The sequence below is a fragment of the Caproiciproducens sp. NJN-50 genome (assembly GCF_004103755.1).
GTDB lineage: Bacteria > Bacillota > Clostridia > Oscillospirales > Acutalibacteraceae > Caproicibacter.
Map to the genome: position 1 here is coordinate 2,858,504 of NZ_CP035283.1, position 56,596 is coordinate 2,915,099.

Sequence of the window (56,596 nt, forward strand, 5' to 3'; positions counted from 1 at the left end):
CCGTCTTCTCAACTCTTACGGAATGACGGAGACGGTCTCCGGCGTCACCTGCGTGCCGCTGACCGGAGACCAGCACTGGCCTTCCGTCGGGCGCCCGGCTCTCTCCTACGAAATCAAAATCATCGACTGCGACGGCAATGAGGTGCCTCCAAACACTCCGGGGGAAATCTGCGTTCACGGGGTTCCCGGAAAAACCATCATTCCGGGATACTATCAGGACCCGAAGGCCTCGGCGAAACTGATCGACCGGGACAACTGGCTCCACTCCGGAGACATGGGCTATCTGGACGAAGGCGGCTGGCTGTTCTTCATGGACCGCATGAGCGATATGATTAAGCGGTCGGGAGAAAACATCAGCAGCGAAGAAGTGGAATATGTGCTTACTTCCCACGAAAAGATTGCGGACGCCGCGGTGATCGGCGTGCCGGACCCTATTCGGGATCAGGCCGTGAAGGCTTACGTTCAGTTGGCGGAAAACCAATCGATGACGGAGTCTGAAGTCGTGGAATATTGTTCGCAGCATCTGTCAAAATTCAAGGTTCCCACCGTTGTCGAATTTGTCGGCGAATTTCCGCGGACCGCCACAGGTAAAATCAAAAAGCAGCTATTACGTCAAAAATCTCTCTCTTCGCCGCACTGCCCGCCAAAATCCACGTAACAGAACAGCAGCCCCGATTTTTTGTCCGGAACCAGCTTTTATCAGATATTGACAAAAAGCCTACGCTATAACGTTAGCACGGAACAGCGCCCGGCATTGCTCCGAACGAGCATGCCGGGCGCTGTTCCGCGTCATAAGCCAAATTCTCTCAGGCCGCCTACCTGCTCAAATCCGGCGCAATCGCCTCTGTCCTTCATTACCACGGTTCCATTTTTCATTAGAAGCACCGCCGAGCCGCAGCAGGGAAATTCCCGGATGACGCGCGTCATATCCCCCAGAAGCGGCGCCTTCAGCTCCTGCCCGCCGCCTGCGCGGACCCGGATCTCCAATCGGCAGCCGCCCTGCCGGGCAACCAGCCCGATATCGTTTCCGGACCGAAACACCCGCTCCAGACGGCCTCCGTAATAGGTCGCAAGGCGGTACTCCCGGCCGCTGATCCGGCAGACGCAAAGCAGTCCGGAAAACGAAAAGAGCCCAACCGGGACCCGCGCCGCGGCGAGCATGACGCTGTCTCCCGGTTGGGAAAAGCGATTCGACTGGTACCAGACCCACGCTTTCGGAAAAGATTTCCCCGCGTCCCGCTCGATATAGCCCGCTCCCCCCGCAAAATCCACTGTTTTTCCATTGATGTTCAGCTCGCCGTCAATCTTATGGTTCATGCTGACGACGTCGTGGCTGCATTCGAGAAACCGGAGATAGGAAAAGGGCCCCATAACCGTGGGGCAGTAAACGCTCCGGCGAATCGGCTGAAACGCGGAGTACCGCAGCCTGCCGGAGACCCGAATCCCGCCCTGCGAAACGGAGAGGTCCGCCCCGGCGGCGCTGAATACGCTGTCTCCAACGCTGACGAAAAGCTTTTTCGGGTCGGTGTGAAAAGATTCGGCCGGATATCGGAAAAAGCGGGATCCCTCCCGGGAAATCATCTGGAGGAACGCCGTGCATTTCCCATCGGACCCCGTCGCCAGCCCCGGGATGAAGGAATACACCCGCCCTTCCGCGCTGTGTTTGAAGTACCAGCCCTCAAAGCAGCGCGGACCGGCCGCGCCCGTCAGTCCGGCCCCCTCTTTTCCAGCGGAAGGAACGCGGGATTTCCCAGAACGTTCCCATCCGCGTCGAACCGGGACCCGTGACAGGGACAGTCCCACGTATGCTCTTCCGGATTCCACCGCAGAGGGCAGCGCATGTGCGTGCAGAATGGCTTGACCCCGTGCAGGTTCCCATCCTCGTCGCGGTAGGCTCCGATTTTCGCGCCGTCAAATTCCACGATCCCCCCTTCTCCGTCCTTCAGCTCCGCCACGCCGCCTTTGGGGATTTCCGTATATCCCCGCAAAAAATTCTCCGCCGTGTCCGCAGCCTCCCGAAAGAACTTCCCGGCCTGCATCCCAAGATCCACGCGTTTAGGCGAAAAGACATCGGCCACTTCGCTTTTGCCGGAAACAATCAGGTCAGACAGAAGGTTAGCCGCCGCCATGCTGCCCGTCATTCCCCATTTCCGGAAACCCGTCGCAAGATAGACGCGGTCGCCAAACTGCCGGTAGCGTCCGATCAGGGGAATCCCGTCGTTCGTTTCGCAGTCCTGCGCCGACCAGCGGCAGGCGACGGATGAGGCCGGGTAGAGCTTTTTCGCCTCCTCCTCCAGTTTCTCAAAGTGGGACACGTCGGTCTCATGCCCCGTCTTGTGCGCGCCCCATCCAAGCAGAAGAAGATCTTCTCCGTCCACGCGGGCGCTGCGGAACGAGAGCCCCGCATCCTCACAGTCAAGGTACATGCCGGCAAGCTCCGGGGCTCCCCGCAGGGCGGCAAGGTAGGAACGGTTCTGTACGATCCGTGCGAAATAGAACCCCTTCAGGTTGGTAAACGGGTAATGGGAACAAAGGAGAACGCTTTTGCCGTAAACATGGCCCGTTCCGGTCAGGATCCTGTTGTCGTCCAGGGCAACGGCCGGCGTGTTTTCATAGATCTTTACGCCGCGGTCCCGAAGGATCTCCGCGAGGCGGCAGGCGAATTTCATCGGGTGGAACTTTGCCTGCCCCGAAAACCGGACCGCCCCCAGTGTCGGAAACGGCAGTTCTTCGCACCGCTCCGTGAACGACGCTTCGATGGACAGCCGTCGGGCCGCCTCCGCCTCCTCCTTCACACGCTGCGCTCCCTCCGGCGTACAGGCATAAAGATAAGCGTCGCAGGGGACAAAATCGCAGTCGATGCTCTCCGTCCGCACGATCTGCACAAAGCGTGAGACCGCTTCTTCATTCGCCTTCGCATACTGCCAGGCGGCCTTGGTGCCCATCCCCTTTTCCAGCGCGGCGTAAATCAGGCCGTGCTGAGAAGTGATTTTCCCCGTCGTTCCTGCGGTCGTTCCGTTCAGGATTTTGCCCGCTTCAAGAATTACGATATCCCGCACCCCCTTGCGCAGCAGCTCGTAAGCGCACAAAAGGCCGCAGAGTCCTCCCCCTACAATCACCGCGTCAGCATTGCAGTCCCCGTTCAGCCTGGGGAACTCGGGTGGTTTTACCGTCTGCCAACAGGATTGAAACCGGTGCTCCTCCATCCTTTCGATCACATCCTTTTGCCATATTTTTACCGGCTTTGGGGAAATCATTCGCCCCTGGACCAATTCGTCCGACCCGATCCGCTAATCGGCGGTATCATGCCCAGTTTTCGTCAAGTCCCTCTTCCGCAATTATGCAAAACCATGAATTTTGAGCAAGAGATTGACTATTAGTCATTTTTGATTTATACTAGCAGCGCAAAGAATAAATGACCATTAGTCATTTTTTAAAAGGTGGTCTCTTATGGGAGGAAAACTGCTGGAAAATAAGAAAATCAAGATGGCAAAGCTCTACGACGCGGCCTACGACCTGTTCACCTCAAAGGGTGTCCACGCCACCGTGGTGGATGAAATCGTGCGCCGGGCCGGCGTGGCAAAGGGGACCTTCTACCTTTATTGCACGGATAAATACGACCTTGTGAACAAAGTGATCCTGAAAAGGACCTCCGGGATGCTCGAAAGGACCATGAAGGCGCTGGCGCATGAAAAAGAAAAGCGGTCCCTCAGTTTCCAGGAGAGCGTCGTCTTTTTCGTCGATTCCCTGGTCCAGGCGTTCCGGAACGACACCCCCTTCCTGGAGCTGGTTTTCAAAAACCTGTCCCCTTCCCTGTTCGAGCGCCTCTTCGGCTGTACGGAACTTGAGGATGTGCGCAGGGAGTTCGTTGAGAACTTCACGCTCGGCGGCGGCACCAGCGAAGCCGCGGGACAGCGCCTTTACCTGATCGTCTGCATGGTCGGCGCCGTCTGCTACAGTTCCCTCATCATGAATATGCCCTATGGATTTGACGAGGTCCGGCCGGAACTTTACCGGTCGATCGAGAAAATCCTCGCCTGAACATCCCGGCCCTGCCGCCGGATAGACTTGTATTCACAAGAAACGGAGAGATGCCGATTGCTTTCCCGATTTGCCAAAATTCTGACCCGCCACCCGACGGTGGTTGCTCTACTTGCCGTCCTGCTGTTGATTCCGTGCGCCTTCGGCTATTTTAAAACGGGGGTCAACTACGATATCCTGTCTTATCTCCCCAAAAACCTGGATTCCGTCAAGGGGGAAGACGTTCTGGAAGACACGTTCCACGACGCCGCGACCTCCATGCTGGTGATCGAGGGCATGCCGGAGAAGGACATCGCCGATTTAAAAGACAAAATCAAAAACGTCCCCGGCGTGAACGACTGCGTGTGGATCGACGACATCGCGGATCTGAGCGTCCCGAGAGACATGCTTCCCGATAAGGTAAAAGACCTGTTTTACAGCGACCGCTCCACCATGATGCTCATTACCTACAACGGCTCCACATCCTCCGAAGAAACGTTCGACGCCATCGCGAACATCAAGAAGCTGCTGAACAAACAGTGCTACCTCAGCGGCTTTTCCGCCATGCAGCGAGACATGAAAAACCTTCTGCTGGGAGAAATGCCGTTTTATATTCTGCTTGCGGGCGGGCTCTGCCTGGTCGTGATGTTGTTCTGCATGGAGTCCTGGGTTCTGCCGTTCGTTTTTCTGGGCGGCATCGGGATCGCCATTATTTACAATATGGGCACCAATGTTTTCCTCGGGGAAATTTCCTACATCACCCAGGCGATCGCGGCCGTCCTGCAGCTCGCCGTCACCATGGACTACTCCATCTTCCTGATCAACCGCTACGACGAGGAAACCCCGAAATTTGAGGACCGCCGCGACGCGATGGCCAGCGCGATCCAAAGCACGTTTCTGTCCCTCGCGGGCAGCTCGCTGACCACGGTAGCCGGATTTCTCGCGCTCTGCTTCATGGAGCTTACCATCGGCAAGGACATCGGCATCGTCATGATGAAGGGCGTCATCCTCGGCGTACTCAGCACCGTGACCGTTCTGCCGTCCCTGATCCTGCTGTTCGACAAGCCGATCCACAAATACAGGCACCGTCCTCTGATTCCAAAATTCGACCGGGGCGCGGACTTCCTGATCCGGCACCGCAGGGTCATGATCCTGCTGCTTCTGCTGCTGATCGGCCCTTCGTTCTACATGCAGTCCCACGCCGCGGTTTACTACAACCTGGACAAAACCCTGCCCGCGACGCTGGATTCCAGGGTCGCGACCGACAAGCTGAAAAAAGAATTCGACATGGCGACGACGCACTTCGTCATTCTCGACAACAATCTCCCGTCCTATAAAATGAAGGATATGATCGGGCAGATCAAAGATCTGGACGGCGTGAAAAACGTGCTGGGCTACGACGACCTGATCGGCCCGGCGGTGCCGGACGACTTCATCCCCCAGAAGGTCAAGGAACTCTGTAAAAAGGACGGGAAGCAGATCATCATGATCAATTCCCGCTATGCGGCTGCGGACAACAGCGAAAACGCCCAGATCGACCGGATCACAAAGATCACCAAGCAATTCGACCCCTCCTCCCAGGTGACGGGCGAGGGGGCTCTGACCAAGGACCTGGTTGAAATCGCGGACCACGACTTCACCGTGACGGGCTACATATCCGCCGTGCTGATGCTGGTGATCATCGCTTTGGTGTTCAAATCCGCCGCCGTTCCGTTCATTCTGGTATCGGTCATTGAGCTGGCCATATACATTAACCTCGGGGTGCCGTTCCTGACAGGCGAAACGATTCCGTTTATTTCCCCCATCGTCATCAACTGCGTGCAGATGGGCGCGACCGTCGACTACTCCATCCTGATGACCACGCGCTTCCAGGAGGAGCTGAAAGCGGGGAAGAGCCGCATGGAGGCGGTCCGGGCCGCCAGCGTCACTTCGTTCCCGTCCATCATCACCAGCTCGCTGGTGTTTTTCTGCGCGACCACGGGCGTTTCGTGGATCTCCCAGATGGGGATCATTTCAAGCATCTGCGCGATGCTCGCGCGCGGCGCCATCGTCAGCGCGGTGATCATCATCACCCTGCTGCCCGCCGTCCTTTACGTAACCGAGCCGTTCCTCCGGAAGCTGAGCTACCATTTTGACACCAACTGAAGATTCTTTCCGCAAAGGAGGTTTTTTACCATGAGAAAAAAGATCTGTTCCCGCGCAGGCCGGATCGGCTGCCTGTTGCTCGCCGTGATTTTTGCGGCGTCCGGGCCCACGGCGGCCGCGGCCAGCGGAGAATCGACCAAAAAGGACGAGACCGTCTACGTCAGCCTGAACGCCAGCGGCGGCGTGCTGAACACCACGGTCTCCGACTGGCTGCATTCCAACTCCGGCGCCGCCCGGGTCGCGGACCGGTCCAACCTGAAGGAGATCAAGAACGTAAAATCCTCGGAACAGCCCGTTCAAACCGGGGAAAGCCTGACCTGGTCCATGGCCGGCAGCGGCGGCAACGGGGCCGATATTTACTACCAGGGAACGACCGCCGCCGCGACGCCTTTGAAAATTTCCGTTTCCTACTCTCTGAACGGCAAATCTGTAACGCCGGAGGAAATCGCCGGAAAATCGGGCAAGGTGAAAATTCGGATCGATGTGAAAAACACCGACGCCCGCACCGTTTCCGTTAACGGGAAGAGCCTCGTGATGTACACGCCGATGACGGCGGTCGTGGCCGCCACCCTTCCGTCCGACACCTTCCGGAACGTTTCAGTCAGCAAGGGAAAAGTCATCTCCGACGGAAACAACCAGTTCGTCACGTTTCTCTGCATGCCGGGCCTCTCGGAAAGCCTTGACCTGAAAAACTGCGGCGTCGACGGATTCGACACGATCGACCTCCCGGAGAGCCTCGAAATCACGGCGGACGCGGCCAACTTCACCTTGGGCTCGATCGCCGTCGCGGCGACGCCGGAGCTGCCCGACGAGGACGACCTCGGCAGCGAGGGCAGCATCGACGACCTGAAAGACGACCTCGACAAGCTGGGCCAAATGCAGGACAATATCAATGAGGCCGACCCGGGCAAAGACATCCGTTCCCTGTTCACCAACCCGGACCGCACCGCGGCCGCGCGCCTGATCGTGGACGACGTGTTCGACTTTTACGACCTTGACACCGCCGCCCTGGACCTCCTGCCGAAATATGTGACCGATCAGAATATCAGCCTGTACGACCGCGTCACGTCGGACATCGACAAGGCAGACCTGAAATACGTGATGGACAACAAGGTCATCCGGGGGCTGAACGACCGCCTGACCGACCAGAATGTCGAGAAAGCCAAGACGCTGCTGGGGGATTACGACGACATCGAAACCTTCCAGATCGGCAAGCTGGACCGGGTGATCCACGTCCTGGACAAATACGATAAAAATTACGACCATCTGAACGACGCGATGAAAGACGCGAAGCACATCCTGAACCGCCTGGACGAAAGCGACGTCGACACGCTGGCCGCGCTGAGCGAAACGGACGTGCGAGACTCGCTCGCCAACACGCTGAAAAGCATGCAGGAGCTTTCCTCCTCCGGCCTGCTGTCCCCTTCGTTCCAGCTGAAGAACAACGATGTGAAGGCCCTGATGGAAGCAATTTTGAGCAATCATCCGGACTTGCTGGAAGAAGCCCTGGAAGGAAAGCTCTCCGCCATGGAAGACAAAAACGGCCTCATTCCGGTTTCTGACCTGCTCTCCATGCTGCAAAGCTCCGGGCTGGACAGCGCCGCGATCAATACCATTACGGCCAACATGACCGCCGCCGTCATGGGGGACCCTTCCTCCAACGCGGTGATCCCGCTGACGGATGTCCAATCCGTTTTAGGCCCCCTGCTAAGCAGCCTGCCGGCCGAGCAGCAGGCCGCGGTTATTCAGCAGCTCGCCGGAATGGCCGATGAAAGCGGGAACGTCGGAGTTCAGGACCTGCTCAGCCTTGCCGGTAGTCTGGGGCTTTCACTCGATGAGGGCACAACAGCCGAACTGGCCGAAAAGGTTCTGCTGCCGGAGGAGGAAGCGGGAGCACAGATACAGACGCTTCTTCAGGACGGCGATATCAAAGACGCTCTGCTTTCCGGCATGCTGGATTCTTCCACCATCTCCGGGCTGACGGATTCGCTGAACCGTCTGCTCTCAAGCTCCGCCAGCCTGAATTCGAGCCTGACAAAGCAGCTCGGCAGCGACTACGTTTCCAAGCTGACGGGCACCATGGCCAACATGGGCCACCTCAAGGGCTACATCGACGACCTTCAGGACGATCTCGACGATCTCGATGAAGATGACCAGGCGGACCTTGAGGATGATTTCGACGATGCAAAGGACCTGCTGCTGAACAAGGACGACATGGATTATCTGATCACCTGGGCCAAAAAGCTCAGAAGCATGAAGACCGACATGGACGGCAACACGGAGAACATCTCCATCCTGCGCGACCTGATCAATCTGAACGACGATCCGAAAATCAAGAATTTCCGCGCCACGGTGCCGGCTTTGCAGACGGATATGGACGACTCCAGACCGATTCTGGACGCGGTCAAGGCGGAACTTGACGAGCCGGCCAACAGCGCCAGCCTGCACAAGATGCCGGAGACGAGCGCGGTGCTGACCCGAATGGAAAACGACATCCGCAGGAACAGGGAAATCATGAATATTTTCCAGCTGACCACACAGCCGAACACGGTGTCGCTCTTTCAGGATACCTTCGCCAAGCTGGACGAATTCACGGAAAAGGGCACAACGGACAACATGCTCACCCTCCTGGATAAAAAGGACGCGTACACCGATCTGTCCGACCAGTACAAAATCTTTACCGAAGCCGCGGACGGCGCCGAGACCAGTGTGAAATTCGTCTATAAAACGGCCGAGATCAAAGAGCCTGAAAAAGCTGAGACAAAAGCGGTCCAGACCTCCGAATCCTCCGGCAGCTCCGGATCCGGTTCCGGATTCTGGGGACGGATCCGCTCCGCGTGGAATAATGCCGCGAGCACGATCAGCCGCCTGTTCTGAGGAATTGAAAAGCGGCGTAACACGGGCCCGGGCGGCCGGCATCAAAATGCCGGCCGCCCGGGCCCATTTCCACGCTCAAAAGCGCGGTATCTCTTTCCCTAGCTGACAACGACCGTTTCGCTGGCACAGCTGTTGGTCGTCGGATCGATCGCATAAATCCTCACCGTGCCCGCAGCGACCGCATGAATCTTACCGGTATCCCGGTCCACCGTGGCAATGGAGTCCGAGGATGAAATCCACAGCAATGTTGCCGCGTTTACCGTTACACCGTTCAGCGCAATACCGCTGATGGTATAGTCGGAACCAGCATTCATGGAGGCGGTCTGCTGTGGAAAAACCAATCCCACCGCACTGCTGGTAATGGTATGCGCCACGCTGGAGGTGCCGGAAACGGAAATCGGCAAAACCGCTGAAACCCAGTCGTCGGTCGCACCCTTCTTATACCAAAAGCTGACCGTCGTTTCGCCCGGGCTGACCGCCGTGACGACAACGCGGTTCTTGCTGTCGATGGAAGCGCATGCGACGGTGTCATCGCCAACGCCCAGATGCAGAACCCCGAAATAAGTGTCCGACAAATAGCTGCTGTTGGCCGCCAGGCTGACACCCGGCAGATTCACGGTGGAAACCGCGCTTTCCGCCGTCGTGGCGGAAGCCGTCATCACGGCCCACGTTCCGATCACAAAAACGGCCGTCAAGGCGGAAACCGCCAGTGGAATGAATTTTCTCAGGGATCGAATCCGGCTCATAGTGTTCTCCTCTCTGTCTTCCCGGTCACGCCTGCGCGACGTCTTCCTCATTGCCTTCAAAAAGTTCTCCGTCTATGATTTTAACAATTCTTTTGGCGCTGGTCGCAACATGCCGGTCGTGGGTAATCATGACAATCGTGTTTCCCATTTCGTTCAGCTGCTGAAACAGCTTCAGGACCTCCTCGCCCGTCGAGCGGTCCAGAGCGCCGGTCGGCTCGTCGGCAAGAAGAAGCTTCGGCGAGCCGACCAGCGCGCGCGCGATCGCCGTCCGCTGCTGCTGCCCGCCCGAAAGCTCGTTCGGCTTGTGTCCGGCTCGTTCCTTCATCCCGAGGAGGTCCAGCTTTTCCATGGAAAGGGCCTCCGCCTCCTTCCGCGACATTCCGCGGATCAGAAGAGGGATCATGGTGTTCTGCAGAACGGTATACTTCTGAATCAAATGATATTTCTGAAAAATGAAGCCGATCTGCTGATTCCTCAGAATCGTGAGCTGGGCATCGTTCATGCCGTTGACGTGGGACCCCGTCAGCCAGTATTCTCCCTCCTGAAAGCGGTCCATACATCCGATAATATTCATCAGCGTGCTCTTTCCGGAGCCCGATGGGCCGAGGATCGCAAGATATTCGCCGTCCATCACATCAAGGGAAATCCCTTTGAGTACTTCCAGCCTGTTTTCCCCCTGATTGTAGAATTTTTTAATCTGTTCCATCCGGATGATCTGTTCCAAACTTATTCCCCCGATGACACCCTACTCGGACAGCACCGCAACCTTTACGATCCCCTGCGTCCCGTCGCTGAGCGTTTTTTCTGTGATCTGCAAAATCATTCCCTTGGTGATGCTGGAAAAATCACGTGTCCTCTGAGTCATTTGAGCGGCCCCGGCCGTACCGCCGGAGCCTCCCGACTTTCCGCCCGACCCGGCCTGCGTCCTTCCGCTGCCTCCTGAAAACCCGCCGGCCGACGCACTGCCCTGCGCGTTCCCCTGCGAGCCTCCCTGTGAACCGCCCGTTCCGGAGGACCGCGAGCTTTCCGACCCGCCTTCGGCCAGGGTCAGTCCGACCGGGATCAAGAGCGTCTTGGTTTCACCTGTCAGGGCAATCAGGCCGGAAGATGAAGAATTTCCGCTTTTTTCCGACGCGGCGGACGAAGAGGCAGACGAAACCGCGGAGGAGGAATATCCTTTTCTGCTGGATGTTCTATTCTCAGCGCCCTTCAGGGTTCCGATGGCAAGCGTAACCTGATTTCCCACCACCGAAGTGACCTTGCCGACGATTTGAGTTCCTGCGGACTGATCTCCGGATAATGTTCCCGCCTGGACGCTTTTTTGATTCCCTTTGGAGCAGGCCGCGAGAGGGACCAGCAGCAAAGCCGCGCAAATCCACGCGCAGAACTTATGGGCAAATTTCATGGGGATTTCCTCCTATTCCTGTGTCAACGCTTCAATCGGCATCAAAGCCGCCGCTTTCCAAGCGGGGTAGAAGCCAAAAACAGTGCCCGTGCTGACTGCGAAGACCATCGAATAAAGCGCGCTGGCCGCAACCGGCTCGACCGTCATTCCACTCAGGCGCACAAGCGGGATCAGTGCAAAGCCTGAAACGACGCCCAGCAGGCCCCCAAAGACGCTGATAAAAGTCGCTTCCAGCAAAAATTGCAGCAGGATCACTTTTTTGGAGCTTCCCAGCGCTTTTAATATGCCGATTTCCTGCGTTCTCTCCTTGACCGAAACGAACATTACGTTCATAATCCCGATCCCGCCCACGATAAAGACGATGGCCGCTACGATCATCAGCAGCATGGACAGCGTTTTGGCGGAAGAGGTAGCCGACTCGAGCGTGCTGCCCGCATCCGTGACGTTAAAGGCGTTCTCCGACACACTGGAGTGGTTTTCCATGAGAACGGACTTGATTTCCGTTATTTTGTCGCTGACAGTGTTCACGTCGGAAGCGATCGCCATGATCTGCGGGTCCGCGTCTTTTCCGTAGATGTATTTAACCGCCGTCTGATAGGGGACAAAAATGGAGTCGTCTGGGCTGGTCCCGGAAGAGACGGAGCCCATCTCATTCAGGACGCCCACGATCTCATATTTTTTGCCCTCGATCGAGATGCTGTCGCCGTAGGCCGAATAGGCGCTGCCGAAGATGCTCTGCGCGACGGTATAACCGACGACCGCCACCTTGCTCTTGTCCTCGTCGTCCTCATCCGTTATGAATTCGCCCTGCAGCAGATCGAGATTGCACATATCCTGATAGGAGCTTTCCACCCCTACCACCGTCTCATCCGTCTCCTCGTCCAGCTCGCCGCCGTCCACGGAGCTGGTGTCGGACGTATACATGGAGACGTAGGAGAGGCCGGAGACCAGGGACTGGATATCCTCTTCATCCGTTGTCGTCAGCGTGACCGCTTTGCCGTTGGCACCCCCGCCGCCCATTCCGCCCGGCATCCCTCCGCCGAAGCTGCCTCCGCTTTTACGCGTGCTTCCGCCGCCGCCGGGCATTCCTCCGCCAGTCCCGCCGCCCGGCATTCCTCCGCCGGGAAATCCGCCGCCGCCCATCATGCCTCCCATCATCTGGTCCTGCATCTGGGCCGAAGTGCTTGCAGCCACGTTGATGGACCCCGCATTCAGGGTCTTATATTCGTTCTGCACCTCCACCTCACCGCCATGCCCGACGGCGATGACCATGATGATGGTCGCGGAGCCGACGATCACGCCGAGGGAAGTCAAAAATACCTTAAACTTGCTTTCCATGATATTGATCCAGACCAGATGCATGATTTCGCTCAAACGCATCTGGTTCATCGACAGTTTCCGCTTTGTCATTTGCTGCTCACCGTGCTTTCCGCCAGAACGGTCTCCCCTTTCTCCAGTCCGCTGGTAATTTCAACATTGGTCCCGTCGGAAAATCCCGTCTTCACCGTCTTTTTCGAGGTGCTGCCGTCGCTGTTTTTCACCAGCACGCTGGAAACGCCGTCCTGGAATGTAATCGCCCGGTCGCTGACATGCAGAACATTTTCCACCGCGTGCTGAACCATCGTCGCATCCGCGCTCATCCCGTCGTAAACCGTCCCGACATCCGAGACCTTTTCCGTGCTCTTCACCACAACCGTATAGGTGACGGAGGACGAGCCGCTCCGGGCGGGCTCCGCCGTGATGCTGTCCACCGCCGCGTCCAGCGTCTGATCGTCATAGGCGGAAAGGCTGATGGACGCCTCCTGGCCGACGCTTACATTGGTGATGTCATCCTCCGAAACGGAGACGGAAACGGAAATGGAATCGTTGCCGGAAATCGTCAGGATGGTTTCGTCCGCGGTGACGCTTTGCCCGCCCTTATAGGAAACACTCGCGACAATCCCATCGCACGGACTGCTGACAACGCCGTTGTTGGAAAGCGCGCTGTTGATCTCATCCATCTCATTCTGCAGCTTGTCATAGGAATCCTGAGCGACCGTGACGGCTTCATTGAGCTGGTTGACCGTCAGTTGGTAGGTACCCTCCGCGTTTTCCGCCGTACTCAGGTCCGTCTGCTCGGTCTGCTGCGCGCTGACGGAGGAAATCTCCGCGCTTTTCTGGGCTTTTTCCAGGTTATACTGATCCGTCTCCACGCTGGCCTTCAGAGACGTGACCTTATCGTCGATTTCCGTCTTCGACATTTCCGTGTCGTTGGATTTGTACTTATCTTCGAATGTCTCTTTATAGTCGTTGTAGGCGGAGGAATAATTGGTGTATTCCGCCGTATACTGCGCGACCTTGCTCTCCAGCGCCTGTTTCTGCGTGATCACCGTATTGGCGATGGTGTCGTAGTAAGCATCGTAGGAATCGCGTGCCTCGTCCAGCATGTCATCCCATTCGTCCTCGTCGTAGCCGTCGACCGTCGTGTCGCCCCTTTTCGCCGCGAGATACTTTTGCTCATCGGTGTCGACGGCGGATTTCAGGCTTTCATAGGTGCTGATGACGCTGTCATTGTCGTCCTCAAAATCGCTGAGCTGCGTCTCGTAGCTGGTCTTGCAGCTTTGGGCGTCATTCATCCATTTTTCAAGGTCCTGCAGCTTCCCGTAGTCCGCCGCCCAGCTTTTCTGCAGCGTCTCGTATTCGGCAAGGCTCTTCTGGTCGCTCTGCAGCGTGCTCTGAGCCGAAGAGATGTCATGGGCGATCTGAGCCTGCGTCAGTTCCCGCGTGATGGGCGCGGAGGTCGCCAGATATTTGCTCGCCTCGTAGGTGATTTTTGCGGTTTCCAGCTTCGCCTTCTGGTCGTTGAGCGCCGACTGGAGCGAAATTTTCGCTTCCTCCAGCTTCTGCCTGGTATCCGAGCTGCCGTCGGCCACGCTGTTCAGGTCGATCTGAAGAATGGGGTCCCCTTTTTTAACCGAAGTTCCGGACTTGACCAGAACGGAGCCAATCTCACAGTCAATGGGCAGAGCAACCGTTTCATCCTCCAAAGCCACCGTTCCGGATTCCGTCGTGCCGACCGTGACGTCGCCCTCGCTGACGGTATATTCCCGGTAAGACGTTTCGCTTTGAGAGGACTTGCCCTTCCAAAGCGTGAAAACTGCAATCAGAATTCCGACTGAAGCCACCACTCCGACGGTCACAAGGATGGCAATCCGCTTGTGCAGTTTAGCGAAATCCTTTACTGCGCCCATTTTCCCATGCATCACAGAACCTCCGATTCTTCCGATCCCTTAGTCTGGAATTTATTACTAATGTTACTGGAAGAATATGAGGAAAGATTGAAATGCAAATGAGAAAAACATGAAAAAAAGCCGAACCGTCCTTACGGTTCGGCTTTTTCTTTCTCCTGGCGGCAGGGGCCGTGAAGGTTCGGCAGGCAAACGGTGAATTTTGTCCCCTGACCGGGCCGGCTTTCCACTCTGATCTCTCCCCTGTGCCGTTCGACGATCCACTTCGCAATGGAAAGGCCCAGGCCGGAGGACCCTTTTCCCCTGGTCCTCGCCTCGTCAGCCTTGTAAAAACGGTCGAAAATATGCGGAAGGTCTTTTTCCGAAATTCCGATTCCGGTATCCGCGACCTCCAGCTCCACGCGCCCCTCCCTCTCCCGGCAGGAGATGGTAATGTCCCCGCCCGGCGGCGTGTATTTGATGCTGTTGTCGACGATCGCGCGCAAAGCCTGCTTCAAAAGGGCGTAATCCGCGGTCAGGAACACTTCGTCGTCGATCCGCTCGGTCAGCCGATGGTTTTCGTCGATCATTCGCGTCTCTTCCGCGATCTCCCGCATCATTTCGGTGACGCTAAACCGCTCGAAGCGCACATGCTGTGTCTTCCGGTCCGCGCGGGCGAGAAACAGGAGACGGTCCACCAGCTGCTGCATGTTGCCGGTCTCCTCAATGATCTTCTGAACGGATTCCTGAAGCACGTCCGGATTCTCGCTGCCCCACCGGCGGAGCAGGTTCGCGTAACCCGACACGACGGAAAGAGGCGTGCGCAGTTCGTGGGACGCGTCGGAAACAAAGCGGTTCTGCTTCTCATACGATTCCTGGATCCGGTCCAGCATGCCGTTGAACGTTTCCGCCAGCTCCCGGAACTCATCGTGGGAATCCACCGTGTCGATCCGCGTGCTCAGGTCGCTTGCCGTGATCGAGCGCGCCGTTTGGGTCATGTCGTACACGGGTCTCAGCATTTTGCGGATCAGCACTCCGCCGAATACGGCGGAAAGCAAAAGCAGCAGAACAATCAGCGCGATAAAAGCGCCGACCGACAGGCCGTTAAGGCCCGGATAGTCGCTGCTGACCACACGGATCATCAGATGCCGCGCAGGCGCGTTGACTCTTCGCACGGTATCCATATGCCCCGCCACATTGATGCCCGCATCGCCGTAGGAGGTGATGCGGCCCGTATCGGTATCTTTGATTTCAATATAGATCCGGTTCGCCTCGGCAAAACTTTTCAGTCCCGTTTCCGGGTCCGCGTCAAAATCCGAAGAACGGGAACCGAAAGGATTGTCCGGCTCCGGCAGTTTGGGCCTTTCATACCGCCCGGACACAAAGGAGGCGAGCTTGTCAAGATTTTGAGACCGCACGGCATAGGTCGTGTAGGCGCTGGTCAGGCCGACCACCACCGCGACCAGGATCAGGCTGAAAAGGAGCGTATAAACCGCCGCTGTCTTAAAGGCAAAGGGAATCCGGATCCTCTTTGCCTCGCGGCCGCGGCGGTGAAAAATTTTATATTTCATAAGTTTTGATAATATACCCCACACCCCGTATGGTATGGATCAGCTCGATGTGAAACCGGTAGTCGATCTTATTGCGGAGATACCGGATATAGACGTCCACCAGATTGGTTTCGCCGCTGAAATCGTATTCCCATACCTTTTCCATCAGTTTGTCGCGGGAACAGACGATATCGTGGTTTTCCATCAGGTAACAGAGAAGGTCAAACTCCCGCTTCGTCAGCTGGATCGGCTGGCCGTCATAGCCGGCCTCGCGGGTGGAACGGTCCACGGTAAGAAGGCCGATCTGCAAAACATTCCTTCTGCCGCCCTCTGCGGTCCCGTTCTTCTTCAGCGCGGCCCGCATGCGGGCGAGCAACTCCTCAATGGCGAACGGCTTGGTCAGATAATCGTCGGCTCCGCCGTCCAGGCCAAGCACCTTGTCGCTGACGGCGTCCCTCGCGGTCAGCATGATGACCGGCGTATCCGAAACCCTGCGGAATTTCTGCAAAACCTCCATGCCGTCCAGCCCGGGCAGCATGATATCCAGCAGGACCAAATCGAATTTCTCCTGCGTCGCGCGCTGCAAGCCGCGCAGCCCGTCGTATTCCTTTTCGACCGAATACCCCTCGTGCTCCAGCTCCAACTGCAGAAAACGCACGCTGTTCCGGTCGTCGTCAATGATCAGGACCCTGTTCCGAGCCATCTTCCTTCCCCGCTTTCGCCGCCTTACTATTTCAGCATAGAAGAAAAATATGAGGAAGATATAAAAAGGTTATGAAAATTACATGAGAAAAGTATCCTGCCCCGCCTGCAGCACATCCCCGCTGTCCGACAGGGAAAGCGTGCGTTCCATCAGCTCCTGCGCAAAAAGCTCCAGGAACCGGCTGTAGTCGTCCGCGGTAAACGACACCGCGGAAAGCACGGAAGTCCCTGCGGAAGCCGCCGCGGCCGTTCCGCTCTCCGCCGCCCCGGAGGGGACGGAAACGTCCCCTCCGGCATAGGACAGAACCTTTTCCACATAATTCTGCGTCTCGCTGAACGGAGGCACGCCGCCGTACTTGTCCACGTTTCCGCTGCCCGCGTTGTAGGCGGCGACCGCCAGCTTTGCGTCGCCGTATTTTCCGAGCAGCGAGCCGAGGTACTTCGCCCCTCCCATGATATTCTGCTCCGGATCGAACGAATCCGTCACGCCGAGGGATCTCGCCGTCGACGGCATTAGCTGCATGATCCCCTGCGCGCCGCAGCGTGAAACCGCGTCCGCCTGAAACCCGGATTCCGCCTTCGCAACCGCCTTCAGCAGATTTTCCGGAACGCCGTACGTCCGGGAAGCGCGATCAAAAATATCGTCCAGCCCCTGCCCGCCGCTCACCGCGTTTTTCAGCGCGGCGGCAAAGCCGCCCGTCCCGGAACTCGTCCGGGCTGCCTGGACCGCCCGTGCCGTCTGGCACCGGGCGGAGAAAACCGCTTCTGTTTTCATTTGGAAATTCCCTCTTTTTCCCGCTCTTTTTTCTTATCATACCTTAATTTTTCCCAAAAATCAATGGCGCGGGCGGGATTTCTTCCTTTCACTGCAAAACGGCTCTCCACATAGTATGAATCAGACGTTCATTCTGAAAAAGGGGGAACCGGAAATGTCTTTCGGAATCGCGCTGGCCGGCGGCGGCATCCGGGGCGCGGCGCATGTGGGGGTCCTTCTCGCTCTGGAGGAAAACGGCCTGTGCCCGGGATCCGTCGCGGGCACCAGCGCCGGCGGAATCGTGGCGGGGCTCTATGCAGCCGGTCTTTCCGCGGCCCGCATGAAAGAGATGGTCCTCAAATTTTCCGGCGGCGGGGCGGAGTTCTTCGACCCGGATCTCTCCGGGCTGGCCACCATGATCCCAAGCCTTCTGGTCCGCAGGACCTCCGGCTTCTCCGGGCTGCTGAAGGGAAACCGTCTGGAAAATTATCTGTACCGACTGACAGAAGGGAAATTCCTTTCCGAATCGCGCGTCCGGGTCGTGATCCCCAGCGTGGACCTCTGTTCCGGCGACACCGTCGCCTGCACCAATACATTGAAGGGGATCCGCCCGCTCCGCCGGGTCAGGTGGACGGACCGGATGCGCTTTTCCGAGGCAATGCGCGCCACCGCGTCGCTGCCCGCCGTGTTCCGGCCGAAGATCATCGACCACATGTGCCTGGTCGACGGCGGCGTGACCGACGTCCTGCCGGTCGACCTGCTGATCGCGGCCGGGGAGCGGAACGTCCTCGCGGTGGACGTTTCGGAGGATTACAAAATGCCGGAAAACATCAGCCTGATCGAGGTGGCGTCGCATTCCCTCGCGATCATGGAAACCCGCCTGCGCGAGTGCGTCACGCGCGGGGAGAAAATGCTTCTCGACCCCGACCTGCCCGAAACCGACGGGGTCTTAAACCTCCGCCAGATGCCCATGTGCATGGAGGCCGGGTACCGCGCCGCCAAACGCGCAATGCCCCGCATCCGGAGCCTGTTCGCATAGAAAAAAAGAGGAGCCGCTGTCAGCCGGCTCCTCTCTCGTTTTAATTTATTCACGGACCGGATGCTCCTGCAGGTACCGCAGCGCGGAATGCGCGGCGTTCGCCCCGTCGGAAACCGCCGTCACGATCTGGTACAGCGCCTTTTTCCGCAGGTCCCCGGCGGCAAACACGCCCGGAAGCGGCGTTTCGCAGGTTTCCGGCGCTTCGACGAAGCCGTCTTTCAAAGGGAGAACGCCTTCCAGCAGGCGGGTGTTCGGCTGAACGCCGATGGACACGAAGACGCCGTCGACATCCAGGACCTTCCCCTTTTCTCCGCCCCGGTCTTTCAGGACCAGATGTTCCACCTTCTGGGAGCCCTGGATCTCCGCGGCCTGATACCCATACAGGAACTCGATGTTGCCGCGTTCCCGCGCCCGTTCGCTCAGGTACTCCATCGCGCGGAGCTTTTCCCCGCGCACGACGACGAGGACTTTTTTGCACAGGCCGGAAAGCTCGACCGCGTCGCCGATCGCCGTGTTGCCGCCCCCGATCACCGCGACCGCCCGGTTCCGGAAGAAATTGCCGTCGCAGGTCGCGCAGTAGGAGACGCCCCGGCCCGCAAATTCCTGTTCCCCCGGCACGTTCAGCTTTCTGCGCTCCGAGCCCTGCGCCAGAATGACGGCTTTCGCCCGATATTCGTTCCCCGCCGCGCGCACGGCCTTCACCGCCCCGGAAAGCTCCAGTTTCTCCGCGCTTTCCTCCACGATCCGCACCCCGGCGGAGCGGACATGCTCCAGCAGCCTTTGCGCCAGATCGGACCCGTAGATCGTGGAAAAGCCGGGGTAATTCTCCACGACATTGGTGTAAGCCACCTGCCCGCCCTGTGCGGGACCCGTCAAAAGCACCGTCGAAAGCCCCGCGCGGGCCGCATAGATCGCCGCGGTCATTCCCGCCGGCCCGCCGCCCGAAATCAACACGTCATACAGCATATCCCGCACCCCGCATCCGTCAAAATTCCGCTTCCGCAGCCGTTACAGACCGGCTTCGATAAAAGGCTCAAGCTCCGCCGGCGTCACGGTCGGTTCAAAGCGGCGCACGCTCTCGCCGTCGCGGCCGATCAGGAATTTTGTGAAATTCCACTTGATCCCGTTCCCGGTCAGATTGTCCGGGTAGTGCTCCTTGATGACGCCGTAAATGACCTTTCCCATTTCCTTGTCAAGCTCAAACTCCTGAAACGGCGCCTTTTCCTTCAGCCAGGTGTAAAGTGAATCCGCTTTCGGGCCGTTGACGTCGATTTTTGAGAAAAGCGGGAAGGTCACGCCGTAATTCAGCTTGCAGAACGAAGAGATCTCGTCGTTGGTTCCGGGGTCCTGCTCCAGAAACTGATTGCACGGGAAGCCGAGGATCACCAGCCCGCGGTCCTTATAAGTCTGATAGAGCTTTTCCAGCCCTTCATACTGCGGAGTAAAACCGCATTTGCTCGCCGTGTTGACTACCATCACCAGCTTGCCTTTGTAATCGGAAAGGGAAACCTCGTTCCCTTTTATGTTTTTTGCTTTAAAATCATACAGGCTCATTTTACTCCAACCTTTCTTTATGGCGATTTGTTATTGTTTTCCTGTTTCTGTTCTTACTATACCACGGGAAAGGCGTTTTGTAAATAGTAATAATTATTATTTTTTATTTTTAATCCTTATCTTAATGCCAGGATCACGCATAAAAGCAGAATTTTCCGCAAAATCATTGCGTTTCGTACTATTTTAGACTAATTAAACAAATAGTAAAACACAAAGGGATTCCTTCTGCGATTTACTGTTGTTTGCCTGCGGCCCGGTGCCCCTTAACCTAAATTTCATCAATTAATCTACTTTTGCGCTCAGGCCGCGCGGGGCTGATCTTTTGCGGGCCTAAGGCCCGGTGGCTCTTAACCTTTTATTTCTTCTATTTTCTTTTTCTGTCCAGGCCGGACTGGCCCCGCCTTTCTGATATAGCAGAAAGGCGGCAAAGACTATGCAGGGGGACTTCAACTTCCCGTCGGGAGGGGCACCTAAACGTCCCCCTGCACCCCGGCACCTGTCATGAAGAACAGTTTTGTTATCAAGCCAGAGCTTCCCATTGAACGATTCCCAATCTTACGCCGTATGTAAAAAGGTAATTTTCTGAAAATTTTCAGCTTTTAGGTAAATACTCTGTGGCTTTAATTTTTCAGCCCCCGTCGTCAATGAAAAGCAGTTGTTAGAAGAACAGAAAAAATCTTCTTGACGGCTCCCGAGGGGTGTTAGGGGGACCATCCGGTCCGGACGTGCCTACGGCATACCCGGCTGAGAAGACATCGTTGCTTCCCTGTTTTTTCGCCGCTCCGGGAAAGGAAAGCGTAGATGCAGCGGTACGCTGCCCCCCACCCGTACTTTGCTTCCTTTCGGGCAGGCTGAGCATGCATGCGTGTTTTCCACTCAGAGTTTGCTGAGTGAAAACCAAAGGTGAGTGCAAGACTGCTTCTGACTACTATCCTTAGTCATGATCCGCCGTAGGCGAGTAAGACGCTGTGCGTCCCCGCGCGGCCTGAGCGCAAAAGAGAAAATAAGAAGAAATAAAAGGTTAAGAAGCACTGGGCAATAAGAACTTAGAAAGCTATAAAATATAAAATCGAATATTGCCAGTTGAATTTTGGTAAATTCAGGATTATAATGGATGTGCAAGGTAAATAAAAAACGCAATGCAGGGATGGAGTGGTAGGACACTTCACCCCCTGCATACGGAGAGCCACCCTCCATACACCACGGAATTCACCGCGCATTGCAGGACTTATTATACTTCCTTTTTCTGTTTTTGTACAGAGGTGAGGAAGGATGATCCCCCGTCCTGATTGCGCGCGCGCCGGTGTATGGAATGACCAGATTCCGTACCGGCGCTTTTTGTTTCCTTGCGGGCAACGATGACGTTGCATCCAACGGCCCACCGTTCAGCAAACAGTGAAATAATCGGCTGAGACAGGTGGGACGGAGGCAGGAATCTCCCGACGGCACATTACGCCACTTTCAAAACCCCGGTTTCCAAAGCGTTGGGGAAAAAGCTGATGGACAGCTTTCCCTGAGCATTGGCCGCCGCAGGCGCGAACGGGCCGAATGGCCTGGGAGATTCCCGGAACCGTCCTGCCAAACCAAACCGCGAATTTTCACCGTTCTGTCCGGCAGGCCGAAGGGTGCGGCGACACGCCGCCCGCCGGCGAAACAGACGTGTGTGAGAAAAAACTGTGGAAAAAGCAATTCAACCCCTACCGTACCCGGCGCGCGCGGAGCGTTTTGCCGGCAAAACAGGGAGCGGAGCGCCTTACCTGATGGCGCTCCGCTCCCGATTTTTTCGCTAAAGCCGCAAACAGAAAAACAGGGCGCTCCCTTCGGGAGCGCCCCAGGGAGCGGCGGGCCTACCGCTCAAAATCCGTGCCGCCGAACTCGGAAAGCGTGAGTCCCCTGTTGTGGTCGAGCGCCCACTGGATGCTCCAGCTGTTGCAGAACAGCAGCAGGTTGCTGCCGCGCACGTCCTGCACCCGTTTCGTGTCGCTGGTCAGGTCGAGCGCCTTGAGGTCCAGGTCCGTGTTTTCGATCCAGCGGATTTCCTCATACGGCAGCGGCGACATGCGGATTTCCACATTGTATTCGTTTTTCAGCCGGTACTGGAGCACGTCGAACTGAAGGGTGCCGACCACCCCGACCACGACTTCCTCCAGGCCGGAATCCGGCTCGTGAAAAATCTGGATCGCGCCTTCCTGCGCGATCTGGGTCATCCCCTTGACGAACTGCTTCCGCTTCATGGTGTCCACCTGCTGCACGCGGGCGAAATGCTCCGGCGCGAACGTCGGGATTCCCTCGAAGCGGAACGGCTTGTCAGCCGCGCAGAGCGTGTCCCCGATCGAAAAGATGCCGGGATCGAACAGGCCGATGATGTCCCCCGCGTACGCTTCCTCGATGATCTCGCGGTCCTGCGCCATCAGGTGCTGCGGCTGCGCGAGCTTGACCTTGCGCCCGCCCTGCACGTGGGTGACCTCCATGCCCTTTTCAAACCGGCCGGAGCAGATGCGGATGAAGGCGATGCGGTCGCGGTGCGCCTTGTTCATGTTCGCCTGGATCTTGAAGACGAACGCCGAAAAATCCGGATCGAACGGGTCGACCACGCCGGCGTCCGACTGGCGCGGCAGCGGCGGGGTGGTCATTTGCAGGAACTCCTTCAAAAACGGTTCCACGCCGAAATTGGTCAGAGCGGAACCGAAGAAGACCGGCGAGAGCTTTCCCTGCCGCACGGCTTCCAGGTCGAAGCCGTCGCCCGCGCCGTCCAGCAGCTCCACGTCGCCGCGCAGCTTTTCGGCAAAATCCGCTCCGATCCCGTCCCCAAGCCGCGGGTCGTCCAGAGCGATTTCGGTGGACCGGACCTCTTTGGACTCAAAAACGGAATCGCTGTTCGCGTGAAAGATCAGAATCTTTTTCGATTCCCGGTCGTAAACGCCCTGGAATTCCTTCCCGGAGCCGATCGGCCAGTTGACCGGGCAGGTCCGGATGCCGAGGACGTTCTCGATCTCCTCCATCAGGTCGAACGGGTCGCGGGCGTCGCGGTCCATTTTGTTGATAAACGTGATGATCGGGATGTGCCGCAGGGTGCAGACCTTGAACAGCTTGCGCGTCTGCCGCTCGACGCCCTTGGAGGCGTCCAGCACCATCACGGCGGAATCCGCCGCCATCAGCGTGCGGTAGGTGTCCTCCGAAAAGTCCTGGTGTCCCGGAGTGTCCAGGATATTGATGCAGCACCCGCCGTACTGGAACTGCATCGCGGAAGAGGTCACGGAAATTCCCCTTTGTTTTTCGATTTCCATCCAGTCGGAAACCGCGTGCCGCTGTGCCTTTTTTCCCTTGACGGACCCGGCCAGCGCAATCGCCCCGCCGTACAGCAGCAGCTTTTCCGTCAGAGTCGTTTTGCCCGCGTCCGGGTGGGATATGATGGCAAAAGTCCTTCTTCTGCCGATCTCGCTTCGATAGTCAGACAATTGATTTCCTCCAGCCTGTGCAATAGTATTCTTATTTTAAGACTTTCCGCGCAAATAATCAAATGGCAGAGCAAAATATTTTACTCCGCCGTTTTGCGGCCGCGCGCCTTTTTCGACGGATTGAAGCCATTGAAAACACGATTGCAACATGATAGAATAAAGCTATCCCTGAAGCAGTTTTGGAGGAAAGATATGAACGGAGCAAGCAGCATCAATCCATCCCGTCAGGTAAAAATCACGGCGGACAGCACCTGTGATCTTTCCGACGCCGTTTTAAAAAAATACGACATCGACCTCATTCCCCTGTATGTTACGCTCGGGGAAAAATCCTACCGCGACAAAACCGAGATTTCTCCCGAGGATTTGTACGCGTATGTCAGGCAGACCGGAAGGCTCCCGAAAACCTCGGCCGTCACGGTCAAGGACTACCTGGACCGGTTCACTCCGTACAAGCTGGCGGGCAGAAGCGTGATCCACTTCACCATCAGCAGCTCCATGTCCGCCTGCTACCAGAACGCCGTCAACGCGGCGAACGAGCTGGGAAACGTGCGCGTGATCGACAGCGCGAACCTTTCCACGGCAATCGGGCAGCTTGCCGTCCGCGCGGCGGAGCTCGCCGCGTCCGGGCTGGACGCGGACCGCATCGTTCACGCCGTGACGGACCTGATCCCCAAAGTGGAGACCAGCTTCGTGATCGACACGCTGACCTACCTGCACAAGGGCGGCCGCTGCTCCGCCGTCGCCGCGCTCGGCGCCAACCTGCTCTCGCTCAAGCCCTGCATCGAGGTGCGGGACGGCGGGATGGTCGTCGGCAAAAAATACCGCGGCAGCCTGGAAAAATGCCTTGCCGCCTATGTGTCGGACCGCCTCCGCGGCCGGTCCGACATCGACTACCGGCGGCTGTTCGTCACGCACTCTTCCCTGCCGCCGCGCCTTGCGGACACCGTCATCCGGCAGATCGGCAAGCTGGCCCCGTTTGAGGAAATTATTGAAACGGACGCGAACAGCACGGTCTGCACCCACTGCGGGCCCGGCACGCTCGGAATCATTTTCCTGAGAAAATAGACCGAAAAACATATAAAAACGCGCCCCGAACGGCTTTCTTGAGCCGAACCGGGGCGCGTTTTCAGGCATCCTCATCGTTCCGAAAAGCGTAAAAATTACCGGTACGGTTTTCTGCTGTCGGTCAGGCCGACGAGATAATCGACACTGGTTTTATAATATTGCGCAAGCTGAATCACAACGTTCAGCGGAATTTCCCTCTCCCCGCGCTCATATTTGGAGTATAAGGACTGATCGCACATCAGATACTCCGCCACCTGCCTCTGGGTCAGGTCATGGTCCTCCCGCATATCGCGTATTCTTAATCTCATTTTCATCACCAAGGAAAGTATATCTTAGGACTATAAGTCCTATTGACGTATTGGACTATTTGTCCTAAAATGATATAGGGGTGATATGGAAATGGCGGATTATCAAAAAATGTACGTCAGATTGTTCAACGAGGTGACCGATGTGATCGAGGAGCTGCGGCAGGCCCAGAGGGACACGGAGCAGCTGTATCTCAACAGCGCCGGTTCCGAACCGCTGATGCTGAACACAGGGAACAAGAAGCAGGCGGGACAATAAAACAGGGCGTCCTCCAAAAAAATTGGAGGACGCCCTGTCCCGGTACGGCCGGAAGCGGCGCTTTATCCTTTCGCCCTTGCGCTGACCGGGATGCGGATGGCCCGGCTGACCGGCTTCCAGGCCGCCACGGAAATCCCGAAGTCCACCATGCTGTGCACCAGCCCGCCGAGGCCGACCAGAAGCAGGACGGAAGTGACGTATCCGCTTGAGTAGGTCGCGCTGGAAAGCTGGCCACCGAAGAAGAAAAGCGTCACGACGGCCACTTCGCACGCGGCGTGGATCACACTGAGGAAAAAGCCGAACAGAAAACTGCCCGCTGAAAAAGTCATCTGGGCCGGATGCTTTCTGAGCATCACCGCGCCGATCAGAGCAAACACGATGTGGCTCAGCGCGCGCAACGTGATCACCAGCGGCAGGCCGGACAGGAAAAAGCCAAGCGTCGTGCCCAGCGTGACCGCCGCCGCGACTCCCGGCGAGATGAACATGGCCAGGAAGATCGGGACATGGCTGGCCAGCGTGAACGAAGCCGGACCGATCCATATCTTCGGGAAAGTCATCGGGATGACGATCCCGACGGCGCACAGCAACGCCGCGATGGTCATGGTCTGAATCGATTGGGTCTGAGTTTTGCGGTTCATGGAATCTCACTCTCCTCATCCGATCCCCTCCGCGGGAATCGTCAGTCTTGATACGTGTCTTTACACATGTTAAGACAATATTACCAGAAGAGCGGCGAAAAGTCAAGTCCCGCTTTACTCGCGCTCAAACAGGATCGCTTCCTGCTTCAGCTTTTCCAGCACGCGCCGGTACGCCTCCTCATTCGGGCAGGAGATGGTGTGAAGGTGCACGCCGCCCGTGAGGTCGCACAGCGGCAGCGCCCGCCCCTTTTCCAGCCGGCGGAGGAAATCGTCCGCGTCAAACCTGGAAAAGACCTGCAGCCGCCCGGATATCTGGCCGTAGACGGCGTGCTCCACGATCACGTCCAGCACTCCGCAGCCGTTGTCCACCACGGCGTACAGCTCGCGGGCGATCCCGTCCCGGTCATGCCGGCAGGCGATGGTCCTGACCAGTTCCCCCGGCCTGGTATCCGCGCTTTCCAGAAGATAGCCCCGCGGCGTCGCGGTGATCGGCTGGTTTGCCGCGCGCAGGAGCGCGATATCCCCGACGATCACCTGCCGGCTCACTTTCAGTCTTTCCGCCAGAGTTCCCGCGCTGACGGGCTTGTCGCCGCTTTTCAGCAGCTCCAGAATATTCTCTCTGCGTTCCAATGGATTCACCGCCGGTCACTCCTTTTTCTTTCATTCCTTATTGCTTAGGTTCACAGGTCCCTCATAAACAGTGACGCAGTTGCGCCCGCGTTCCTTTGACTGGTAAAGCGCCTGATCCGCCATGCGCATCAGCTTGTCCAGAGTCTGCCCAAGAAAATCCTTTCTAGCGATGCCGATACTGACCGTGATATGGAATTTTTTCTGACGATAACAAAAATCGTACTTCTCCATGCTCTTCCGCACCGTTTCCGCATCGCTCCGAACCTCGTCGTCGCCAAGGCCCGACAGCAGGGCCGCGAACTCCTCTCCCCCGACCCGCGCGATCAGATTCCCGCGGGGAAAGGCCCCTTTCAGAATCTCGCCGAAGCCCTGAATGACCCTGTCTCCCATCGGATGGCCGAATTGGTCATTCACATTCTTGAAATAGTCCAGATCCATCATCAGGAGGTGGACCGCGCCGCCCTTTTCCTCCGATTCCAGCATTCGCTTCTGTCCGATCTGGAGAAAAGCCCGCCGGTTGCCAAGCCCGCTGAGTTCATCTGTCATGGCCTGCCGCTTTAGGTCTTCATTCAATTTGTAGGTCTCCGTAACATCGCGGACGGTTTTAATCCTCCCCTGCGTTCCACCGCGGCCGTCAATATTCTTTGTGCTGATTTCGTAATATCGCTTTTCCCCGTTGAATCTGATCCTGACGATGCGGGTTTCCGGGTCCAAAAGACCTTCCATGAGCTTCGGATGCCGCCGGAACAGCGCGGGAATCTGTTTGTCCGTAAGGCTGATATCCAATTTTTGAAATAAATTTTTTGCGCTTGTGTTGTAATCGATGATTTTGTTTTGCCGGTTCATCAGCAGAATCGCGTCTCTGCCGGATTCGAACACCCTGCTTCTTGCGATGGATTTGGTTTCAAGGAAATCATACTTCTGGATCGCCAGAATCACCATGACGCAGGTGGCGGGGAGGCACAGCGCCATATAATCGAGGTACATTCCCAATGGTTTAAAAAACGAAAGGACCAAACCGGTAGCCGCGAAGAAAGAAGCACCCGTGATCAGGCTGATTTTCCCTTTCGCATTTTCCTCCGTTTGAAAAGAGTCGTACAGAAACAGACCCAGCGTAACCAGAATCATCATCATGGAGTGAACCGCCTGGACATAGTTCCAGGGTCCGGGCTCCTTTATCATGCGCAGCGCGCCCGATTCGGTGACAAAACTGAGGGAGGCAAAATAAAGATGGTGGTGATCGTTGGTGAACCTCAGCACCAGCGTGACAAGCGGAACGATGTAGATCGCCGCAAGCCATATTTTTTTATGGCGGGTATAATATCCGGTATACATCAGTCCGACCGTGAGCCACAGCGCGGAAACGAACGGGATTCCGATATATTCCACCCGGTTCCAGAACAGGATCTGACGAATGCTGTCAGAGTTCAGTTCCATCGCATATCCGACAATATAGAAACAAACCGCAAAACATAAGAGTACGGCCGTACGCGCATAATCCGAGTCATTCAAAGATGTGATATGGGCACTGGAATAGACCGCCGCTACAACCATGAAAAAAAAATACAAGCTGACGACGTCGACAAGAATCATGGAAAATTCCTCATTCCGCCTTACCTGCGACCGGCACCGCCGCCTCTCCGGTCCGAGGTTGGGCGCGATGGCGCCGGGACATTGCAGTCAGGACAAAAAAATATCCGAGAGGCACAATTACTCCCGGACATTAACGATTATCATCCCAAACGTTTACAAAGGAATCCATATCAAAAGCCCATTTTGCTTAATGGAAACGAAGAATCATGATAATCTGCCTTTGCCCATTAAATTTATCATGATTATAACATCAACGGAATGTTTTGTAAACTTAGAACAACGTTTTCAACCTGTTCACAGCCCTGTTTCTTTAGATATTCCGCCAGTGCCGGTGAGACAAAGGTTTCCCTTTCAAGTTTCCGGTCGGTTTCCCGAATCCGCTTTATGGAGTAAGCGGATTAACAGATGCCATTCTGACGGTTGAACTCGTTGAGCAGACAGTGGACCTCCTGAGCCGATCTGCAACTCAGGGCACTTTGAACCAGAGCGCTGCATGCTTCCTTACTTTGCCTATGAATCAAATACTTTATTTTTGGAATCATTCCCGCCGGCATGCTGATCTCGTCGATGCCCAAGCCGATATGAAGTGAAACGGCGGCAGTTTCCGCACCCATATTTCCGCAGATTCCAACGGGGATTCCGTTTGCATGGGCCGCGTCGCTGACACGCTTTATCAGCAACAGAACGGCAGGATTACAATAATCGTATAAATAAGACACCTTTTCGTTGCCTCTGTCGGCGGCAAGCGTGTATTGAATCAGATCGTTCGTTCCAATGCTGAAGAAATCGGCTTCTTTAGCCAGCACATCGGCCATAATCGCTGCGGATGGCACTTCAATCATGATGCCGGTCTTTATCGATTCATCAAAAGCGATCTGTTCGGCTTTCAACTGCGCCTTCGCATTCTCAAGGCAGTCCTTCGCGGCCCGAAGCTCTTCCAGCCCCGAAATCATAGGAAACATAATTTTCAGCTTTCCATAGGCGCTGGCTCTCAAAACAGCTCTGAGCTGTACTGAAAAAAGGTCTTTCCGGGCAAGGCAGAGCCGGATTGCCCGATACCCCAGAAACGGATTGCTCTCGCGGGGAATCGGGATGGATTTTACCGGTTTGTCGCCTCCTGCGTCAAGGGTGCGGATCATAACCTCTTTGTTGGAATAGGCCTGGACAACTTTTTTATATTCCAGGAATTGGTCTTCTTCGCTTGGAAGTTTATCCCGGTTAAAGTACAAAGCCTCTGTCCGGAAAAGCCCCACGGATTCACTGCCCTGCCGGATGGAAAGGTCCGCATCCAGCCCCGACCCGATGTTTGCGCCCACTATCAGCCGATAGCCGTCCTTTGTTACGGCGCTTTGGTCCTTATATTTTTCTAAAATCTTTTTTTCTTCAATTTCGGCTTCCATCTTCGCCTTGTAGGCTGCGACGGTAGTTTCATTCGGAAACAGAATACAGGTTCCCCGCTCTCCGTCGACGATCACTTCGTCCCCGTCATCGACCATGTCCGTTAAGCCCGCTATTCCCACCACGGCGGGAATCCCGAGCGACCGCGCAAAAATAGAAGTATGAGACGTCGCCCCGCCCTTTTCCGTCGCAAACGCCAAAATCACATTTTTATTCAGCTGAACGGTATCGGAGGGAGACAGATCTCTTGAAATCAAAATGATCGGATTCTGAATATCCGATAAATCCGGCCTGTCTCCGCCGGATAAAACCGCCAGAAGCCGGTTGCCGGCATCTCTTACATCAGCGGCGCGTTCCCGCATATAGGCGTTTTTCATAGCTTCAAAGACAGCCGCAAAACGTTCTGTGATTTCACCAGTCGCTTTTTCGGGAGAGTACCGCTTCTCACGGATCAGCTTTATGATTCCGGGGGCAAACGCGGGATCCGCAAGAATTCCTTTTTGCCCTTTCAGCACGCCGATTTTGTCCTTGCCAATGGAATCGGCGGAGCGGCGGATAATTCCGTCCAGTTCCAAAGCGGCCTGCTCAACCGCTTTACGCAGACGTTCGATCTCCGGCTCGATCTGTGTCTCATCGAGGAATGGATTTGGATCGGTTCCCTTATTATGAGAAAGGAGCCGGACTTTCCCGATCCGAATCCCTTCGGAAACACCGATGCCCCGTACAGTCTTTTCCGTCATGGACTCTCCTCCATATACTTTTCCGTCACTGCAGTTCGATTTTAATTGCTCACTCGCCGAAATTTGTTTCAAACAGTTTTTCCACCACCGCCATGGCTTCCGTTTCATCGCGCCCTTCTACGACGACTTCAACAATTTCACCCTGTTCAATGCCTAAACTCATCAATCCCAAGATGCTCTTGGCGTCCGCTTCTTCCTGTCCCGGCTTTCCCAGCATAATACGCGATTGAAACGGGGTTGCCTTTTCCATTAACACCTGTGCGGGCCTCAAATGGAACCCTTCCGCACAGTTCATAACAAAGTTCTTAGTAAGCATATTTTCGATTCCTTTCCGCACCTGGCTCAACTTGGTTACGCCTCGACCGATTCAATCAAAGAAAGGATATCGTCCGCGGTCACAGCCTGCTCCAATCTTTCCCTGAAATCTTCATGCATGAGTTTTTTAGAGAGGGCAATTAAGATTTTCAAATGATCATTGCCCGCATTTTTTTCCGGAACTCCGATCAAAAACACATTGCTGACTTTCTTGCCATCGAAAGAATTCCAGTCCACCGGCTTTTTCAGCTTTGCGAAGGCAACGCAGGGCTTTCTTACGCCATCCGATTTTCCGTGCGGAATAGCAACGCCGAATCCGATCCCGGTGGTTCCTTTGCTTTCGCGTTCGCGAACGGCGGAAAGATATTTTTCCCTGTCTAAGATATAACCTCCACGGAACATCCCGTCGATCATCGCTTCCACTGCCGCATCGCGATCAGCCGCGGCAAGATCTAAAAAAATGATATTTTTGTCCATGATATCGGCGATATTCATAAAAGCCCTCCACAGTTCTCATCAGCTTATTCCATGATACGGCCTCGTATCAGAGCGATACGGAGCCGTATTTATGACTTTGTCACCCGGTTACTTTATCTTTCTTCAATACCAAAACAAGCAATGCAGTTACAACCGCGCCGATCGCGATGGCCAGCAGATACAGGAAGACATTGCTCACAGCGTTCGGAATCAGCATAACGAACAATCCGCCGTGGGGCGCACGGAGCAGGCATCCGAAAGCTTCCGAAAGCCCGCCGGCGATTGCCGACCCGATCATGCAGGAAGGAATGACACGGAGGGGGTCCGCTGCCGCAAACGGAATAGCACCTTCCGTAATAAATGAAAGGCCCAGAACCAGGGCTGCCTTTCCGGCTTCTCTCTCTTCGTTGTTAAACTTTCTTTTGGAAATAAAAGTGGCGATTGCGAGACCCAAAGGAGGGGTCATGCCGGCAGCCATAACGGCTGCCATCGGAGCATAGACGCTGCTTGCAATCAAAGCGGTCCCGACAGTATAAGCCGCTTTGTTGATCGGGCCTCCCATATCGGTAGCCATCATGGCCCCCATGATCACACCCAGCAGAATTGCGTTGGCCGTACCCATGTCCTTCAGCCATGCAACCAGTGCGTTCATCAGCATAGTGAACGGAGTCCCGATGACAAAGACCATCAGCAAGCCAACCACCAGCGTTGAAATAAAGGGAATGATCAGGATCGGTTTGAGGCTTTCAAGGCTTTTGGGAAGACGCAGTTTGTCTCTCAGGAGTTTTGAAATATAACCTGCGATAAATCCCGCAAAAATGCCGCCTAAAAAACCCGCGCCCAGAGTCGAGGAAAGAGCGCCGCCGATTAATCCGGGGGCCAGGCCGGGACGGTCCGCGATGGAGAACGCAATATAGCCGGAAAGAACCGTCACCATCAGCCCCATTGCCGAATCGCCGATCGTTTTCAGCCCCCATGCCAGCGTTCCGGTTTGCTTAAACGCATAAATCCCGAACATGAAAGAACATGCGATCAGCAGGCCGCCAGCAACGACAATCGGAATCATGAAGGAAACGCCGGACATCAAGTGCTTGTATGGACCTGTCCTTTGGGCGGACCTTTCCGCCTTGATTTTCTGTACATTTTCTACATAGTTTGCAGTCTCCGATCCCGTTTCTACGGATTTCGCATCCATGGCAAGAGCCCTTTCGATCAGGGCATTTGGATCTTTGATTGCCGCGCCCGCTCCCACTCTTACAACGGGCTTTCCTTTGAACCTTCCCTCGTCGGCATCCATGTCGGCGGCCACGATAATTGCATGTGCCTCGGCAATTTCCGCCGGGGTCAGCTCGTTTTCCACTCCGACAGCTCCCCGCGTCTCAACCTTGATTGGAACACCCTTTTCCTTCGCCGTCTTTTGAAGCGACTCAGCCGCCATATATGTATGCGCTATTCCGGTTGGACAAGCTGTTACCCCCAAAAGCTTTTTCATAAAAAATCCTCCCTTTATAAATAATATATCAGAAAGCGCTAAATTGAAGTAACAGTTACTTTTTCAAGAGACTGAAGGACTTCATCCCGGGTACAAATCTGCGTCCCTTCTTTGGAGGCAGTGATGCTTCCGGCAGCTGTAGTTATTTTTGCAATGTCGTACAGTGAACTGCGATTCAGAATCGAGTATGCGAGGGCCGCGACCATGGAATCCCCGGAACCGGTGGCGCTTTTCACGCAGATGTTCCAGGAATCCACCTTAAAGGTTTCTTCCCGGTTCGCGACGACGGCGCCGTCGGCCCCCATGGAAACTATCACAATTTCAATTCCTGTCCGAATCAAATTTGCCGCTGCCTCGGCGACTTCTTCCTTGAAATTGAATTTACGGCCCTGAAGCATTTCAAGTTCATGAAGGTTCGGCTTCACAGCGTAGGGAATTGCTTCGATTCCCTCCTTTAAAGCCAACCCGTCCGCATCCAGCAGGGTTTTCACTCCCGCTGCTTTTGCAGCTGAAATACAGCCGGAATAAAAATCAGCCGGTACGCCGGGCGGGAGGCTCCCGCTCAGAACAACAATTCCTGTATTCTCTAAAAACGCGGCAAATTTCTGTTGGAAACAGGACAGCACTTTCTCCGACACGAAAAAGCCCGTTTCGTTGATTTCCGTCGTCTTTTTTACACTGGAATCGAAAATTTTCAGGTTGGTGCGTGTTTCTCCTGAAATTTCAAGAAAATCGGCGGAAATTGCGTCTTTTTTCAACGCGTTGAGCAAGAGCTTTCCCTGGTCTCCGGCAATCAGCCCTGTCACCGTAACGTTGACGCCGAAATTTTTCAGCGCCTTCGCAACATTTATGCCTTTTCCCCCGGGATCCGCACGGGAATCAAGGACCCGATTCAGTCCGAAGGGATTCAGTTTTTCAATGGTAATCGTTTTATCAATGGAAGGATTCATAGCAACCGTCAAAATGTTTTGCTTCATTCAGCATTCACCCCTCAATTGGCAGATTTACCCCCTGATCCGTTGACGTCCACAAGATATAATCTGACATTATTCTTTTCAAATTCGATTTTCTGATTTTCCGAGATGGCATTTCCCGTAATACAGGCATCGATCTCCGAGACACTTCCGAACTTTGCAAAAGAAATATGCCCGATCTTCGTATGGTCTGCCAGAATATAGACCTGATCGGCGACGCTCATCATTTTTTGCTTAATGGATGCCTCTACCACGTTAGGTGTGGTCAGACCCACATTCATGTCGATCCCGTTCGTTGCGATAAACGCCTTATCCACCCGGATCCGGTTCAGTGACTCTTCCGCCAGCGGTCCCGCCAAAGCCATGGTATTCGTCCTGAGAATCCCACCGGTCGACATAATGTTGATATCCTTGATGGATGAAAGTTTTTGAAGCAATAGGATGGAATTTGTCACAACTGTCAGATCCTTGAAGCGGGAGAGCTCAGAAGCCAGATACAGGGTGGTGGTTCCGGAATCTATCATCAGGGAATCTCCGTCTTTGATAAGTTCCGCCGCCCTTTGCGCGATCAGGGCTTTTTCATTTCGAAATTGGTCTTCTTTTTCGCTGTAAGTCGGTTCAAATCCCACGGATTGCAGATAAACCGCACCGCCATGCGTCCGCTTCAGCAGATTCCGGTTTTCCAATTCGGTCAGGTCACGGCGGATTGTTGAATCCGATACCTGAAACAAAACACAGAGCTCCTGCACGGAAGCTCTGGACTTATTTTGCACATAACCAGCAATTTTTTGCAGCCTTTCTTCTTCGAACATCAAAGTCCTTCACTCTCATTTCAGTTTGTCATGACTGTGCATGACCATATATGATTGTTTGTGACGTTAATTATATTATCACAGTAGTTCTATATTGTCAATAGTAAACTCAAATTCAGTTATATATCATACAGCTTTAGCAAATTGGTATAATTTGATAACAAAATGTATAATTCGATTGGAATCTGAGGTGATTAGAGCATATGCAAAACAGTCACAAACGATTATATCGATCATATTCAGTCACAGAAGAGAAGAAGATGGCTCCCCTAATTTGCTTTCATGTCCAGTCGTAAAATACTTTTCCCGTACTAAATTATATTAATTCGGTAAAATGACCGCGAAAGTATCGTAATTGCCTTGAAAACGGTTTGAATGTTAAATTCTTGTCCGGCTACAAATCAGGAGGTTTGGTGGGCGAGTCCTCCGCCGGCAACATGACATGGCATATCCATCCCATATCTGTCAAAATCTCACTTCACCCGCAGGGTGCGAAGACAGGCTTTCTGCTCGTCTGTAATGCGGTAGCTCTCAACGGCCTTTTGAATTGCCTTGTTATGAACCCATTTTTCCAGCCGATTCTGCCGGATATAAGGAATCGCCGCATCCCACTGCTTGGCCAGCGCCGTGGCAAAGTACCAGGCGATCATCATATTGACATAGTATTCCTCTGAACGGATGCTCGCTGCCCAGGCGGGATGCTCAGGTGCAAAATTCTCGTCCAAAAAGTGCGTCATCAGCATCCCGATGCCAAAGCGGATGGTGTAAGTACGGTCGGAAGCCATCCATCTCCGGATCTCCCGCAAAAGCTCCCGCCGGTGTTTTTTGAACACCCTGGGGTTCATCAAATCGCAGGTGGCCCAGTTGTCAACGTAGGGCAGAAAGTCGTCGATTGCCGCCACCGCTGCACTGTAGTCCCCGATCTGCTCCACCAGAAAGCCGTGGAGGTTGTTTTCATCATAATATTGATGGGGAAGCATTTTTAAAAACTCCGCCGTTTCCGGCTCTTTGAACAATTCCTTCGCCAGTTTCCGCAGTTCCGGCGTGCGCACACCAATTACCCGCTCCGGTGCCACCGTGGGCATCAGCTTGCATTGAAAATTCTTGTATTTCAGGTCTTGCAGGGCAAACAGCCGGGACTGGACGCCCGTTTTCACATCATGCATAACCACACGCTCCTATGACTAGATCAGAATCCCTTCACAGTGGTCCACTTCGTGCTGGATGATCTGCGCCGCGAAGCCGGTGAAGGTTTTTAGGCGGGTCTGAAACTTCTCGTTCTGGTATTGTACCTTAATGGACCTGAAGCGTTTAACGTTCCGGATGCCGGTAAGGGACAGGCAGCCCTCTTCCGTCCCGTATGGATCAGACTTCCTCACGATCTCCGGGTTGAACAGCACCATGTATTTTCCCTCGTTATCAAGGGCGATGATCCGTTTATTCACGCCGATCATGTTGGCCGCCATACCCACGCAGCCGTCCTTGTGGGCAATCAGTGTTGCCAGCAAATCCGCCGCCGCACCGAGATCGTCCGCCGTGGCCGGCTCGGCCTTTTGCACGAGGAACGTCTCGTCCCTGCAAATTTCCCGAATCATGTGTTGTTCTCCTCCCAGCTTTTTAGCATATCGAGCTGTTCCGGCGTATGGAACCAGTGCCCGCCGTTTTCCATAACAGCGAGCTTACAGCCAAAACGACTGGCAAAGGCATTCACCGTACCCCGGCCGGTCAGATTGTCCTGACCGGCATACAGAATTGCCGTTGGGGCAGCCCATTCCACGATGGGGTGCGCTTTCGCATATTGGAGATAGTCCCAGGAGAGCGTTTCGCCAAAGTCGGTGGGAATCTTGCCCTCCCGTTCTAACCGCTCTTCGTCGACGGACGCCCAGAGCATCATATTTCGAATCAGCTTCTCCATGTCCAGCACCGGCGAAACAAACAGAGCCTGTTCCGGCGGTGTGTCCGGAAAGGCCAGCATGGAAAACCACGCCCCAATGCTGTTGGCGCGAAGGGAAACATGCGCCCAGCGCCGCCGGAGATACGCCATGACCTCCCATAGCTCCGGCACCACATGCCACGGGTCAAATCCGGTTTCGGCTTTTCGTTCCCCGTGTTGGGGCAGATCGATGGCCAGCACCTGAGCATCCCTGAGGCAGGCGATTTCCGCGAAGGCTTCCCCCTCCTCTTTGTACCCGCACTTGCCGTGAACGAATAACCAGACAAAGTCAGCATCTTCACCGTACAAAACGGCAGGGATGTTATGGATTTGAAATTTTATCGCAGTCATGGAAATACCTCCTCTATTGACATGTAATCTGCAATTTGTCCTTATTTTTTATCATAGCACAGGTCATTACAAATCACAATCGCACCTAAGACAAGGCCACCTGTCAAAATCGGCAGGTGGCCTCGGCTGGTCTCTTTACAGCTGGAACAGCTGCCCCGGCAGCTTCAGTTTTTCCTTTGGTGGAAACTGTGCGTCAAAGGCTTCCGCTTCTGCGTCATCAACAAAATAGCCCTCCGGTTCCTTGTACGAGCCGGTAATGCCGTCCAGGAAGCCGGGCTTAAGCTCCTTGATGAGGAAATACGGCACTTCCCCGTCCCTCGGCTCGGCAGAATAGTGGATGCCTTTTGTGCTGGCCACCACAAAGCCGGACTTTCCGTAGAAACCGATATTGCCGGTGATTGCCAGCGCGCCCGCGCCCAGCTTTCCGGCCTTGTCCATCGAGTGCCGAAGGAGAATCGTGCCGTAGCCCAGACGCTGGCAGTCCGGTGCAATGCTGATGGGGCCGAAAGTCATGATGGGGACGGTTCTTCCGTCGTCCGCCTTGATTGCGGAGCGAACGTACATCACATGACCGATGATTTCCCCGTCCTTCTCCATGACGAGATCCAGCTCCGGGATGAACTCTTCTCTGTCACGAAACCGGTGCAGGACATAGTGCTCCGTGCATCCGGGACGGTACACGTTCCAGAACGCCTCGCGGGTCAGATTCTCTGCCGCACGGTGATCGGCTTTGGTTTCGGGGCGAATGCGGTAGTTGTTTTTCATGGGTAAAATCCTCCTAAAAATTGTTGATTGTCAATTTTGTGGAGGTTCGGCGAGATTGTTTGGCGCAAACCTCCCGGTCAGCCCACAATCTCCAAGGTGTTGTTCTTCTTCAAACAGCAGTCTCCTAAAATTAAATTTCATCAGGCCTTACGGCTGGATGTACTTCTGATTATAAGTCTTTCATCACAGAATGACCAGCTATTTATGCGGCGCTCCTAAGGCTGAATCAAACGGAGGTTAAATTTGCTTCAAGTTTTCCTCCTGACAGGATACCGAATGACGGCTTCCCATTTGTCCGGCGCCGTCTTCTTGAAGTCAAAGGACATACGCTTTACTCCTTCTTGAACATGAAAGCTCTGTTCGGGTCCCGCTCAGCCGCCGTCAGCTCGATGAAAAGTTCCTCGGCGGCAGAAATGCCTGCGGCAAACAGAACAATAAAAAGAATCCGGCGGGATTGGGTCAGCGTGAGGGACAGCGGATACAGCGCCAGCAGCACGCCGGTCAGACAGCAGAGAAGATACAGCGCCAAAAACGCCTCTGCCGCCAGCAGCCCCAACGCCTCCCTGTGTTCACTTTTTGGCATGCCTTTACGAATTTCAGCGGCACATCCATCCGCGCTGCCGCCTGCTCCTCGGTCATGCCGCCGTCCAGAAAGCGGCGGCAGACAGATTTCATGTTTTCCCCCACCTCAATGATGTGGCGATCCGGGTCGTAGAAGCGCACTACCCGCTGACCCCAGCGGTGTTCCTTGACCGGGTGGACATACTTGACAGATTCCTCCTGCAGCTTCCGGGCAAAGACGTCGAAATCGTCCTCTTCAAAATAGAGCTCCCCGGTATTGGCACCCAAAGAAACGGGTCTGCCCTCCAGAAAGTCCTGCCAAGTGTCCAGCGTTTGCAGGCAGACGCCGCCGGTAAGCGTCACATTGGACCCGAAATCCATGACGACGCGCAGGCCCAGAATTCGTTTGTAGAAATCGATGGAAGCGGCCAAATCGGATACCGCCAGCAGGGGATTTTTGAATTTCATAACACGACCTCATTTCTTTTTTCGCGGCCTGGGCAGCGGCGTGATAGGTTCTAATATTCCAATCACCGGCCGAACCTTTTCTGTGTCCTCAATATCCAGAATGTAATCTCTTTGCCGCCCGCCGCCCATCCCGGCAGTCGACCCTATCGTCGTCGCCGCTAATGTAATCAAGAAGTATGTCATATGAGAATAACCCGACCCAATGACTGTGCATGTTTTCGTTATCCATATCGAATTCATACCTTTTCATAAGCTCAAACAGTGTAATTGTAAAGGTGGTAGCATATTCGTCCTCTGTATGTTCTACAAATTTCTTTCCTATCGTAAGCGCTTCTATTTTGCTTAAGTGCTCCTCCACGAATAGTTGTCAAGTGAAGTAACAAGATTCCACACTTTATCTATATCACAATGTAATACAGCTTTTATATTTGCTATTGCCATAATGTCCACCCGTTTCGTTACAAACAAGTTGCGCCGGGCAATCAAAGAAATTGCCCGGCGTCAGCCTAAGCGTATCACTTAATCCAGCTTCATTCGGTCGTCTCGTTTAAAATGCTTCCGTGAGGGATTCCCTTCGACCCTCCAGATCTGCTTCCGCTTTAGGTCGTAAACAATGGACCAGACAGTGTCGGCGTTTTGCCTGCGGTCGTACTGACACATAAAGCCATATCTCCCGGACAGCACATTCTCCGCAAAGGTCACGGTATAATCACCCTTGTTATGCTCTAGCGCATTACGCGCGGTTTGATAGCGCTCATCCGAATGCCAGTCGTCGATTTCAGGATTGCGGTACGGCCGCATCTTTTCAGAATTAAAGTTGTTGGCGGTTGCGACAAACCGCTCCCCGGCGCGGGGAAAGATGACCTCCATTTCACCGGGGTTGCATTCCACCACGGCGATTTCGCCGCCTTTGTCCGCTATGGTCAGCGTCTGCGCCGATGAGATAGGGAGCTTGCGCAGTGCCTCTATCGCTTCGGCGGTGGTTTTGCATTTCTCCAAAAGATAGCGCAGCAGCATCCCGGCGTTGAGGCCCGGCTTTCGCAGGTGCGGATAGACAAAGGTCAGTCCAACCGCCAGCCCGCGCTGGTTGACGCCGTCCTCCATCTCCACGAAGGCGGTTGTGTTTCCGTTGAACCCATAACCGCCTTCAAGACGATACAGACAGTTCATGTAGAGCTTTTCCAGGCTCACAAGGAAATCACTGTTTCGCGCAAAAACGATCTCATCCTCCGTGCTAAAGGCAAAGCAGGTGCATTTGTGATCAGGCTCGAAGCAGTACATGCAAAAAAGCAGAGCTTGGAGGGTTTCCACAGGCACCTCGTTTCCGTCCGCGATACCCCGGATTTCCTCCAGAGCCTCGGGAAAATACCTTTGGTATTCTTTAACGCATTCTCCGGCAAAGGCGTATTTGTCCTCCGTCAGCGCAAAGGTTGGGCAGTGGTCGAGCTTTTTCCCGTTCTTGAGCAGCAAGCGGCCCCATTTGTACCCAGCCTCATAGTGAGTTCCGGTAAATCTTCCATGATACATTTTTAACTCTCCAATCATTGAATTGAGAGTTGACGTCATCTCTTGACTCAAGCGTAATCGAATAAAAATTTTATGTCAAGCACTATATTATTCTTCAGGTAACGGGACAGAAAACGGGTCGATTCCCGATAAATTGGAATCGGCCCGCTCAGTTCGTTTTCAGGGTTGGATTACAGCCACACAGCCCAGTCCCCATAATCGAATGTTCCGCTGCCGTGATGCAGCTTGCCTTCCGCTTTCAGCTGACGGAAGGCGTCACGCATTCTGGGGATTATTTCCGGCCCGATATCCAGACTGTGATGCGCCGGAAAGACCCGCCGGACCGGGAGCGCGGCAACGCACTCTAATGATTTCAGATAGGCTTCCGGGTCGGTGGAGGGGTAATAGGCAAACAGGGTGTCCTTGTAAACCAGGTCGCCGGTAAAAAGGCAGCCCCTCTCCCTTTCATAAAAGCACATGTGCCCCGGTGAATGGCCGGGCGTGTGCAGTACCCGCAGGACGCGCCCGCCGATGTCAATCAAATCGTTATCCTTCAATACTCTCGTGGGCGTCCCCTGAAAGAACTCGTAGATGTTTACATCATATTCTTCCGGCAGATCGCAGCGGTCTGTCACCATGCCCCTGATCTGCTCCATGCCCAGAGGGAATTCTCCGCTGAGCCAATTCAATTCGTCTTCGTGAGCGTAAAAATCCGGGAAGTATTTGTGCCCGCCGACGTGGTCCCAATGAACATGGGTCGCCACGGCGGTGACCGGCTTGTCGGTCAGCTTTCTCACTTCGTCGTAAATATTGCAGATGCCGAGGCCGGTGTCGATCAGGAGCGCTCTTTCCGTGCCGACGAGCAGATAGCAGTGCGTTTCCTCCCAATGCCGGTACTCGCTGATGATATGTGTGTTCTCGTCTATATGGTCTATCGTAAACCAATCACCCATCTCATGGTTCCTTTCTAACTTGTCTCATGTATAACAACCACAGCAAAGGTTCGGCTACAGCTGATATAAGCTGTCCCGATAGTCCTTCACATACATAGTACCGGATATTGCTCCTGCCGCGTGAAACGACGGCGTGGCCCTCTGTCTCAAGCTTTTCCAGAGAATAAACCGCTTTGTTTTATGATGCAATGAGACGGTTCTAATTTTTTGCGTTATTCTTTCATAAGCGGCTGACATGACGGGCAGTAATACACCGCTCCTCCCAGATAGGCCTCTTTTACAAGCTCTCCTCCGCACCGCGGGCAGCCGGAGGCAAGCGTGTTCTTTGACAGCTTCACCCGGTAGCCGCCCGGGCACCCGAAGAGGTCCTTTTCCGTGTCCCGCCCGCCGTGTTCCGTCATATCGCGCAGAACCGAAACGATGCAGGAAAAAAGATTGTTCCACTCTGCTTCGCTGAGTGTCCCGATTTTGCGTTTTGGGTGGATTCCGGCGGTAAACAGGATGTCCTGCAGCACGCCGTTGCCGATACCGGGAAAGCGCTGCTCCGTGGCAAGAAACGCTTTCGCGCTCAGGGTCGGTTTGTTCTCCGCCATCAATTTGCAGTAATACGGTTCAAACTGCTCGAAAAACGGGGAAACCGCCGTTCTGCTTTTGAGGTAGTATTCGTTATCATACGTACCGTCATGGAGGATGATGCCGCCGTACATGGCGACGGTGAAGACCAGAGCCGTCCCGTCGTCAAATTCCATCAGCAGCTGATGATTTTTCGGCGCGTCGGCGCGGTTTACGAGCCGCGCGTTGACCCCGTCGTTGAAGCACAGCCGTTTCCCGTTATCAAACGCCATTTCCGCGAAGATGCCGAACCCCTCGGCTGATCGAATGGCGCTTCCGCTCACCGCCGCGTCGTATTCCGCCGGATCGCCGGCATACCAGCAGAATTTATGCGCTTTTGAAGGCGGGTGGACGCGGCGCACCCTCTTCCCGACGACGGCACCGTTCATCTGCTTTGCGATTGTGATTGCTTCAGGCAATTCCATCATAAGCGGTTTCTCCTTCGAAATAAGCTGTGGTTCACTTCCCAAATTCGCCGATCAGCATGGCTACGTATCTACAGAAAAAGAAGCGGGAGAAGTGTCCGTGGCCTTTACCTGCAGCCAGCGTGACGAGGTTCGAAATTTGCACGATGTGTCCGGAGCGATACAGGCCCAGCCCGGCATGAAGCACAGGGCGTTGTATTTACTCATCGCAATGGCTCTTTCGCAGGATTCCTTCCTATTTCACGGCATTCAGAATAAAAAGGGAGGCATCCTGATTCATGAAGATTCCTTTCCCATGATAAAAGGTGTGTGCCGTGGCGGACGCGAATCCGGTTTCCCTGAGTAATTGAATCAGTTCTTCCTGCTCAAATCCGTTGTGAACCATTTCGGAAACAACGGCATCGTTTTTGTCAAAATCAGCGATGATTAAATGGCCGTCTTTTTTCAGCACACTGTATAATGAGGTTAAAATAGACCGGCTGTCCGGGATATGCAGAAGGACCTGGGATAGGATAACATAGTCAGCGAGCAATCCGTCTGGCACTTCTTTTAAAAAATCGCAGCACAGTGTACGGGCTCGCGGAATCTGCCCGGCTGCAATTTTTCGGTCAACCTGTTCGATCATCCGGGCGGACGGATCGACAAAAAGCACGGACTGGAACAAGCCGAGCAACTGCAAGCCGACCAAACCTGTGCCGCAGCCGTAATCCACAGCGGTTTTTCCTTCCGTGCCGCTCAGTTCGGCGCGGATTGCCTGAGCGATCCGATTAGCAACCTCGACCCTGGTATCCGTATCGTAATGGCTTGCCATCGCTTCCCAAATGTTGTTTGTTTCCATAAAGTTCTCCTGTTTTTCGAAATTTAATTCTCGCTCAAGATTTTGATATGGCGCAAGGATTAATAGCCGTAGTTCCCGTCAATTAAAATCACTTTAATTCGCTCCTTGACAAACTGTCCGGCGATCAAAACGAAATCGTTGCAGATTCTCTGCGGGTGACTACAGTCCACACATTTGCCAAGCTTTACGCAGGGCGTCTCCTTGCGCAGACGCTTCGCGTCCAGCGGTGCCGCAATCTGCCGCGCGCGGAGGATCGCACTTTCGGCGGAGTCCGTGAGCTTGTTGACACCGGCTACGACAATCACCTGCTTCGGGCCGTACAGCATCGGCGCGACGCGGCTCCCGTTGCCGTCAATGTTGAACAGCTTACCGTCCATGGTTACGGCGTTTACCCCGGTGAAGAAGGTGTCGGCGGTAAAATTTTTCAGATAAATCTTCAGCTTCTGCTCCGACGTCAGCCCCGGCTGATGCTTGTCGTAAAACATGTAGTTTCCGCTGCGGAGAAGATCAAAGACACCTGTTTCCTCCAGAGTTACAGAATCCCCGCATCCGACGGTTTCGCCCCTATGGATCAGCGTGGGAATTAGGGACAGCAGATCCGAACGATTCTCCACGAAGTAGCCGCCCATATTATGCCGTTGCAGATTTTGAATGGTTTTGCAGACTTTTTGCTCCATTCAGGATTTCCCCTTTATCCAAAATTTACAAAGCAGTCAGCATGTCGTACAGCTTAACGACTGTCTTCCAGTTGCGTACGGTAGCCGAATCGAATTCTCTCGCGGCGCGTAGGGCCAGTTTCGATTTGCGGATGCTTTGACAGCAAAGGAGGTATCCCTCTCTTATCCCCATTCGCAGCAGATCCGGGCCGGTATTCTCTCTGCACAGGCTGTCAATCTGCACCTGTTCGTGAGGGTGATCCAGAAAATAGACGTAAAGGTGCTCGACCTGCGGATCGGCTGCTTCGGCGGCGGCAATCTCCGCCGCCGAGAACGGTAGGGAGTCGATCAGGGCTTTAATTTCATCGATGTTTCGTATGATGACATCGCCTTTCAATCTAAAGCGCTCCGAAAATCCGGCGTGAATCGTCTTTTGTAAGGCCGCTTCCTCCAAATTTGTTTCAAAAACCGCATTCCCGCTTTGAATATAGGTTCGGACGCTGCTCAATCCCAAATCAAGAAAGAGCCGCTTCAAATCATCCATTTTTACAAGGTTTTTTCCGCCGACGTTGATTCCCCGGAACAGGGCCGCATATTTCATAGGGCATCTCCCTTGTCTGTGAAAACCGGTTTAAAAGAGAATGGGATTTTTATTTTCCCTTGGATAAAGAATGCTGTCCCGGAATACGCCGTCACCCCAGATTTCGCTTTCGGACAGGGTGGTCTCAATCAGTTCGATCAGCTGGTTATTGATGAGCACCATTGCGCAGCGACAGCCGGCGAACGGCTGAAATTTTCCCGGCTGCCGAAGACCACTTTTCATTTTTATCTTCATCTGCGAATTTTGTATGTGCCTATTATACCATGCTTATCTCCAAATGTGTCCCATCACCATCACAGAAATGTGGTGGCTTTTTTATATTCAGAATCAATTCAGAAAGGAAGCATGCCCTATGGCAAAACAGCCGAAAACCAGCGCGCCTCCGCGGGAAGATGCCCGCATTCAGGAATTTCCCGGCATGATCGCACCTTCCATCATAAAATTCAACACGGATTACTTTATCTGCGGTAACACCTTCCGATTCGTTTGGGTGCTTCGTGAATATCCGGCCTCCACGGAGGAACAGACAATCCTACGCTACCTGGGTGGAAAGGACGGCGCAGCGAGGTTTTGGGCGTCCGCTGGGGTTCCATTGACTTCGAGAAGAACACAATCGCCATCGAGCATAAAGTCATTGATGGATGTGCCGCTGGGCAGGAGGGCCTGTTGCTGACGGATGAGATGAAAACCAAATCCAGCCGCCGGACACTCCCACTGCTTCCGATGCCGGAACGTGTTCTGCAAGAAACAAAGGCCCGTCAGGAGGAGTATCGCAGAGCATGCAGGAAGGGATATTGCAAGAAGTATCTGGAGTATGTCTGCGTGGACAGTCTGGGAAACCTGCTGAGTCCGGCCTTTCTGAGCGCGCACTTTTCCTACCTTCTTCAGAAGAACGGTCTGCGGCATATCCGTTTTCATGATCTGCGCCACACCTGCGCCAGCCTGCTGGTTGCTGAGAGAGTGGATATGAAGCGCATTCAGCTCTGGTTGGGGCACAGCAATTCTTCCACCACTGCCGACATTTACGCTCACCTGGACTTTGCGAGCAAACGCGAAACCGGGGTGGTGATAGGAAGTTTGTTGGATGGGTCACTTGATAGGGATAGAACGACGGATAAAGCGAAGCTTTGTATGCCAGATGAAGAGTCTGAGATCCAAATCACCAGAGGGACAAAAACGTGAAAAACAGCCACGGAAGAATCCTTCCATGGCTGACGTTGGCGGAAGCGGTGGGATTCGAACCCACGAGACCTTGCGGTCTACCTGATTTCGAGTCAGGCCCGTTATGACCACTTCGATACGCTTCCATATTCAATTTTACCCCGCTTTTCAGGGTGGCACAGGCGTTAGAAACGTGTTAGAATAGAACCGTGGATTCCTGAGTATTGCGGCTCGGAAACCCAGCAAACACGGGCATCTGCGGAATTTGGCCACGGATTTGGACAAGCCCGTTTCGAGTGCGGCCCGTTATGACCACTTCGATACGCTTCCGATTAAATTATTTCAAAGGATTAACGACCAGCGCATAAGCTCAATTGCAACACAAAGAATACCAAAGAATTCAGGAATCAGGGATTTTCTAAGCAATGAGCTATTGGGTCCACTACGACTTCCTGCAATTGCTTTGGTAGGCCCTATAGCACCTCCCAAATGTGCTTTTTTATTGTACCGGTAAACGTAAAAAAAGTCAAGGGTTTTCCCCGAAAGCAGTCGGTTATAGGAGCATTTGTCTCAGCTCATATCTGACAAGCCTCAAGAACCAAACTGAAAAGGCGCAAAAAGCGCGCCTTTTCAGTTTGGGACTTATGAAGCATTTTGATAAGCAGACAGATCATAAAGCGTTTGGGAGCCGCCGGTCACCAGACCCGAATCAGAGGAAGAACTCCACACGCTGGAATCCACTGCCGTGCCGTGTTGCTCGACCCATTGGGTCACTTCGTCAGAGGAATTTCCGCCCATGCCTCCCCTCCCTCCAACCATGTAATATTTCAACTCACCCGATTTCACCATCTGCTCCAGTTTTTCCACGGTCAGAGACCGGTTGGTCCCACTGAACCCCCCCACCGCCATGACCGGCTTGCCGGTGGCTAAAATAATCGGTTCCGCTTCACTGGCACTCGATACCGCAAGCAGATATTTCTCTCCCGTATTATTCTTTTCAAGAAATGTAATTAGAGCTGAATCGGAGGAAGTACCGGACCGATTCCCGAAGTTTCCGCCGTCCTGCCGGCCGGTTTCCACATTGCCGCTTTCGGTTCTGTCGCCATCAGACGGCATGTCCCGATTACCGCCCGCCTGTCCGAACATCGACGTTTCCTCCGCGGAAGGGCCGGCGGAGGGAATGGAAGAATTGATGTTTCCCCACAGCGCGGAGTATCCCGTCCACACCGCCGGCGCAATCAGAAGCCCGGCAAAGCCGACGACAACGCATGCCAGCGCCAGTTTGCCGCCCGGATTTTTTTTGAAGAAGCGCAGAAGGAGCAGGAAAACAGCCGGTATTCCCGCTGCCACACAGATTAAAGGAATCAAAATTTTTGAATAGCCTGAATAGGACTGAAGCATTACAGCCTGAACGGCAGCCGTCGAAACAAAGGACGCCGGAAGCAGATAACCCGACGGGCCGCCGCTGCGGTAAAGCCTCCACAGTTCGGTCGCGCCGATGCCGGCCAGAGCGGCGAGATACGGTGCCATGGCTGAAATATAATAAGGGTGGAAGAACTGTGCCACACTGAAATAGCCGACCATCGTCACGACGGAACCTCCCCAGAGCAGAACCCCGCGCAGCAGCTTCCGGCGCCGTTCTTCATCGGCGCCGCGCATCCCGATCAGCATCGCCAGAACGGAGAACAGGCCGAACGGGAGAAGCCAGCTGTCCTGCCCGCCAAGGGTGGTGTTGAACATGCGCAGAATCCCGGCGCTTCCACCGCCGTTGAACATATTTCCCCCGCCCCCGTTGCCTCCGGGGCCTCCGGGAAAGCCGTCTGTTCCACCCTGCCCGAAAGTTCTTCCGTCATCCCTCTGGGTATCCCCGTCCGCACGTGATTCCGAACCGCTTACGCTGTCCGAACTCGAACCCGACGACAGTGATGACGTCTGCCCGCTGTCCTGAGTCCCAACTGGTCCATCACCCTCCAGCCAGCCCTGCATGCCGCCGTCGGGCACGCTGTTCTCCTCGTCCGTTTCGGCCTGTCCCGGCATCCCGGAGCGGTTTCCGCCGAATGTGCCGCCCGACTGTCCCGTGATCCTCTGGATCCCGTTATAGCTGAGGGCAAGCTCCAGTTCGGAATTATTCGAGCTGTTGTCCACATAAGGCCGCTCGCTCGCCGGAGTCAGGTCTACGATCACGGACCAAGACAGGGACACCGTCAATAGGACGAGCGCCGCCACTGCGAGATGCCATATCCGCTTTCTCCACCTGAGGCTCGTGCCGAAAAAGTAAACGGCGTAAAGGGCCGGAAGGATCAGGAACGCCTCCAATGTTTTGGCATTATAAGCGATTCCCAGGAAAACCATGGACAAAATCAAATAGCGGAGCTGCCCCCGGTCTGAAGCCGCCACCATGGCCCACGCGGAAAGCGCCATGAAGAAAATCAGCACCGAATCGGTGTTGTTGGTTTTGCTGATCACAATGAAAATCGGCGAGAGCGCAAGCACCAGCGCGGAGATGAGGCCGGCAGCAGTGCCGAAATGGCGTTTGACGGCGCAATAGACAATCGCAACCGTCGCCACCGCGGCCAGGCACTGCGGCAGAATGATGCTCCAGCCGTAAAATCCGAACACCTTCGCAAAGGCGGTCTGCACCCACAAAGAAACGGGGGGTTTGTCCACCGTGATCCATCCGCCGGGATCCAGCGAAGCAAAGAAAAAATTTTTCCAGCCGGTCAGCATGCTTTTCACGCTGGCGGCGTAAAACTCATTGCTGTAACCGAGATTCCAGATATGATAAACGGACAGGAAGGCCGCCAGAAACAGAATCAGGGTCAGCGCGGCCGCTTCACGATATTTTCTGATGATCCTCACGTTTTGCATTTTCAGCATTTCAAATTCACCCTGTCTTTACTTTTTTGTAGGATACCCCTTGTTTATGAAGGCAGGATGAATGGTTCATTAGGAGGTGATGAAAGAATGCGGGCAATCTTTTCCAGGCGTTCCGCCAGCCATGCAAAGCTGGGCGTCAACGGCTCGGGCCGCCGGGCGGAAGCCAAAACAAACCGGTCAGCCGAATCGGGCAAGGGCAGAAAACAGGGCGAGCGCGGACGGGAGGATCCGGTCGTTGAACTCGTAACACTCTGTATGGAGCTGAGGCCAATCCCGACCCGCGCCGATTCCCACCATAACCGCCCTTGCACCGGAACCGTAATATCCGAAATCCTCCGACCAGCGGAAAGGCTCCGAGATCTCGTCACAGTCCAACCCGGCTCTGAGGCTGACTCCCTTCAACCGCTCCAGGGTTTCGCCATCGTTTATCGTCGCGGGAAAAACATCGCAGAAAGAATCGGATTCTTCCACCCCGTCCGGCGCCGCTTCCGCTCGGGCGCTCTGCCGGATGGAAGCAATCAGCCGATCCAAGTCGTCCTCCAGCCACGCCCGGAGCGTAAGCCAAACCTCCGCCGTGCCGGCGGCGGAGCCGAAAGCCTTTTCACCGATTTTCGCACCGATCAGGGTTGCCATCGTCAGCCCCTTGTAACGAACCGGCTCTGTAATCGAGGGCAGAGCGCTTAGGAAACGGGCCGCGGCAAATCCAGGATTGCGTCCGTTTTCCGGATAAGCGGCGTGGGACGGCCTGCCGGCAAAAGACAGGGTCATCCCTCTGGAAGCGCACGCGAAGGTGCCGCGGCGCAGCAGCACGGTCCCCTCCTCCCATCCGGGAATATTATGGAAGGCATAAATCCGATCGATCCCGTATTTTGAAAGAGCCCGGCAGCAGACCTTTCCTCCGGCGCCGGTCTCTTCCGCATGCTGAAAGAGGAGAACGATGTTCCGCCCCAGCTTTTTGTGTTCGAGAAAAAGGCCCAGCCCGGCCAGAGCCGCGCAGTGTCCGTCATGCCCGCAAAGGTGGGCGCTGCCGCCCCGGAACGGCAGCGCGTCCATATCCGCCCGGAAAGCGACGGTTTCAGCGGCGCCCGGTTCCTCGTGAACGGCGCAGAACCACGCCCCCTCATCCTCCAGTCTCAGGGAAGTATGGGCGCGCAGAAATTTCATCAGAAACGCTTTCGTTCTCTTTTCGCTGCCGGATGGTTCGGCAAGGCGGTGCAGGCCGCTCCTGAGCGCCAGCACCATTCCAATGATCTGTTGTTCCAATCGTACGCCTCCGGATCAGACTGTATTCGACGAAAAATCGCCTTTCCCGATTATATTCCAGCCCTGCGGAGGATTCAATAGATTGCCGCAAGAAAATGACCGCGGTTTCCCCCATAATGGAAAAGCGCGGCGGAAACCATTCCACCGCGCCGCAATTCGATAAAATCAGCCGGGCCTCCGGCGGAAAACCGCCGAAGGCCCAAACGATAAACTGTGTCAACTGTTTCATTTTCCGCCCCGGCAAAGACCGATTCTCCAGAAATCAGCTGCCGCGGTAAAAACTCCCCAAATCAATACATCGGAATCACCTTTGCCGTTTCCTCCGGTCTGTTCGCCGCCCGCGTTTCATCCTCTGAACCGCCCTGAAAAATCTGTTCCGGAAGAACTGGCTTCATTCGAAGCCGGGATTCAGCTTTCAAAGGGATTTGCAGCGTGCCGGCCAAACAAAATCTTCTGCAACAGGCCGTCTCGCACCTCATTCCTTTCTCTGTTTTTACTCTTTTGCGGATGCATCCGTCCAACAAACGTCAATTGCCTTTCGCCGGTCCTCTTCCCTGTCCATTGGACTCACTCCCTTCAGCGAAAAAGTCCGTTTTCATCCCGATGCCAGTCTCTGTTTTCCATCTTCCGCAGCGGCCGCCGCTCGGGAAAACTGCATCGTCCTTTCTATCGTCCCTTTTCCTTACGGCTTTATTATAAGGGCAAATATGGTATAAGTCAATAGTTTCAATTAAAATAAAAATATTTTTTAGTATATTTTTGTTGCATATAATTTTCCTGTTGACTTGCGGGTCCTTACAGCGTAGAATAGTAACGACAGCAAAGACGGAAATGAATCTTAAGGAGAGTACCTCGATGCAAGATGAATTCGGCCCTGATATTCTGACTTTGGTTGACGACGAAGGCAACGAGCATGAATTTGAAGTCTTGGACGTCATCGACAACGACGACGGGTGCTTTTACGCCCTGCTCCCCGTTCTCAGCAGCCCTCAGGACAAGGTCGACGCAGAGGGGACCTATTACATCTTCGAGTCAATCGAGGAAAACGGAGAACAGCAACTGGCCGAAGTGGAAGACGAAGCCCTGCTTGACCGGCTGGCAGAACAGTTCGAGAACCGGTTTGAAGAGCTGTATGGCGACGAAGACGAGGACTCCGACGATGTTCCGCCGGAAGAGGAAGACAATATCGAAGATTGATTTTTTTCGCTGGCATCCTGCCTGGTGCGCGGATTTGTGCAGAAATAACCCTACAATATTGAATCGGGAGCATCGGCTCCGGCGGCGGACTTCAGACCTCCCGGCATTTGCCGGACGAAGGGAGTGCGAAACCGTCGGGCGGGCACCCACCTGCTACGAGTAGCAGGTTATTCAACACAGTACGGCCAGGCGGGTCTTTATATTTTTAACGGTTTGTCCCTGATTTCAGGGGCTTTTTTTATTGGCCGCTACAGTTTCGCGGATTTGTCGATGGACAATCCGGGCAAAAAAAAGTATAATCAGGATGATATCATACTCTTGGCTGAAGATTAGGAGGCGTAGTATGGCGGATTATGTGATTGCGGCGGCCTCCACCGCCGACCTTCCGAGGGAGTTTTTCGAGGAGCATGATGTGCCGCTGATCAGCTATTCCTTTATGCTGGGCGACAAAATCTGTGAGGACGACTGCAGGGAAAAATCCCGGGAGGAAATGTACAGGCAGATGCGGCAGGGAGCCATTCTCACCACGTCGATGATCAACGTTCTGACTTACTATGAGTTTTTCAAAAAGCTTATGGATACTGGAAAAGACGTTATTTTCCTCGATATGTCGCGCGAGCTTTCTCACTCGTATGTCACAGCCGGGGAAGCTGCGGAGAGAATCCGGAAAGAATATCCGAACCGGCGCTTTTATCAGATGGATACGCGCTGCGTATCCGGCGGGCTGGGCCTGCTCGTCATCAATCTGGTGCGTCTGCGCGACGAGGGAAAAAGCTTTGACGAAGTGATTGCTTGGGGAGAGGCGAACAAGCTGAAAATCATCCACCGCTTCACAGTCGACGACCTGAATTACCTCAAGCGCGGCGGCCGCGTTTCCAACGCATCCGCGCTGGTCGGTTCGCTGCTTTCCATCAAGCCCGTCCTGTATGTATCGGACGAGGGAAAGCTTGTCGTCGCTTCAAAGGTGCGCGGCCGGAAAGCCGCTCTGCTCACCATTCTGAACCGGATGAAAGAAGACCTCGTTTCCCCCGACGGTCAGGAAATACATATTCTCCACGCCGACTGTCTGGCGGATGCGGAACTCATGCGCGACAAAATCCTGGAAACTTTCCCCACGGTTGGAAAAGTCGTTATCACCAGCCTGGGCGTCGTCATCGGCGCTCACTGCGGGCCGGGCCTTTTCACCATCTTCTATTTCGGGGATAAACGCTGCCCGTAAAGCTAGACAGGGCAGCCGCCCCTTCGCTGCGAAAGGCCATCCTTTCGCAGTTTTTTGTTCTCTCCGCCGGGCCCCCGGCACCGGGAAGGTCCGGATGGAAAAGCCCAAAAAACACGAAAGGGATGAAGCATCATGCTGAAAGAATTTAAAGAATTTATCTCCCGCGGCAACGTGATGGACCTGGCGATCGGCGTCATGATCGGCGCGGCGTTTTCCTCCATCGTTTCGTCCGTGGTAAACGATCTGATCACGCCTGTGATCGGCGCCGTTTTTGGAAAAATCGATTTTTCCAATCTGTACCTTGTCCTGGACGGGAAAAGCTTCCCGTCGCTGTCCGCCGCCAAAGAAGCGGGCGCTCCCGTGCTTGCCTACGGCAGTTTTCTGACGGCGGTGATCAACTTCCTGATCATCGCGTTCTGCGTCTTTCTGCTGAGCAAAGCCATCAACCGCCTCGTCCACCGGAACGAAGCGGACCAGGCGGAAGAAACGGTCGCGCAGACGAAGATCTGCCCGTTCTGCAAAACGGAAATCCCCAGGGACGCGACCCGCTGCCCGAACTGCACGTCCGAGCTGGCGGACTGAGCCTGTGTGCATGCCCGCCGTTCCGCATCCGGCGAAAGGACATGCTTTGGAAAGCGAAAGCCGCGCCCGGTAAAAGCAATTCAGCTGCGGCAAAAACGGAAGGGTTCCCGGCCCCCTTGGGGCATCAGGAAAGCCTTCCGTTTTTTTGCCGGTTGCGGCGGTAGCTGAGATAGTCCTGCAGGATAACCGTCGCCGCGACGGCATCGATGACCGCTTTTCGTTTCTTCCCGCGCGTGTCGGTATCGTTGAGATACCCGTGCGCGGTGATTGTCGTGCCCCGCTCGTCCCACAAGACGACCGGAAGGACGCTCAGCGTTTTCAGATGCTCCGCGAAAGCGCGCGCGTTTTGCGCGCTCTCTCCTTCCGAACCGTCCATATTCCGCGGCAGCCCGACGACAATGCGACCTGCGGAAAGGGCTTTTGCCTCTTCGGCCACCATATCGGCCAGACGGTCCCAGTTTCGTTCCGCAATGGCGCGAACGGGCGAGGCGAGAACCTCGTCTTCATCGCAGACGGCGAGGCCCGTGCGCGCCTTTCCAAGGTCCACGGCAAGAATCCTCACGGTGCGATCGCCTCCGCGCCTGAAAGATCCTCTCCGTTCTTTCGGTAAACGGAATATTCCCGCGGAAGATGGGAGGCATCGTTCATCGTGACGACCTTCGCCTGCAGGCTGTCATCAAAATCCACCACACTGACCGCCGTATTGTCGCACCAGCCGATTTCTCCCACCCGATCCAGCGGCCGGCCGAGCGCGCGGCACAGGAAATTGCGGATCGCACATCCGTGGGAAACAATGCAGACCATCTTTCCGCGGTTTGCCCCGGCAATGTCAACGGCTGCCGCCCAGACGCGGTCGTATACCTCTTTCATCGATTCGCCGCGCTCCGCCTGGAATTTTTCCGGAGATTCGTTCCAGATTTTTACCATCAGGGCATCTTCCCGTTCGATTTCTTCCCAGGAACGTCCCTCCCACGCGCCGACGTCGATCTCGGACAGGCGGGGATCGATCTGAATCGGAAGGTCATGATACTGATTGATGGCCTGGGCCGTTTTAAACGCGCGTTTGAGCGGGCTGGAGTAGACCGTCGCGAACGGCTCGTTGCGCAGGCGCAGCGCGATCAGTTCCAGCTGGACCGCGCTGTTCCCGCTGACGTCGCAGTCCGTGCGCCCCTGCAGGACGCCCTTGGTGTTGCCTTCCGCCTCGCAGTGGCGGACAAAGATCAGCCTTGTCAATTTCTTTTTCCCTCCGATTTTTTCTTTCGCTCGCAGTACGGGGGATTTCCCGGCCTGTGATGATGTTTTCTGCACGCTTCGCAGTCGCCGTGCCGTCCGCATTTGACCTTCGGGCACGGACAGGCTCCGTTTCTCTCTACCATGGCCTCACCTTCCCGGTCAGTTCCGCAGCTGATTTCAGATGATTCTCTTCCAGATAGGCTTCCAGGCCCGCGAGGATTTTGACCGGCGCATAGGGGTCGGAAAACAGGACGGTGCCGATCTGCACGGCCGACGCGCCGGCCAGCAGCATTTCGACGGCGTCCCGCCAGGTGGTGATCCCGCCGAGGCCGACGATGGGGATCTTCACGCGGGAACTCGCCTGCCAGACCATCCGCAGCGCGACCGGAAGCAGCGCCGGGCCGGAAAGCCCGCCCGTGTTGTTCCGAAGAACCGGACGGCGGGTTTGAAGGTCGATGCGCATGCCGGTCAGGGTGTTGATCATGGAAAGCGCATCCGCGCCCGCGTTCTCCACCGCAGCCGCGATTTCCCCAATATCCGCCACATTCGGGGAGAGCTTAACCATCAGCGGCTTTTTACAAAACCTCCGGACCGCTGCCGTGACCGCCGCCGCGCTTTCGCAGGACGTCCCGAACGCCGCGCCGCCCTGCTTCACATTCGGGCAGGAGATATTCAGTTCGATCATGTCCACATCCGAATCGGAAAGGCGCTCCGCCATTTTACAGTAATCCCGCGGCGTGTTCCCGGCGATATTCGCGATGACCGCCGTTCCCTGCTTTCTCAGCCAAGGCAGGTCTTCCCGGATAAAACGCTCCACGCCCGGATTCTGCAGCCCGACGGAATTGAGCATCCCGCCCGGCGTCTCGGCGATGCGCGGCGGCGGATTGCCGGGGCGCTCCTCCAGCGTGAGGCCCTTGCAGGAAATGCCGCCCAGCGTGGAAAGCGGGTAGAATTCCGCGAATTCCTTTCCGAAGCCAAAAGTCCCGGAGGCGGCGATCAGCGGATTTTGAAGCGGTACGCCCGCAAGGTTGAGTTTTAAATCCGCCATGCTCATTCCTCCCATACGACGGTCCGCGCGTCGAACACGGGGCCGTCCTTGCACACATGCCCGTAGTACGGCCCGTTTCCGCCGCGCAGCCTGACCGCGCAGCCGAGGCATGCTCCGATGCCGCAGGCCATGCGCTCCTCCATCGAAACATAGCACGGAACGCCGCGCCGCGCCGCGGCTCCGGCGGCCGCGCGGAGCATCGGTTTCGGCCCGCAGGCAAAGACTACGTCGAATTCAATGTCATCCATCAGGTCGGCGACAAGCCCGTGATACCCAAACGAGCCGTCGTCGGTAGCGACGCGCACCTGACAGCCAAGCGATTCAAAATCCTCCCTTAAAGTCACCGCGTTTCGGCTGCGGAAGCCTGCCGCCAGCACCGCGCGCGCTCCGAACGGCTTTGCGGCTTCAAGCAGCGGCGGAACGCCGATCCCCCCGCCGACAAACAGCGCCCTGCGGGACGGATCGCCCAAATCGAAGCCGTTTCCAAGCGGCGCGAGCAGGTTGACCGTTTCTCCCGGATTCAGGAGCGACAAAAGCCGCGTTCCGTCTCCGCGGATCTGAAAGACAAAGCGGAGCGTCCCGTCTTCCCGGCTGATCTCACAGATTGAAATAGGACGGCGCAGTGTTTTTCCCGGCACCTGAAACTGTGCGAACTGGCCCGGGCGGGCGATCCGCGCCGCTTCCGGGCAGAAAACGGTCAGATCGAAGATACCGGGCGCAAGCTCCGCCTTTTTCAAAACGGCGCAGTCCGCCGTGTCATAGCGCTTCACAGGCGGATCCTCCCGATCCCTTTCAGAATCGCGTCCCGCATAGTCTCGGCTTCCTGAGCGGCCGCCTTTGCATAGTCTTCCGGCGCAACGTTCCTCTTCTGCCAGGCGCAGAGAATGGAGCGGGAGGCATTCACCACCGCTCCGAGGCCGTTTTGGTCAAACGCAGGCGCAACGTCCCCGGCGCCGCCGCCCTGCGCCCCATAGCCCGGGACCAGAAAGAACGTATGGGTCAGCATGTTTCGCAGCTCGCCGAGCTGTTCCGGCCAGGTCGCGCCGACCACCGCGCCGACGCCGGTGTAGCCGTACTTGCCGGGCAAATCTTTTCCCCATTCCTCGCAATATTGCCCCATCGTTTCATAGAGAGGCTCGCCGCCCTCGAACAGCTGGTTCTGCAGCTCGTCGGAAGACCGGTTGGAGGTTTTTACCAGGACAAAGATTCCCTTGTCCTCCTCGCGGCAGACATTGATCAGCGGCGAGATCCCGTCCGATCCGAGGTATCCGTTGACCGTCAGCGCATCGCCGCCGAACGCTTCCGCCGTTTCCCCGGCAAGATCGGTTCTGCCCAGATGCGCCGCCGCATAGGCCTGCATGGTGCTTCCAATATCGTTGCGTTTACCGTCCGTGATGACGAACAGGCCTTTTTCCTTCGCATACGCGATGGTATCGTGCAGGGCCTTTACTCCCTGCCAGCCGTACATTTCATAATACGCGCACTGCGGCTTGACGGCGGGCACGATGCCGCACAGCGCGTCGATCAGGCCCTTGTTGAATTCCAGAATCGCGGCGGCGGCCCCGTCCAGCGTCTTCCCGTATTGCCCAAATGCTTTTTCCTTGATAAAATCGGGGATATAGTCGAGTTTCGGGTCAAGTCCCGCCACCGTGGGGTTCTGTTTTTGCGCGATTGCTTCGATCAGCCGGTCCAGAGCCATAGTCGAATCCTCCTTATTCCTCCTGTTGATAGACGATCTTCCCGCCGAGCAGGGTCATCCGGACCCTGCCGGTCAGTTTCATCCCCTTGAAAACCGCGTTGCGGCTTTTCCCGTGCAGCTTTGCAGGTTCCACCGTCCACGTTTCATTCGGGTCAAACAGCACAAGATCCGCCGGGGAGCCCGGCGCCAGTGTTCCGCCGGGAACGCCGAGCAGCCGCGCGGGCGTGCAGGACATGAGTCCGATGAGCTGCGCAAGAGTTAAAATCCCCGGCAGAACCAGAAATGTGATGCCCGCCGCCAGGCTGGTCTCCATGCCGATCACGCCGCTCGGCGCGGTGAGAAAATCGGTCTTCTCCTCCGGCGTGTGCGGCGCGTGGTCGGTCGCGATGACGTCGATCGTGCCGTCCCGCAGCCCCTCGGCGACGGCCGCCCGGTCCTCCTCCGCGCGCAGCGGAGGGTTCATGCGGTAATCCGCGTCGCGGCGCAGCAGCTCG

At 55.3% G+C, this 56,596-nt stretch carries 56 protein-coding genes, 1 tRNA gene and 1 pseudogene (2 of these 58 cut by a window edge); 13 read left to right on the forward strand and 45 right to left on the reverse strand.

From position 1 onward, the window contains the following. A protein-coding gene (locus tag EQM14_RS13870) for an AMP-binding protein (protein ID WP_128743775.1) crosses the window boundary here: on the forward strand, positions 1–658 show its end. Its footprint begins 932 nt before the window's first position; only the last 658 of its 1,590 coding nucleotides appear in the window; its start codon lies beyond the left edge, outside the window; it ends in the stop codon at positions 656–658. A gap of 131 nt (positions 659–789) precedes the next feature. On the opposite strand, the gene EQM14_RS13875 is transcribed toward EQM14_RS13870, so the two are convergent. Together EQM14_RS13875 and EQM14_RS13880 are read right to left on the reverse strand one after the other, a co-directional pair. After that, entirely contained in the window at positions 790–1,803 is a 1,014-nt protein-coding gene (locus tag EQM14_RS13875; RefSeq protein WP_128743776.1) for a tocopherol cyclase family protein, read from the reverse strand. Continuing rightward, on the reverse strand, positions 1,707–3,257 hold the full coding sequence (locus EQM14_RS13880) for an FAD-dependent oxidoreductase (protein WP_128743777.1): 1,551 nt from the start codon (positions 3,255–3,257) through the stop codon (positions 1,707–1,709). The genes EQM14_RS13875 and EQM14_RS13880 overlap by 97 nt, the downstream gene beginning before the upstream one ends. A 193-nt stretch (positions 3,258–3,450) precedes the next feature. Here EQM14_RS13880 and EQM14_RS13885 point away from each other — a divergent pair, with 193 nt between their 5' ends. The 3 genes from EQM14_RS13885 to EQM14_RS13895 are packed head-to-tail and all read left to right on the forward strand — an operon-like array spanning position 3,451 to position 9,042. Further along, on the forward strand, positions 3,451–4,041 hold the full coding sequence (locus EQM14_RS13885) for a TetR/AcrR family transcriptional regulator (RefSeq protein WP_128743778.1): 591 nt from the start codon (positions 3,451–3,453) through the stop codon (positions 4,039–4,041). A 57-nt stretch (positions 4,042–4,098) separates the two neighbouring features. Next, positions 4,099–6,165 (forward strand): efflux RND transporter permease subunit, encoded by a 2,067-nt coding sequence (locus tag EQM14_RS13890; protein ID WP_128743779.1) that lies wholly within the window; start codon positions 4,099–4,101, stop codon positions 6,163–6,165. Positions 6,166–6,195: 30 nt separating this feature from the next. Continuing rightward, the gene (locus tag EQM14_RS13895) at positions 6,196–9,042 is read left to right on the forward strand and encodes a hypothetical protein (RefSeq protein WP_128743780.1); all 2,847 of its coding nucleotides are present in this window, start codon (positions 6,196–6,198) and stop codon (positions 9,040–9,042) included. 98 nt (positions 9,043–9,140) lie between these two features. Here the strand turns inward: EQM14_RS13895 and EQM14_RS13900 are convergent, their stop codons facing one another. The 8 genes from EQM14_RS13900 to EQM14_RS13935 form a co-directional block, all read right to left on the reverse strand. After that, the gene (locus EQM14_RS13900; protein WP_164919093.1) at positions 9,141–9,788 is read right to left on the reverse strand and encodes a pilus assembly protein N-terminal domain-containing protein; all 648 of its coding nucleotides are present in this window, start codon (positions 9,786–9,788) and stop codon (positions 9,141–9,143) included. Positions 9,789–9,813: 25 nt separating this feature from the next. Continuing rightward, positions 9,814–10,512 carry an ABC transporter ATP-binding protein gene (locus tag EQM14_RS13905; protein ID WP_326974836.1) on the reverse strand — a complete coding sequence of 233 codons (699 nt, stop codon included), beginning with the start codon at positions 10,510–10,512 and terminating at the stop codon, positions 9,814–9,816. Positions 10,513–10,533: 21 nt separating this feature from the next. Then, positions 10,534–11,193 carry a hypothetical protein gene (locus tag EQM14_RS13910; RefSeq protein ID WP_128743782.1) on the reverse strand — a complete coding sequence of 220 codons (660 nt, stop codon included), beginning with the start codon at positions 11,191–11,193 and terminating at the stop codon, positions 10,534–10,536. A 12-nt stretch (positions 11,194–11,205) separates the two neighbouring features. Continuing rightward, positions 11,206–12,603 (reverse strand): ABC transporter permease, encoded by a 1,398-nt coding sequence (locus tag EQM14_RS13915; RefSeq protein WP_243112545.1) that lies wholly within the window; start codon positions 12,601–12,603, stop codon positions 11,206–11,208. Next, positions 12,600–14,435, reverse strand: coding sequence for an HlyD family efflux transporter periplasmic adaptor subunit (locus EQM14_RS13920; protein ID WP_128743783.1), 1,836 nt, complete (start codon positions 14,433–14,435; stop codon positions 12,600–12,602). The genes EQM14_RS13915 and EQM14_RS13920 overlap by 4 nt, the downstream gene beginning before the upstream one ends. Positions 14,436–14,554: 119 nt before the next feature. Beyond that, positions 14,555–15,970 carry a HAMP domain-containing sensor histidine kinase gene (locus tag EQM14_RS13925; protein WP_128743784.1) on the reverse strand — a complete coding sequence of 472 codons (1,416 nt, stop codon included), beginning with the start codon at positions 15,968–15,970 and terminating at the stop codon, positions 14,555–14,557. Next, entirely contained in the window at positions 15,960–16,652 is a 693-nt protein-coding gene (locus tag EQM14_RS13930) for a response regulator transcription factor (protein ID WP_128743785.1), read from the reverse strand. The genes EQM14_RS13925 and EQM14_RS13930 overlap by 11 nt, the downstream gene beginning before the upstream one ends. Before the next feature lie 78 nt (positions 16,653–16,730). Further along, a complete protein-coding gene (locus EQM14_RS13935) occupies positions 16,731–17,426 on the reverse strand; it encodes a lytic transglycosylase domain-containing protein (protein WP_128743786.1) in 696 nt (231 codons plus the stop codon). Between the two features lie 154 nt (positions 17,427–17,580). On the opposite strand from EQM14_RS13935, the gene EQM14_RS13940 reads away from it, so the two are divergent. Beyond that, the gene (locus tag EQM14_RS13940; protein ID WP_128743787.1) at positions 17,581–18,444 is read left to right on the forward strand and encodes a patatin-like phospholipase family protein; all 864 of its coding nucleotides are present in this window, start codon (positions 17,581–17,583) and stop codon (positions 18,442–18,444) included. 45 nt (positions 18,445–18,489) lie between these two features. Here the strand turns inward: EQM14_RS13940 and EQM14_RS13945 are convergent, their stop codons facing one another. Next, positions 18,490–19,410: an NAD(P)/FAD-dependent oxidoreductase gene (locus EQM14_RS13945; protein WP_243112546.1), complete on the reverse strand. Its 921-nt coding sequence runs from the start codon at positions 19,408–19,410 to the stop codon at positions 18,490–18,492. Between the two features lie 42 nt (positions 19,411–19,452). After that, on the reverse strand, positions 19,453–19,998 hold the full coding sequence (locus EQM14_RS13950; protein ID WP_128743788.1) for a glutathione peroxidase: 546 nt from the start codon (positions 19,996–19,998) through the stop codon (positions 19,453–19,455). A 1,548-nt stretch (positions 19,999–21,546) separates the two neighbouring features. Between EQM14_RS13950 and EQM14_RS13955 the strand changes: the two genes are divergently transcribed. Continuing rightward, a complete protein-coding gene (locus tag EQM14_RS13955) occupies positions 21,547–21,759 on the forward strand; it encodes a hypothetical protein (RefSeq protein ID WP_128743789.1) in 213 nt (70 codons plus the stop codon). Between the two features lie 86 nt (positions 21,760–21,845). Here the strand turns inward: EQM14_RS13955 and EQM14_RS13960 are convergent, their stop codons facing one another. Beyond that, the gene (locus tag EQM14_RS13960; RefSeq protein ID WP_128743790.1) at positions 21,846–23,456 is read right to left on the reverse strand and encodes a peptide chain release factor 3; all 1,611 of its coding nucleotides are present in this window, start codon (positions 23,454–23,456) and stop codon (positions 21,846–21,848) included. 192 nt (positions 23,457–23,648) lie between these two features. On the opposite strand from EQM14_RS13960, the gene EQM14_RS13965 reads away from it, so the two are divergent. Next, on the forward strand, positions 23,649–24,521 hold the full coding sequence (locus tag EQM14_RS13965) for a DegV family protein (protein ID WP_128743791.1): 873 nt from the start codon (positions 23,649–23,651) through the stop codon (positions 24,519–24,521). 95 nt (positions 24,522–24,616) lie between these two features. Here the strand turns inward: EQM14_RS13965 and EQM14_RS13970 are convergent, their stop codons facing one another. Further along, positions 24,617–24,829 carry a helix-turn-helix domain-containing protein gene (locus tag EQM14_RS13970; RefSeq protein ID WP_205703171.1) on the reverse strand — a complete coding sequence of 71 codons (213 nt, stop codon included), beginning with the start codon at positions 24,827–24,829 and terminating at the stop codon, positions 24,617–24,619. 91 nt (positions 24,830–24,920) lie between these two features. Here EQM14_RS13970 and EQM14_RS16435 point away from each other — a divergent pair, with 91 nt between their 5' ends. After that, complete coding sequence (locus EQM14_RS16435; protein WP_164919094.1) at positions 24,921–25,085, forward strand: hypothetical protein; 165 nt, start codon at positions 24,921–24,923, stop codon at positions 25,083–25,085. Positions 25,086–25,147: 62 nt separating this feature from the next. Here the strand turns inward: EQM14_RS16435 and EQM14_RS16440 are convergent, their stop codons facing one another. From EQM14_RS16440 to EQM14_RS16770, 22 genes are all read right to left on the reverse strand, one after another. After that, positions 25,148–25,723 carry a hypothetical protein gene (locus tag EQM14_RS16440; protein WP_164919095.1) on the reverse strand — a complete coding sequence of 192 codons (576 nt, stop codon included), beginning with the start codon at positions 25,721–25,723 and terminating at the stop codon, positions 25,148–25,150. A 114-nt stretch (positions 25,724–25,837) separates the two neighbouring features. Continuing rightward, positions 25,838–26,362: a transcription repressor NadR gene (locus EQM14_RS13985; protein ID WP_128743794.1), complete on the reverse strand. Its 525-nt coding sequence runs from the start codon at positions 26,360–26,362 to the stop codon at positions 25,838–25,840. 21 nt (positions 26,363–26,383) lie between these two features. Then, positions 26,384–27,946 carry a histidine kinase N-terminal 7TM domain-containing diguanylate cyclase gene (locus EQM14_RS13990; protein WP_128743795.1) on the reverse strand — a complete coding sequence of 521 codons (1,563 nt, stop codon included), beginning with the start codon at positions 27,944–27,946 and terminating at the stop codon, positions 26,384–26,386. Between the two features lie 398 nt (positions 27,947–28,344). After that, positions 28,345–30,084 carry a phosphoenolpyruvate--protein phosphotransferase gene (gene ptsP, locus EQM14_RS13995; protein WP_164919096.1) on the reverse strand — a complete coding sequence of 580 codons (1,740 nt, stop codon included), beginning with the start codon at positions 30,082–30,084 and terminating at the stop codon, positions 28,345–28,347. A 49-nt stretch (positions 30,085–30,133) separates the two neighbouring features. Then, on the reverse strand, positions 30,134–30,400 hold the full coding sequence (locus tag EQM14_RS14000; RefSeq protein WP_128743797.1) for an HPr family phosphocarrier protein: 267 nt from the start codon (positions 30,398–30,400) through the stop codon (positions 30,134–30,136). 35 nt (positions 30,401–30,435) lie between these two features. After that, positions 30,436–30,894: a PTS sugar transporter subunit IIA gene (locus EQM14_RS14005; RefSeq protein WP_128743798.1), complete on the reverse strand. Its 459-nt coding sequence runs from the start codon at positions 30,892–30,894 to the stop codon at positions 30,436–30,438. 82 nt (positions 30,895–30,976) lie between these two features. Then, complete coding sequence (locus EQM14_RS14010; protein WP_128743799.1) at positions 30,977–32,368, reverse strand: PTS fructose transporter subunit IIC; 1,392 nt, start codon at positions 32,366–32,368, stop codon at positions 30,977–30,979. A 38-nt stretch (positions 32,369–32,406) separates the two neighbouring features. After that, complete coding sequence (gene pfkB, locus EQM14_RS14015; protein ID WP_128743800.1) at positions 32,407–33,345, reverse strand: 1-phosphofructokinase; 939 nt, start codon at positions 33,343–33,345, stop codon at positions 32,407–32,409. Between the two features lie 14 nt (positions 33,346–33,359). Further along, positions 33,360–34,154: a DeoR/GlpR family DNA-binding transcription regulator gene (locus EQM14_RS14020; RefSeq protein WP_128743801.1), complete on the reverse strand. Its 795-nt coding sequence runs from the start codon at positions 34,152–34,154 to the stop codon at positions 33,360–33,362. Positions 34,155–34,627: 473 nt separating this feature from the next. Next, positions 34,628–35,320, reverse strand: a complete 693-nt coding sequence (locus tag EQM14_RS14025) for a DNA alkylation repair protein (RefSeq protein WP_128743802.1) — start codon at positions 35,318–35,320, stop codon at positions 34,628–34,630. 18 nt (positions 35,321–35,338) lie between these two features. Then, positions 35,339–35,749 (reverse strand): peptide deformylase, encoded by a 411-nt coding sequence (locus EQM14_RS14030; RefSeq protein WP_128743803.1) that lies wholly within the window; start codon positions 35,747–35,749, stop codon positions 35,339–35,341. Continuing rightward, positions 35,746–36,438, reverse strand: coding sequence for an alpha/beta hydrolase (locus EQM14_RS14035; protein ID WP_128743804.1), 693 nt, complete (start codon positions 36,436–36,438; stop codon positions 35,746–35,748). Before EQM14_RS14035 ends, EQM14_RS14030 begins: the two co-directional genes overlap by 4 nt. Before the next feature lie 135 nt (positions 36,439–36,573). Further along, positions 36,574–37,203: a GNAT family N-acetyltransferase gene (locus EQM14_RS14040; RefSeq protein ID WP_128743805.1), complete on the reverse strand. Its 630-nt coding sequence runs from the start codon at positions 37,201–37,203 to the stop codon at positions 36,574–36,576. 331 nt (positions 37,204–37,534) lie between these two features. Next, on the reverse strand, positions 37,535–37,732 hold the full coding sequence (locus EQM14_RS14045) for a hypothetical protein (RefSeq protein WP_128743806.1): 198 nt from the start codon (positions 37,730–37,732) through the stop codon (positions 37,535–37,537). Continuing rightward, the gene (locus tag EQM14_RS14050; protein ID WP_128743807.1) at positions 37,705–38,232 is read right to left on the reverse strand and encodes a VOC family protein; all 528 of its coding nucleotides are present in this window, start codon (positions 38,230–38,232) and stop codon (positions 37,705–37,707) included. The genes EQM14_RS14045 and EQM14_RS14050 overlap by 28 nt, the downstream gene beginning before the upstream one ends. A 519-nt stretch (positions 38,233–38,751) precedes the next feature. Beyond that, positions 38,752–39,759, reverse strand: coding sequence for a C45 family autoproteolytic acyltransferase/hydolase (locus EQM14_RS14060; protein ID WP_128743808.1), 1,008 nt, complete (start codon positions 39,757–39,759; stop codon positions 38,752–38,754). Positions 39,760–39,929: 170 nt separating this feature from the next. Beyond that, positions 39,930–40,691, reverse strand: a complete 762-nt coding sequence (locus tag EQM14_RS14065) for an MBL fold metallo-hydrolase (protein ID WP_128743809.1) — start codon at positions 40,689–40,691, stop codon at positions 39,930–39,932. A 212-nt stretch (positions 40,692–40,903) separates the two neighbouring features. Further along, a complete protein-coding gene (locus EQM14_RS14070; protein WP_128743810.1) occupies positions 40,904–41,731 on the reverse strand; it encodes a DNA-formamidopyrimidine glycosylase family protein in 828 nt (275 codons plus the stop codon). Between the two features lie 232 nt (positions 41,732–41,963). After that, positions 41,964–42,566 carry a class I SAM-dependent methyltransferase gene (locus tag EQM14_RS14080; RefSeq protein WP_128743812.1) on the reverse strand — a complete coding sequence of 201 codons (603 nt, stop codon included), beginning with the start codon at positions 42,564–42,566 and terminating at the stop codon, positions 41,964–41,966. A 59-nt stretch (positions 42,567–42,625) separates the two neighbouring features. Continuing rightward, a complete protein-coding gene (locus EQM14_RS14085) occupies positions 42,626–43,243 on the reverse strand; it encodes a lactate utilization protein (protein WP_128743813.1) in 618 nt (205 codons plus the stop codon). Between the two features lie 25 nt (positions 43,244–43,268). After that, a complete protein-coding gene (locus EQM14_RS14090) occupies positions 43,269–43,823 on the reverse strand; it encodes a DUF1697 domain-containing protein (RefSeq protein WP_128743814.1) in 555 nt (184 codons plus the stop codon). Between the two features lie 30 nt (positions 43,824–43,853). Then, complete coding sequence (locus EQM14_RS16770) at positions 43,854–44,045, reverse strand: hypothetical protein (RefSeq protein WP_128743815.1); 192 nt, start codon at positions 44,043–44,045, stop codon at positions 43,854–43,856. A 130-nt stretch (positions 44,046–44,175) separates the two neighbouring features. Here EQM14_RS16770 and EQM14_RS16775 point away from each other — a divergent pair. Beyond that, a pseudogene (locus tag EQM14_RS16775) lies at positions 44,176–44,382 on the forward strand (type VI secretion protein); the annotation flags it as partial. Between the two features lie 11 nt (positions 44,383–44,393). Next, positions 44,394–45,005 carry a site-specific integrase gene (locus tag EQM14_RS14105; RefSeq protein WP_164919097.1) on the forward strand — a complete coding sequence of 204 codons (612 nt, stop codon included), beginning with the start codon at positions 44,394–44,396 and terminating at the stop codon, positions 45,003–45,005. A 36-nt stretch (positions 45,006–45,041) separates the two neighbouring features. Here the strand turns inward: EQM14_RS14105 and EQM14_RS14110 are convergent. The 3 genes from EQM14_RS14110 to EQM14_RS14120 all read right to left on the reverse strand — a co-directional run bounded on the left by EQM14_RS14110 (position 45,042) and on the right by EQM14_RS14120 (position 49,124). Further along, positions 45,042–45,130: transfer RNA gene (locus EQM14_RS14110), tRNA-Ser, on the reverse strand. A gap of 496 nt (positions 45,131–45,626) precedes the next feature. Further along, positions 45,627–47,861 carry a glycosyltransferase family 39 protein gene (locus EQM14_RS14115; protein ID WP_128743817.1) on the reverse strand — a complete coding sequence of 745 codons (2,235 nt, stop codon included), beginning with the start codon at positions 47,859–47,861 and terminating at the stop codon, positions 45,627–45,629. 177 nt (positions 47,862–48,038) lie between these two features. Then, positions 48,039–49,124, reverse strand: coding sequence for a M20/M25/M40 family metallo-hydrolase (locus tag EQM14_RS14120; protein ID WP_128743818.1), 1,086 nt, complete (start codon positions 49,122–49,124; stop codon positions 48,039–48,041). A gap of 855 nt (positions 49,125–49,979) precedes the next feature. On the opposite strand from EQM14_RS14120, the gene EQM14_RS14125 reads away from it, so the two are divergent. The 3 genes from EQM14_RS14125 to mscL all read left to right on the forward strand — a co-directional run bounded on the left by EQM14_RS14125 (position 49,980) and on the right by mscL (position 52,122). Beyond that, positions 49,980–50,321, forward strand: a complete 342-nt coding sequence (locus tag EQM14_RS14125; RefSeq protein ID WP_128743819.1) for a DUF1292 domain-containing protein — start codon at positions 49,980–49,982, stop codon at positions 50,319–50,321. A 343-nt stretch (positions 50,322–50,664) separates the two neighbouring features. Next, positions 50,665–51,540, forward strand: a complete 876-nt coding sequence (locus EQM14_RS14130) for a DegV family protein (RefSeq protein WP_164919098.1) — start codon at positions 50,665–50,667, stop codon at positions 51,538–51,540. Positions 51,541–51,672: 132 nt separating this feature from the next. Continuing rightward, positions 51,673–52,122 (forward strand): large conductance mechanosensitive channel protein MscL, encoded by a 450-nt coding sequence (mscL, locus tag EQM14_RS14135; protein ID WP_128743821.1) that lies wholly within the window; start codon positions 51,673–51,675, stop codon positions 52,120–52,122. Between the two features lie 124 nt (positions 52,123–52,246). Here the strand turns inward: mscL and ruvX are convergent, their stop codons facing one another. From ruvX to EQM14_RS14165, 6 genes are all read right to left on the reverse strand, one after another. Beyond that, on the reverse strand, positions 52,247–52,684 hold the full coding sequence (gene ruvX / locus EQM14_RS14140; protein WP_128743822.1) for a Holliday junction resolvase RuvX: 438 nt from the start codon (positions 52,682–52,684) through the stop codon (positions 52,247–52,249). Then, entirely contained in the window at positions 52,681–53,355 is a 675-nt protein-coding gene (locus tag EQM14_RS14145; protein WP_128743823.1) for a histidine phosphatase family protein, read from the reverse strand. Before EQM14_RS14145 ends, ruvX begins: the two co-directional genes overlap by 4 nt. A gap of 136 nt (positions 53,356–53,491) precedes the next feature. After that, positions 53,492–54,403, reverse strand: a complete 912-nt coding sequence (locus EQM14_RS14150; protein WP_205703173.1) for a dihydroorotate dehydrogenase — start codon at positions 54,401–54,403, stop codon at positions 53,492–53,494. A gap of 2 nt (positions 54,404–54,405) precedes the next feature. Next, the gene (locus tag EQM14_RS14155) at positions 54,406–55,173 is read right to left on the reverse strand and encodes a dihydroorotate dehydrogenase electron transfer subunit (RefSeq protein WP_128743825.1); all 768 of its coding nucleotides are present in this window, start codon (positions 55,171–55,173) and stop codon (positions 54,406–54,408) included. Then, a complete protein-coding gene (pyrF, locus tag EQM14_RS14160; RefSeq protein WP_128743826.1) occupies positions 55,170–56,102 on the reverse strand; it encodes an orotidine-5'-phosphate decarboxylase in 933 nt (310 codons plus the stop codon). The genes EQM14_RS14155 and pyrF overlap by 4 nt, the downstream gene beginning before the upstream one ends. Before the next feature lie 13 nt (positions 56,103–56,115). Further along, positions 56,116–56,596 carry the 3' portion of a dihydroorotase gene (locus EQM14_RS14165; RefSeq protein WP_128743827.1) on the reverse strand. It continues 797 nt past the right edge of the window, so the window shows 481 of its 1,278 coding nt (coding positions 798–1,278); the start codon falls outside the window, past its right edge; its stop codon occupies positions 56,116–56,118.

What these genes read in the sequence shown, in the direction of transcription:
- EQM14_RS14065 (WP_128743809.1), bottom strand. Translation starts at nt 40,691, where the DNA reads ATGGGTGATTGGTTTACGATAGACCATATAGACGAGAACACACATATC.
- EQM14_RS13910 (WP_128743782.1), bottom strand. Translation starts at nt 11,193, where the DNA reads ATGAAATTTGCCCATAAGTTCTGCGCGTGGATTTGCGCGGCTTTGCTG.
- EQM14_RS13970 (WP_205703171.1), bottom strand. Translation starts at nt 24,829, where the DNA reads ATGAGATTAAGAATACGCGATATGCGGGAGGACCATGACCTGACCCAG.
- EQM14_RS14070 (WP_128743810.1), bottom strand. Translation starts at nt 41,731, where the DNA reads ATGATGGAATTGCCTGAAGCAATCACAATCGCAAAGCAGATGAACGGT.
- EQM14_RS14130 (WP_164919098.1), top strand. Translation starts at nt 50,665, where the DNA reads ATGGCGGATTATGTGATTGCGGCGGCCTCCACCGCCGACCTTCCGAGG.
- EQM14_RS14125 (WP_128743819.1), top strand. Translation starts at nt 49,980, where the DNA reads ATGCAAGATGAATTCGGCCCTGATATTCTGACTTTGGTTGACGACGAA.
- EQM14_RS14025 (WP_128743802.1), bottom strand. Translation starts at nt 35,320, where the DNA reads ATGCATGATGTGAAAACGGGCGTCCAGTCCCGGCTGTTTGCCCTGCAA.
- ptsP (WP_164919096.1), bottom strand. Translation starts at nt 30,084, where the DNA reads ATGACGGAAAAGACTGTACGGGGCATCGGTGTTTCCGAAGGGATTCGG.
- EQM14_RS14020 (WP_128743801.1), bottom strand. Translation starts at nt 34,154, where the DNA reads ATGTTCGAAGAAGAAAGGCTGCAAAAAATTGCTGGTTATGTGCAAAAT.
- mscL (WP_128743821.1), top strand. Translation starts at nt 51,673, where the DNA reads ATGCTGAAAGAATTTAAAGAATTTATCTCCCGCGGCAACGTGATGGAC.
- EQM14_RS13965 (WP_128743791.1), top strand. Translation starts at nt 23,649, where the DNA reads ATGAACGGAGCAAGCAGCATCAATCCATCCCGTCAGGTAAAAATCACG.
- EQM14_RS14060 (WP_128743808.1), bottom strand. Translation starts at nt 39,759, where the DNA reads ATGTATCATGGAAGATTTACCGGAACTCACTATGAGGCTGGGTACAAA.
- EQM14_RS14090 (WP_128743814.1), bottom strand. Translation starts at nt 43,823, where the DNA reads ATGAAATATGCGGCCCTGTTCCGGGGAATCAACGTCGGCGGAAAAAAC.
- EQM14_RS13940 (WP_128743787.1), top strand. Translation starts at nt 17,581, where the DNA reads ATGTCTTTCGGAATCGCGCTGGCCGGCGGCGGCATCCGGGGCGCGGCG.
- EQM14_RS14115 (WP_128743817.1), bottom strand. Translation starts at nt 47,861, where the DNA reads ATGCTGAAAATGCAAAACGTGAGGATCATCAGAAAATATCGTGAAGCG.
- EQM14_RS14040 (WP_128743805.1), bottom strand. Translation starts at nt 37,203, where the DNA reads ATGAAAAACAACTACCGCATTCGCCCCGAAACCAAAGCCGATCACCGT.
- EQM14_RS16770 (WP_128743815.1), bottom strand. Translation starts at nt 44,045, where the DNA reads ATGAAAAGTGGTCTTCGGCAGCCGGGAAAATTTCAGCCGTTCGCCGGC.
- EQM14_RS14035 (WP_128743804.1), bottom strand. Translation starts at nt 36,438, where the DNA reads ATGACTGCGATAAAATTTCAAATCCATAACATCCCTGCCGTTTTGTAC.
- EQM14_RS13880 (WP_128743777.1), bottom strand. Translation starts at nt 3,257, where the DNA reads ATGATTTCCCCAAAGCCGGTAAAAATATGGCAAAAGGATGTGATCGAA.
- EQM14_RS14050 (WP_128743807.1), bottom strand. Translation starts at nt 38,232, where the DNA reads ATGAAATTCAAAAATCCCCTGCTGGCGGTATCCGATTTGGCCGCTTCC.
- EQM14_RS14085 (WP_128743813.1), bottom strand. Translation starts at nt 43,243, where the DNA reads ATGGAGCAAAAAGTCTGCAAAACCATTCAAAATCTGCAACGGCATAAT.
- EQM14_RS13925 (WP_128743784.1), bottom strand. Translation starts at nt 15,970, where the DNA reads ATGAAATATAAAATTTTTCACCGCCGCGGCCGCGAGGCAAAGAGGATC.
- pfkB (WP_128743800.1), bottom strand. Translation starts at nt 33,345, where the DNA reads ATGAAGCAAAACATTTTGACGGTTGCTATGAATCCTTCCATTGATAAA.
- EQM14_RS13885 (WP_128743778.1), top strand. Translation starts at nt 3,451, where the DNA reads ATGGGAGGAAAACTGCTGGAAAATAAGAAAATCAAGATGGCAAAGCTC.
- EQM14_RS13990 (WP_128743795.1), bottom strand. Translation starts at nt 27,946, where the DNA reads ATGATTCTTGTCGACGTCGTCAGCTTGTATTTTTTTTTCATGGTTGTA.
- EQM14_RS14005 (WP_128743798.1), bottom strand. Translation starts at nt 30,894, where the DNA reads ATGAATATCGCCGATATCATGGACAAAAATATCATTTTTTTAGATCTT.
- EQM14_RS13950 (WP_128743788.1), bottom strand. Translation starts at nt 19,998, where the DNA reads ATGAGCCTGTATGATTTTAAAGCAAAAAACATAAAAGGGAACGAGGTT.
- EQM14_RS14000 (WP_128743797.1), bottom strand. Translation starts at nt 30,400, where the DNA reads ATGCTTACTAAGAACTTTGTTATGAACTGTGCGGAAGGGTTCCATTTG.
- EQM14_RS16440 (WP_164919095.1), bottom strand. Translation starts at nt 25,723, where the DNA reads ATGAACCGCAAAACTCAGACCCAATCGATTCAGACCATGACCATCGCG.
- EQM14_RS13915 (WP_243112545.1), bottom strand. Translation starts at nt 12,603, where the DNA reads ATGACAAAGCGGAAACTGTCGATGAACCAGATGCGTTTGAGCGAAATC.
- EQM14_RS14080 (WP_128743812.1), bottom strand. Translation starts at nt 42,566, where the DNA reads ATGGAAACAAACAACATTTGGGAAGCGATGGCAAGCCATTACGATACG.
- EQM14_RS13900 (WP_164919093.1), bottom strand. Translation starts at nt 9,788, where the DNA reads ATGAGCCGGATTCGATCCCTGAGAAAATTCATTCCACTGGCGGTTTCC.
- EQM14_RS13895 (WP_128743780.1), top strand. Translation starts at nt 6,196, where the DNA reads ATGAGAAAAAAGATCTGTTCCCGCGCAGGCCGGATCGGCTGCCTGTTG.
- EQM14_RS13955 (WP_128743789.1), top strand. Translation starts at nt 21,547, where the DNA reads ATGGCCTGGGAGATTCCCGGAACCGTCCTGCCAAACCAAACCGCGAAT.
- EQM14_RS13930 (WP_128743785.1), bottom strand. Translation starts at nt 16,652, where the DNA reads ATGGCTCGGAACAGGGTCCTGATCATTGACGACGACCGGAACAGCGTG.
- EQM14_RS13945 (WP_243112546.1), bottom strand. Translation starts at nt 19,410, where the DNA reads ATGCTGTATGACGTGTTGATTTCGGGCGGCGGGCCGGCGGGAATGACC.
- EQM14_RS14030 (WP_128743803.1), bottom strand. Translation starts at nt 35,749, where the DNA reads ATGATTCGGGAAATTTGCAGGGACGAGACGTTCCTCGTGCAAAAGGCC.
- EQM14_RS14150 (WP_205703173.1), bottom strand. Translation starts at nt 54,403, where the DNA reads ATGGCGGATTTAAAACTCAACCTTGCGGGCGTACCGCTTCAAAATCCG.
- EQM14_RS16435 (WP_164919094.1), top strand. Translation starts at nt 24,921, where the DNA reads ATGGCGGATTATCAAAAAATGTACGTCAGATTGTTCAACGAGGTGACC.
- EQM14_RS13920 (WP_128743783.1), bottom strand. Translation starts at nt 14,435, where the DNA reads ATGCATGGGAAAATGGGCGCAGTAAAGGATTTCGCTAAACTGCACAAG.
- EQM14_RS13935 (WP_128743786.1), bottom strand. Translation starts at nt 17,426, where the DNA reads ATGAAAACAGAAGCGGTTTTCTCCGCCCGGTGCCAGACGGCACGGGCG.
- EQM14_RS14010 (WP_128743799.1), bottom strand. Translation starts at nt 32,368, where the DNA reads ATGAAAAAGCTTTTGGGGGTAACAGCTTGTCCAACCGGAATAGCGCAT.
- pyrF (WP_128743826.1), bottom strand. Translation starts at nt 56,102, where the DNA reads ATGGCTCTGGACCGGCTGATCGAAGCAATCGCGCAAAAACAGAACCCC.